Source organism: Halorubrum xinjiangense (assembly GCF_900102375.1).
GTDB lineage: Archaea > Halobacteriota > Halobacteria > Halobacteriales > Haloferacaceae > Halorubrum > Halorubrum xinjiangense.
The window spans coordinates 1-49,867 of sequence record NZ_FNBO01000018.1 but is presented as its reverse complement, the minus strand read 5'-3'; the positions used below and the strand labels follow the sequence as shown (position 1 = coordinate 49,867).

Annotated in this window: 52 protein-coding genes, 3 tRNA genes and 2 pseudogenes; 28 read left to right on the top strand and 29 right to left on the bottom strand. The window is 69.7% G+C overall.

The features are described from left to right. Together tnpA and F3H13_RS15185 are read right to left on the bottom strand one after the other, a co-directional pair. A partial coding sequence (gene tnpA / locus F3H13_RS15195) for an IS200/IS605 family transposase (protein ID WP_149799841.1) occupies positions 1–215 on the bottom strand: 215 nt, incomplete at its 3' end. 515 nt (positions 216–730) lie between these two features. After that, positions 731–2,083 carry a DUF7115 domain-containing protein gene (locus F3H13_RS15185; RefSeq protein ID WP_149799840.1) on the bottom strand — a complete coding sequence of 451 codons (1,353 nt, stop codon included), beginning with the start codon at positions 2,081–2,083 and terminating at the stop codon, positions 731–733. A 224-nt stretch (positions 2,084–2,307) separates the two neighbouring features. On the opposite strand from F3H13_RS15185, the gene F3H13_RS15180 reads away from it, so the two are divergent. After that, positions 2,308–2,461, top strand: a tRNA-Met gene (locus tag F3H13_RS15180). 82 nt (positions 2,462–2,543) lie between these two features. On the opposite strand, the gene F3H13_RS15175 is transcribed toward F3H13_RS15180, so the two are convergent. Continuing rightward, positions 2,544–3,038 (bottom strand): metal-dependent hydrolase, encoded by a 495-nt coding sequence (locus F3H13_RS15175; protein WP_149799839.1) that lies wholly within the window; start codon positions 3,036–3,038, stop codon positions 2,544–2,546. A 130-nt stretch (positions 3,039–3,168) separates the two neighbouring features. On the opposite strand from F3H13_RS15175, the gene F3H13_RS15170 reads away from it, so the two are divergent. The 3 genes from F3H13_RS15170 (at position 3,169) to F3H13_RS15160 (ending at position 6,783) form a co-directional block, all read left to right on the top strand. Beyond that, entirely contained in the window at positions 3,169–3,669 is a 501-nt protein-coding gene (locus F3H13_RS15170) for a CBS domain-containing protein (RefSeq protein ID WP_149799838.1), read from the top strand. 524 nt (positions 3,670–4,193) lie between these two features. Continuing rightward, a complete protein-coding gene (locus tag F3H13_RS15165; protein ID WP_149799837.1) occupies positions 4,194–5,519 on the top strand; it encodes a 5'-deoxyadenosine deaminase in 1,326 nt (441 codons plus the stop codon). Positions 5,520–5,649: 130 nt separating this feature from the next. Further along, positions 5,650–6,783 carry a DUF4382 domain-containing protein gene (locus F3H13_RS15160; RefSeq protein ID WP_149799836.1) on the top strand — a complete coding sequence of 378 codons (1,134 nt, stop codon included), beginning with the start codon at positions 5,650–5,652 and terminating at the stop codon, positions 6,781–6,783. Here F3H13_RS15160 and F3H13_RS15155 read toward each other — a convergent pair whose 3' ends face one another. The 4 genes from F3H13_RS15155 to hemC all read right to left on the bottom strand — a co-directional run bounded on the left by F3H13_RS15155 (position 6,784) and on the right by hemC (position 10,251). Continuing rightward, positions 6,784–7,185: a hypothetical protein gene (locus F3H13_RS15155; RefSeq protein WP_149799835.1), complete on the bottom strand. Its 402-nt coding sequence runs from the start codon at positions 7,183–7,185 to the stop codon at positions 6,784–6,786. It lies immediately after the preceding gene. 225 nt (positions 7,186–7,410) lie between these two features. Further along, on the bottom strand, positions 7,411–8,172 hold the full coding sequence (locus F3H13_RS15150) for a uroporphyrinogen-III synthase (RefSeq protein WP_149799834.1): 762 nt from the start codon (positions 8,170–8,172) through the stop codon (positions 7,411–7,413). Next, positions 8,169–9,101, bottom strand: a complete 933-nt coding sequence (gene cobA, locus F3H13_RS15145) for a uroporphyrinogen-III C-methyltransferase (RefSeq protein ID WP_149799833.1) — start codon at positions 9,099–9,101, stop codon at positions 8,169–8,171. The genes F3H13_RS15150 and cobA overlap by 4 nt, the downstream gene beginning before the upstream one ends. Further along, positions 9,094–10,251 carry a hydroxymethylbilane synthase gene (gene hemC / locus F3H13_RS15140; RefSeq protein WP_149799832.1) on the bottom strand — a complete coding sequence of 386 codons (1,158 nt, stop codon included), beginning with the start codon at positions 10,249–10,251 and terminating at the stop codon, positions 9,094–9,096. Before hemC ends, cobA begins: the two co-directional genes overlap by 8 nt. A 166-nt stretch (positions 10,252–10,417) precedes the next feature. On the opposite strand from hemC, the gene F3H13_RS15135 reads away from it, so the two are divergent. The 8 genes from F3H13_RS15135 (at position 10,418) to F3H13_RS15100 (ending at position 18,250) form a co-directional block, all read left to right on the top strand. Further along, positions 10,418–11,506: a beta-ribofuranosylaminobenzene 5'-phosphate synthase family protein gene (locus tag F3H13_RS15135; RefSeq protein ID WP_149799831.1), complete on the top strand. Its 1,089-nt coding sequence runs from the start codon at positions 10,418–10,420 to the stop codon at positions 11,504–11,506. A 3-nt stretch (positions 11,507–11,509) separates the two neighbouring features. Next, positions 11,510–12,346: an RAD55 family ATPase gene (locus tag F3H13_RS15130; protein ID WP_149799830.1), complete on the top strand. Its 837-nt coding sequence runs from the start codon at positions 11,510–11,512 to the stop codon at positions 12,344–12,346. A 141-nt stretch (positions 12,347–12,487) separates the two neighbouring features. After that, on the top strand, positions 12,488–13,468 hold the full coding sequence (locus tag F3H13_RS15125; protein WP_149799829.1) for a hypothetical protein: 981 nt from the start codon (positions 12,488–12,490) through the stop codon (positions 13,466–13,468). Further along, positions 13,465–14,208, top strand: coding sequence for a hypothetical protein (locus F3H13_RS15120; RefSeq protein ID WP_149799828.1), 744 nt, complete (start codon positions 13,465–13,467; stop codon positions 14,206–14,208). The genes F3H13_RS15125 and F3H13_RS15120 overlap by 4 nt, the downstream gene beginning before the upstream one ends. An 88-nt stretch (positions 14,209–14,296) precedes the next feature. Then, on the top strand, positions 14,297–15,388 hold the full coding sequence (locus F3H13_RS15115) for a putative sulfate/molybdate transporter (RefSeq protein WP_149799827.1): 1,092 nt from the start codon (positions 14,297–14,299) through the stop codon (positions 15,386–15,388). A 544-nt stretch (positions 15,389–15,932) separates the two neighbouring features. Then, entirely contained in the window at positions 15,933–16,262 is a 330-nt protein-coding gene (locus F3H13_RS15110) for a transcription factor S (protein ID WP_149799826.1), read from the top strand. A 4-nt stretch (positions 16,263–16,266) separates the two neighbouring features. Continuing rightward, positions 16,267–16,791: a hypothetical protein gene (locus tag F3H13_RS15105; protein ID WP_149799825.1), complete on the top strand. Its 525-nt coding sequence runs from the start codon at positions 16,267–16,269 to the stop codon at positions 16,789–16,791. A gap of 214 nt (positions 16,792–17,005) precedes the next feature. After that, positions 17,006–18,250, top strand: coding sequence for a glycosyltransferase family 2 protein (locus F3H13_RS15100; RefSeq protein ID WP_149799824.1), 1,245 nt, complete (start codon positions 17,006–17,008; stop codon positions 18,248–18,250). A gap of 20 nt (positions 18,251–18,270) precedes the next feature. On the opposite strand, the gene F3H13_RS15095 is transcribed toward F3H13_RS15100, so the two are convergent. The 4 genes from F3H13_RS15095 to F3H13_RS15080 all read right to left on the bottom strand — a co-directional run bounded on the left by F3H13_RS15095 (position 18,271) and on the right by F3H13_RS15080 (position 21,107). Then, a complete protein-coding gene (locus F3H13_RS15095) occupies positions 18,271–18,921 on the bottom strand; it encodes an alpha/beta hydrolase (protein ID WP_149799823.1) in 651 nt (216 codons plus the stop codon). A gap of 51 nt (positions 18,922–18,972) precedes the next feature. Then, the gene (locus F3H13_RS15090; protein ID WP_149799822.1) at positions 18,973–19,371 is read right to left on the bottom strand and encodes a DUF5778 family protein; all 399 of its coding nucleotides are present in this window, start codon (positions 19,369–19,371) and stop codon (positions 18,973–18,975) included. Positions 19,372–19,442: 71 nt separating this feature from the next. Further along, positions 19,443–20,399: an HhH-GPD family protein gene (locus F3H13_RS15085; protein ID WP_149799821.1), complete on the bottom strand. Its 957-nt coding sequence runs from the start codon at positions 20,397–20,399 to the stop codon at positions 19,443–19,445. Between the two features lie 24 nt (positions 20,400–20,423). After that, positions 20,424–21,107: a DUF7384 family protein gene (locus tag F3H13_RS15080; protein WP_149799820.1), complete on the bottom strand. Its 684-nt coding sequence runs from the start codon at positions 21,105–21,107 to the stop codon at positions 20,424–20,426. Between the two features lie 194 nt (positions 21,108–21,301). Here F3H13_RS15080 and dpsA point away from each other — a divergent pair, with 194 nt between their 5' ends. Beyond that, positions 21,302–21,850 (top strand): DNA starvation/stationary phase protection protein DpsA, encoded by a 549-nt coding sequence (gene dpsA / locus F3H13_RS15075; RefSeq protein WP_149799819.1) that lies wholly within the window; start codon positions 21,302–21,304, stop codon positions 21,848–21,850. Positions 21,851–21,952: 102 nt separating this feature from the next. Here the strand turns inward: dpsA and F3H13_RS15070 are convergent, their stop codons facing one another. The 4 genes from F3H13_RS15070 to F3H13_RS15055 form a co-directional block, all read right to left on the bottom strand. Further along, positions 21,953–22,501 carry a DUF1684 domain-containing protein gene (locus F3H13_RS15070; protein WP_149799818.1) on the bottom strand — a complete coding sequence of 183 codons (549 nt, stop codon included), beginning with the start codon at positions 22,499–22,501 and terminating at the stop codon, positions 21,953–21,955. Positions 22,502–22,568: 67 nt separating this feature from the next. Further along, positions 22,569–23,270, bottom strand: coding sequence for a helix-turn-helix domain-containing protein (locus tag F3H13_RS15065; protein ID WP_149799817.1), 702 nt, complete (start codon positions 23,268–23,270; stop codon positions 22,569–22,571). Between the two features lie 64 nt (positions 23,271–23,334). Further along, the gene (locus tag F3H13_RS15060; protein WP_149799816.1) at positions 23,335–23,613 is read right to left on the bottom strand and encodes a DUF7521 family protein; all 279 of its coding nucleotides are present in this window, start codon (positions 23,611–23,613) and stop codon (positions 23,335–23,337) included. After that, entirely contained in the window at positions 23,610–24,008 is a 399-nt protein-coding gene (locus tag F3H13_RS15055) for an ArsR/SmtB family transcription factor (protein ID WP_149799815.1), read from the bottom strand. Before F3H13_RS15055 ends, F3H13_RS15060 begins: the two co-directional genes overlap by 4 nt. Before the next feature lie 194 nt (positions 24,009–24,202). On the opposite strand from F3H13_RS15055, the gene F3H13_RS15050 reads away from it, so the two are divergent. The 3 genes from F3H13_RS15050 to rnhB all read left to right on the top strand — a co-directional run bounded on the left by F3H13_RS15050 (position 24,203) and on the right by rnhB (position 27,116). After that, complete coding sequence (locus F3H13_RS15050; protein ID WP_149799814.1) at positions 24,203–25,840, top strand: potassium channel family protein; 1,638 nt, start codon at positions 24,203–24,205, stop codon at positions 25,838–25,840. Positions 25,841–25,980: 140 nt separating this feature from the next. Then, complete coding sequence (locus tag F3H13_RS15045; RefSeq protein ID WP_149799813.1) at positions 25,981–26,352, top strand: 30S ribosomal protein S8e; 372 nt, start codon at positions 25,981–25,983, stop codon at positions 26,350–26,352. A gap of 50 nt (positions 26,353–26,402) precedes the next feature. Then, positions 26,403–27,116 carry a ribonuclease HII gene (gene rnhB, locus F3H13_RS15040; RefSeq protein WP_149799812.1) on the top strand — a complete coding sequence of 238 codons (714 nt, stop codon included), beginning with the start codon at positions 26,403–26,405 and terminating at the stop codon, positions 27,114–27,116. A 31-nt stretch (positions 27,117–27,147) separates the two neighbouring features. Here rnhB and F3H13_RS15035 read toward each other — a convergent pair whose 3' ends face one another. The 6 genes from F3H13_RS15035 to F3H13_RS15010 all read right to left on the bottom strand — a co-directional run bounded on the left by F3H13_RS15035 (position 27,148) and on the right by F3H13_RS15010 (position 32,362). Continuing rightward, complete coding sequence (locus F3H13_RS15035) at positions 27,148–27,849, bottom strand: TMEM165/GDT1 family protein (protein WP_149799811.1); 702 nt, start codon at positions 27,847–27,849, stop codon at positions 27,148–27,150. Next, positions 27,846–28,550, bottom strand: coding sequence for a metal-dependent transcriptional regulator (locus tag F3H13_RS15030; RefSeq protein ID WP_149799810.1), 705 nt, complete (start codon positions 28,548–28,550; stop codon positions 27,846–27,848). Before F3H13_RS15030 ends, F3H13_RS15035 begins: the two co-directional genes overlap by 4 nt. Positions 28,551–28,733: 183 nt before the next feature. Next, positions 28,734–30,326: a preprotein translocase subunit SecD gene (locus F3H13_RS15025; protein WP_149799809.1), complete on the bottom strand. Its 1,593-nt coding sequence runs from the start codon at positions 30,324–30,326 to the stop codon at positions 28,734–28,736. Then, positions 30,326–31,210, bottom strand: a complete 885-nt coding sequence (gene secF / locus F3H13_RS15020; RefSeq protein ID WP_149799808.1) for a protein translocase subunit SecF — start codon at positions 31,208–31,210, stop codon at positions 30,326–30,328. The genes F3H13_RS15025 and secF overlap by 1 nt, the downstream gene beginning before the upstream one ends. Positions 31,211–31,291: 81 nt before the next feature. Then, positions 31,292–31,762, bottom strand: coding sequence for a DUF5812 family protein (locus F3H13_RS15015; RefSeq protein WP_149799807.1), 471 nt, complete (start codon positions 31,760–31,762; stop codon positions 31,292–31,294). 60 nt (positions 31,763–31,822) lie between these two features. Beyond that, positions 31,823–32,362 carry a hypothetical protein gene (locus F3H13_RS15010; protein WP_149799806.1) on the bottom strand — a complete coding sequence of 180 codons (540 nt, stop codon included), beginning with the start codon at positions 32,360–32,362 and terminating at the stop codon, positions 31,823–31,825. A 79-nt stretch (positions 32,363–32,441) separates the two neighbouring features. Here F3H13_RS15010 and F3H13_RS15005 point away from each other — a divergent pair, with 79 nt between their 5' ends. Continuing rightward, the gene (locus F3H13_RS15005) at positions 32,442–33,110 is read left to right on the top strand and encodes an undecaprenyl diphosphate synthase family protein (protein WP_149799805.1); all 669 of its coding nucleotides are present in this window, start codon (positions 32,442–32,444) and stop codon (positions 33,108–33,110) included. A gap of 27 nt (positions 33,111–33,137) precedes the next feature. On the opposite strand, the gene F3H13_RS15000 is transcribed toward F3H13_RS15005, so the two are convergent. The 3 genes from F3H13_RS15000 to F3H13_RS14990 all read right to left on the bottom strand — a co-directional run bounded on the left by F3H13_RS15000 (position 33,138) and on the right by F3H13_RS14990 (position 35,820). Beyond that, positions 33,138–34,304: an inorganic phosphate transporter gene (locus F3H13_RS15000; RefSeq protein WP_149799804.1), complete on the bottom strand. Its 1,167-nt coding sequence runs from the start codon at positions 34,302–34,304 to the stop codon at positions 33,138–33,140. 661 nt (positions 34,305–34,965) lie between these two features. Then, a tRNA-Gly gene (locus tag F3H13_RS14995) sits at positions 34,966–35,036 on the bottom strand. Between the two features lie 76 nt (positions 35,037–35,112). Beyond that, positions 35,113–35,820 (bottom strand): enoyl-CoA hydratase/isomerase family protein, encoded by a 708-nt coding sequence (locus tag F3H13_RS14990; RefSeq protein ID WP_149799803.1) that lies wholly within the window; start codon positions 35,818–35,820, stop codon positions 35,113–35,115. A 59-nt stretch (positions 35,821–35,879) separates the two neighbouring features. Between F3H13_RS14990 and F3H13_RS14985 the strand changes: the two genes are divergently transcribed. The 3 genes and pseudogenes from F3H13_RS14985 to F3H13_RS16610 form a co-directional block, all read left to right on the top strand. Next, positions 35,880–36,545 (top strand): DUF7114 family protein, encoded by a 666-nt coding sequence (locus tag F3H13_RS14985; protein ID WP_149799802.1) that lies wholly within the window; start codon positions 35,880–35,882, stop codon positions 36,543–36,545. Between the two features lie 110 nt (positions 36,546–36,655). Beyond that, positions 36,656–36,727: transfer RNA gene (locus F3H13_RS14980), tRNA-Thr, on the top strand. A 54-nt stretch (positions 36,728–36,781) separates the two neighbouring features. After that, positions 36,782–36,960, top strand: a pseudogene (locus F3H13_RS16610) (type II toxin-antitoxin system RelE family toxin); the annotation flags it as partial. Positions 36,961–36,982: 22 nt separating this feature from the next. Here F3H13_RS16610 and F3H13_RS14970 read toward each other — a convergent pair. Together F3H13_RS14970 and F3H13_RS14965 are read right to left on the bottom strand one after the other, a co-directional pair. Further along, positions 36,983–37,420: a hypothetical protein gene (locus F3H13_RS14970; protein WP_149799801.1), complete on the bottom strand. Its 438-nt coding sequence runs from the start codon at positions 37,418–37,420 to the stop codon at positions 36,983–36,985. Beyond that, positions 37,413–37,988, bottom strand: coding sequence for a DUF7342 family protein (locus F3H13_RS14965; RefSeq protein ID WP_149799800.1), 576 nt, complete (start codon positions 37,986–37,988; stop codon positions 37,413–37,415). The genes F3H13_RS14970 and F3H13_RS14965 overlap by 8 nt, the downstream gene beginning before the upstream one ends. 183 nt (positions 37,989–38,171) lie before the next feature. On the opposite strand from F3H13_RS14965, the gene F3H13_RS14960 reads away from it, so the two are divergent. From F3H13_RS14960 to F3H13_RS14935, 6 genes are all read left to right on the top strand, one after another. Further along, positions 38,172–39,173, top strand: a complete 1,002-nt coding sequence (locus F3H13_RS14960; protein ID WP_149799799.1) for a hypothetical protein — start codon at positions 38,172–38,174, stop codon at positions 39,171–39,173. Positions 39,174–39,251: 78 nt separating this feature from the next. Beyond that, positions 39,252–40,190: a lipoyl synthase gene (gene lipA / locus F3H13_RS14955; RefSeq protein WP_149799798.1), complete on the top strand. Its 939-nt coding sequence runs from the start codon at positions 39,252–39,254 to the stop codon at positions 40,188–40,190. 163 nt (positions 40,191–40,353) lie between these two features. Then, the gene (locus F3H13_RS14950) at positions 40,354–41,475 is read left to right on the top strand and encodes a branched-chain amino acid ABC transporter permease (RefSeq protein ID WP_149799797.1); all 1,122 of its coding nucleotides are present in this window, start codon (positions 40,354–40,356) and stop codon (positions 41,473–41,475) included. Then, on the top strand, positions 41,472–42,821 hold the full coding sequence (locus F3H13_RS14945) for a branched-chain amino acid ABC transporter permease (RefSeq protein WP_149799796.1): 1,350 nt from the start codon (positions 41,472–41,474) through the stop codon (positions 42,819–42,821). Before F3H13_RS14950 ends, F3H13_RS14945 begins: the two co-directional genes overlap by 4 nt. Beyond that, complete coding sequence (locus tag F3H13_RS14940; protein WP_149799795.1) at positions 42,814–43,707, top strand: ABC transporter ATP-binding protein; 894 nt, start codon at positions 42,814–42,816, stop codon at positions 43,705–43,707. The genes F3H13_RS14945 and F3H13_RS14940 overlap by 8 nt, the downstream gene beginning before the upstream one ends. Next, the gene (locus tag F3H13_RS14935) at positions 43,704–44,522 is read left to right on the top strand and encodes an ABC transporter ATP-binding protein (protein WP_188128087.1); all 819 of its coding nucleotides are present in this window, start codon (positions 43,704–43,706) and stop codon (positions 44,520–44,522) included. Before F3H13_RS14940 ends, F3H13_RS14935 begins: the two co-directional genes overlap by 4 nt. Before the next feature lie 678 nt (positions 44,523–45,200). Here the strand turns inward: F3H13_RS14935 and F3H13_RS14930 are convergent. The 3 genes from F3H13_RS14930 to F3H13_RS14920 all read right to left on the bottom strand — a co-directional run bounded on the left by F3H13_RS14930 (position 45,201) and on the right by F3H13_RS14920 (position 48,739). Next, a complete protein-coding gene (locus F3H13_RS14930) occupies positions 45,201–46,574 on the bottom strand; it encodes an ABC transporter substrate-binding protein (protein ID WP_149799794.1) in 1,374 nt (457 codons plus the stop codon). 209 nt (positions 46,575–46,783) lie between these two features. Next, positions 46,784–48,442 (bottom strand): gamma-glutamyltransferase family protein, encoded by a 1,659-nt coding sequence (locus F3H13_RS14925; RefSeq protein WP_149799793.1) that lies wholly within the window; start codon positions 48,440–48,442, stop codon positions 46,784–46,786. Positions 48,443–48,535: 93 nt separating this feature from the next. Beyond that, on the bottom strand, positions 48,536–48,739 hold the full coding sequence (locus tag F3H13_RS14920) for a hypothetical protein (RefSeq protein WP_149799792.1): 204 nt from the start codon (positions 48,737–48,739) through the stop codon (positions 48,536–48,538). A gap of 87 nt (positions 48,740–48,826) precedes the next feature. Here F3H13_RS14920 and F3H13_RS14915 point away from each other — a divergent pair, with 87 nt between their 5' ends. Beyond that, on the top strand, positions 48,827–49,036 hold the full coding sequence (locus tag F3H13_RS14915; RefSeq protein WP_149799791.1) for a DUF1328 family protein: 210 nt from the start codon (positions 48,827–48,829) through the stop codon (positions 49,034–49,036). 493 nt (positions 49,037–49,529) lie between these two features. Next, positions 49,530–49,867, top strand: a pseudogene (locus tag F3H13_RS14910) (RNA-guided endonuclease TnpB family protein); the annotation flags it as partial.

The following is a 49,867-nucleotide window of genomic DNA, read 5'->3' as shown; positions in this document are numbered from 1 at the left end:
GGGGCGTTCTTGGGTGGACTTCCGATGAACAGGTGTACGTGATCGGGCATGACTTCGCACTCGACCAGTTCGAGGCCCTTGTCCTCACAGATTTCCGCGAAGATGGTTTCGAGACGTTCCTTCGTCTCCCCCGTCAGGTGCGAACGCCGATATTTCGGTACAAACACTATGTGGTAGTAGAGTTCGTATTTCGCGTGACGGGTACTCTTTACCATCTATGTATACTATCACGGTTGGACGGCTTAAAGACTGCGTTGGAACCCCGTCTATGCCATTGACGGCGGTTGAATACTGTTGGTTGGCTTCATCCCCGCGCTGAAGCGCGAGGCTTTCGCCTCGTATTTCCCGTAAGAGCCCGACCGCGAGACGCAGGAGGAACGAGGCGGGGACCCCCTCGCGCAGCGTCTCGATCGCCCCTTGGGTCGAATCGGTCAGGTGACCCTCGAGGAGGCGCTCGATCCAGCTCGAGACCGTCTGCTCGCCGGCGCGGACCGCCTTCGGCAGCAGCAGCCACCCGATCGCAAGGGTCAGGAGGCCGATCGCGGCGGTGACCGCTAGCCGCCCCTCAGTGCTGGAGATGCCGCTCAACACAGCGCCGACTCGAGCGCCCAGTCCGCCTATCACGGTCGGGGGTTCGTCGCCGTCCGGATAACGGATCCGACGCGAGTTTCAGCCGAGAGAATTAGAGCGACCGATTTGAGGGAATGCGCCGCGCGGGGGTGCGGCCCGGTCACCGCCCTCGACGGAGCTCCTCGATCAGCTGTTCGATGAGCGCGGACTGCCGATCGAGGCGCTCGGACTGCGTCTCGACGGTACGCCGCAGCGCGGCGACCTCGCTCGTGAGATCCGCGTCTTCGACGCCGGCGCTCTCGAACGGCGACCCGTCGAACGCGTCGTCGCCCCGAACGGGGCCGTCACCCTCGTCCTCGGGCGCGACGCTGCCGGCGTCGGCGACGGGGGCTCCAGCCTCCGAGTCGGTGACCGCCGTGTCCGCCGCGAGCGCTTCGCCGTCGACCGGCGACGCGGCCTCTTCTTCGCCCGCTCGTTCGATCTCCTCGGCGGCCGACGCGCTCTCCGTCGCGGTCGCGTCGTCGAGCGGATCGGCCGTCGCGTCGTCGAGCGGATCGGCTGTCGCGTCGTCGACCGCCGCGTCCGTCGCGAGCGGGTCCCCGTCGAGCGGGTCGCCGTCGCCCTCGGCCGGTTCCGAGGACTCCACGGCCGACTCGACCGACGGTGACGCCGCAGTTCCCTCGGCTGGGGTGTCGTCGGCCGCGGAACGGGGGGCCGCTCCCGGAGTCGGCTCGTCGGCGCCGGGCGCGGCCTCCGGTTCGGGTCCGCCGGCGTCGGCCTCCGCGTCGGCGGCGGGGGACGCCGAGAGCGGGTCGGGCCCCTCGCCGAAGTCCGTCGTGCCGCTCGGCTCGGCGTCGGGCGTCGACTCGGCCTCCTCGGCGGTGGCGACCCGGAACTCCTCTAAGCTCTCGACGCCGTGGAACGAGCACACCGCATCGGCGAGGGTCTCCCGGACCGCGCGGGCGGACTCGTTGGGGGCCTTGAACCGCTCCGAGCGGCCGTCGTGGACGAGGACCACCGCGGTGGCGACGGTTCCCTCCTCGAAGTCGAGGCCGGTGAGGTCCGCGTAGTGGAACTCCTCAAACTCGGGGTCCCAGACGGCGGACCCGACGTGTTTGACCAGCCGATCGCTGGTGACGATCAGGGTGAGCTCCGAGAAGCGGAAGGTGCGCACGACCGTCTCGCCGGGGTCGGTGACGCCGCTCGCCGAGAGGACGCCGGCGAGGACCGGGTGGAGGACGTCGTCGACGCGCTTGGTCGGGACCGAGAGCGTCTCGTCGCCGTCGAGGCCGTACCCGAGGGTGATCTTCGCCTTGCGGCGCCCCGTCGACACCTCGATCCGCTCGACATCGTGTCCGTACTCGTCGACGGACTCGTCGGACAGCAGTCCGTCGCCGCGGTAGACGAGGGTCCGGGTGGGCGTGACCGCGAGTCGATCGTCACCGCCCAGCGGCACCTCGGCGACGACGTCCTCGTCGCCGACGGTCCCCGCGAGCAGTTCGGGAAGGCTCATACGCCCGGAATACGCCGCGCCCGGCATAAATCCGCTGGGTCGGCCGCGAGCGCGGTCGGGCCGCGTTCGGCGCGCGCTGAACCGCGGTGTCCGCGGCCGGGACGCACGGCGTCTCTGGGTCCGTGTTGGGCCCGGAAGCGACCGCCCGCGGCGATCTGCGATCGGTTCACAACCCTCCGACGGATGGGAAGGTTAAAGAGTCTCATCGCGGTACGAACTGATGAGGCCGGGTGGCTTAGCTGGACATAGCGCCGCACTCATAGGGTTCGGAGATTCGGTGCGGTGACGCCTTGGAAGCGTCCGCGTCCTTCCCGTGGCTCCGCCGAGCCTCGGACCTGGGACATGCGGAGATCGTGGGTTCGGAGCCCACCCCGGCCATACACCATATTGTTGACATCGCTAGTGACGACACCGCTTTCGCTTGCCGCCGGCACTCTTACTTCGCCCGCCGCCGGCACCCTTACACCGGAACCGCCGCGCCGGCGGCGAGCGCGACCGCGACGACGACGCCGCCCAGTCCCAACAGGGCGTAGTTCGCGACCGGGTTCGCCGCCGCGACCAGATCGAGCGTGTACTCGTCGTCTCGCACGGGCGCGAACGGCCGGATACCCATCGGCGTGAGCGCGTCCGCGAGGATGTGCGAGACGATCGTCACGCCGCCGAACAGGAACCCGAAACCGCCGAAGAAGAGCGCCTCGGCGATTCCGCGCTGGAGCCCGACCGCCAGCCCGAGCGCCCCGAAGGCGGCGCCGACGAGCAGCGCGAACCAGACGGTGTGGGTGATCCCTCGGTGTTTGACGAAGGGGACGCGGGTGTCGAGGTCGGGGACCATCGCCATCGAGGCGACGGCGGCGGCGACGACGAGCCCGGCCTCTATCGAGGCGAGGGCCGTGACGAGGAACCCGAACGGGGCGTAGACGAGGAGCGACGCCCCGACGTGACCCTTGTGATACATGTGAGCGACTGCGTTCGCGGTCGGTAAGTCCGTTGCGTCGGCGCGTACTTGCGTTACGTCGGTGCGAAAATCCGTTGCGTCGGCGGGATCTGGGCGAAACGCCTACGGCCTCCCGCCGTGACGCTCCGGTATGACACTGACCGCCCGCGACCTGATGGAACCGGACGTGAAGACGGTCTCGCCCGACGACGACGTCGCCGAGGCGTTCAAGCGGTTCGCCCGCTACGAGTTCAGCGGCTTCCCGGTGGTCGACGACGACGAGCGGGTGGTCGGGGTCGTCACCGAGTCCGACCTCGTCGACCTGTTCGAACCCGAAGACGAGACGCTGTGGATCCCGATCGGACTCCCGCCGTTCGTGGACACGCTCTCCTATCAGGTGAAGCGGCCGTGGGCCGACATCGATCTGGGCGTCGACCTGATCCGCAACGCGGACCGCCCGATCTCCGAGGTGATGAGCACCGACGTGGCGACGGTGACGCCGGACGCCGACGTCGACGATGTGCTGGACCTGCTCGTCGGCGGCGACCCCGACATCAACCGCGTGCCCGTCGTCGACGAGGAGGGACGGATCGTCGGGATAATCGCGCGCCAGGACGTGATCCGCGCGTTTCGTGACCGCCGATTGGTATAGGTCGAATCAGAACGACTTGGTGGCTATTTAAAAGAGGTTGACCGTGGGATGCCGACAGTCTCGACCGCTCTTTTATAAATGATCGACAGCGGATCGACGACGAACACCTCCAAAGCCCCAGTCGCGAGGACTCGCGCGGCTCGCTGTGCTCCTCGCTCGTTCGCTTCGCTCACTCACTGCGGTGCTTGCGTCGCCGTGCTTCGCCCTCGCGACTGCCCCTTTGAGTCCCACCCCGCTCCGCATCGTAGCCTCACGCCTCCCCAGCCTCGTCGCAGGCGGCTGGCGCCGCCAGCGACTCCCTCGCGCGTGCGGCTCGGCCGCGGGGCGGCCTCGCCGGCACGCGCCACCGCGCCGCCCCTTTTAGCTGAACATCGCGACCGCTCACCCGCGTTTATATATCGCGTCGCTGTTGGCGGGCTGATCTGCCGTCTCTCCGGTTGTTCGCCCGGCAGCCCCGATTGGACGCGACCGGGGGGTCGCGAACGGACAGCCTCTTAGGAGTCGACCGTCAGAAACGGACGGACATGCTGCTAGCCGGAACCGTCGTCGCCGACTCCGAGACCGTCATTCCCGACGGCGCCGTCGTCGTCGAGGGGGAAACGATCGTCGCGGTCGGCGACGAGGCTATCCTCCGCGACCGCTACCCCGACCACGAGCGGCGCGCGTTCGACCTCGTCGCGCCCGGCCTCGTCGGCGGCCACGTCCACTCCGTCCAGTCGCTGGGGCGGGGGATCGCAGACGACGACGCCCTTCTCGACTGGCTGTTCGACGCCGTACTCCCGATGGAGGCCGCGATGGACGCCGAGGCCACCCGGGCCGCGGCCGAGCTGGGGTACCTGGAGTGTCTCGAATCGGGGACGACCACCGTCGTCGACCACCTCTCCGTGAACCACGCCGACGAGGCGTTCGAGGCCGCGATCGAGACGGGGATCCGCGCGCGGCTCGGCAAGGTGCTGATGGACAAGGCGTCTCCGGACGGGCTCATCGAGGAGACCGACGCCGCGCTCGCGGAGACCGAGGCCCTCATCCGGGAGTACCACGGCGCCGCCGACGGCCGGGTCCGGTACGCGGTCACGCCGCGGTTCGCCGTCACCTGTACGGAGGCCTGCCTGCGCGGCTGCCGCGAGCTGGCCGACCGGTACGACGGCGTGACGATCCACACCCACGCCAGCGAGAACGAGGACGAGATCGAGGCGGTCGAGGCCGACACGGGGCGCCGAAACATCCTCTGGCTCGACGAGGTCGGCCTGACGGGCCCGGACGTGACGCTCGCGCACTGCGTCCACACCGACGAGCGCGAGCGCGAGTTGCTCGCCGAGACGGACACGGTCGTCACGCACTGCCCCTCCTCGAACATGAAGCTCGCCTCCGGGATCGCCCCGGTCCACGACTACCTCGACCGCGGGATCACGGTCGCGCTCGGCAACGACGGCCCGCCGTGCAACAACACCCTCGATCCCTTCACGGAGATGCGGCAGGCGAGCCTCCTCGGGAAGGTCGACGCCCGCGACCCGACCCGCCTCCCGGCCGCGACCGTACTGGAGATGGCGACCGAAGGCGGCGCCCGCGCCGCCGGCTTCGACCGCCTCGGCGCGCTGCGCGAGGGCCACCGCGCCGACGTGATCGGCCTCACGACCGACATCACCCGAGCGACGCCGCTCCACGACCCGCTCTCCCATCTGGTGTACGCCGCCCACGGCGACGACGTGACCTTCGCGATGGTTGACGGCGAGGTCCGCTACGCGGACGGCGAACACGTCGGGATCGACGCGGCGGCGGTCCGCGAGCGCGCGACGCGACACGCGGAGCGCGTGGTCGAAGCGGCCGGCATTGAGACGGCCGAACCGTAGCCCGCGGTCGCGAGATCGCCTTTTGTCTTCCCGAATCGCCGCGCTCGTCGCTAAAACCGGCTTTATCCGCCCAAATTCGGGCGGAGTATCTCTCATTTATACCCGTACAGCCCCCGTTCGTCGATTCACTATGACGGACCGATCGCGGACGACGGGCGACGACGGATCGCGAACGACAGGCGACGGCCGCGCGACGGACGCGTCCACCGACGGCGTCCGCCGCCGGGAGTTCGTGGCCATCGGCGCCGGCGCGAGCGCGACGCTGCTCGCCGGCTGCGCCGGCGACGCGTCTCTCCCGTCGTCTGGCGGCTCGGACGGCTCGGACGGTTCCGACGGCTCACAGACGACCACCGGAAACTTCCGGCTCCTCATCAGCGACGCCCCCGCCGACATCGGTGACTTCGACAGCCTGAACGTTACCCTCGACCGGGCTCGGGTCTTCGAGGCGGGGGACGGCGACGAGGAGGAGGACGACGACGATGGGGAGGACGAGGAAGACGAGGAAGATGTCGACGAGGACGAAGCAGAATCGGACGACGACGATCAGAACGCCACGGCGGCCGACGAGGACGACGAGGCCCTGAACGGAACGGTCGACGAAGACGACGGCGCGAACGAGACAGACGACGGAGAGACCGAAGCGGCCGACGAGGAAGCGGCCGACGAGGAAGACGAGGATGACGAGGACGACGACGAGGAAGACGAAGACGAAGGCCGCGGCTTCACGGTCGCCGAACTCGGCGGCGCGACGGTCGATCTCACGCAGGTGATCGACGAGGACGCCATTGCGGTGTTCGACGGTGAGATCCCGGCGGGAAGCTACGAGAAGATCGAACTCGAGGTTTCGAACGTCGAGGGGGTCGTCGACGGTGAGGCGGTCGACGTGAAACTCCCGAGCGAGAAGCTCCAGATCACGAACGGGTTCGAGGTCACGCCCGACGAGCCGGTCAGCTTCGTCTTCGACATCAACGTCGTCAAGCGCGGGAAGAACAACGGCTACATCCTCAAACCGGTGATCTCGGGCAGCGGGGTCGCGGGCCGCGACGTCGACGTCAACGAGATCGGCGACGATGACGACGAGGACGAGGATGACGAGGCCGAGGAAGACGACGACGGGGAGTCCGAAGGCGACGACTCGGAAGCAGACGAGGACGACGAGGAGGACGACGATACGGAGACGCCCGACGACGACACCGAGGGAGGCGACGCTACCGGGGGCAACGAGACGGACGACGCGGAGAACGAGACTGCGAGGGGGAGCTAACTACGAGGAGCTCTCGACCGACGAGGCGGCCGCGGACGGGCACTTCGCCCACCGCATCGCGGCGTCGTCGTCGTTGAACGCTTCGGTGTCGACTCCCTCGACGTCGATGGTCCGCTTGAGGTACCGCCGCTTCGAGCGCTGCCCGACGACGGCGAAGCGGTCGACGCCGCGGGCGACCGCGATCTGCGCGGACTCGCGGAGCGCCCGGCGGCCGGCGTCAGAACACGGCCGGCTCGTCCGCACCACGATCACGACGGCGTTGACGGTGTCGGGATCCGCCGCGCCCCGCCACCGGTCGAGCAGCGCTTCGCCGTCCGCGGGGCTCAGTCCAGTCCCGTGTGGGAACTCGACCACGAGGACGTCATCCTCGACCCGCAGCAGCCAGCGCTCGCTCGGTTCCATGACACGCTATCCCACGTACTCAGGTATAAATTACGTCCTCCGAATATCGAACATGATACTACGGATCGTTTCGGCTGATAGATCTGTCCGACAGGTGTTTCGTTCGAGCCCGTAGACCGGGACGGTCGTCGCAGTCGCGACAGTCGCCGGTTATCGGAGAAAGAGACTCGGTCCGCGCGTGACGGTTCGCAGCGCGCGCGTCGCTCGCAGTCTCGGTCGGCGGCGTCAGTCGCGGCGGTCCGATTTCCCGTCGAGCGCGTCGACGACCGCGGTCGCGAGCGCGTCGAACGACGCCTCGTCGGGGACGACGTCGACGTCGACGCCGCGGTCGGCGGCCGTCTCCGCGGTCGGCGGGCCGATGGCGCCGACGACCGCGTCCGCCAGTCCGGCGCGCGCCGCCTCCTCGACGCCGCGGTCGGCGGCCGCCGCGAGGAAGTTGTCGACGGTCAGCGAGGAGGTGAACGCGGCCGCGTCGAGGTCGCCGGCCGCGGCCAGCTCGGCGGAGTCGCCGGCGTCCGCCGGCCGCGTGAGCCGGTACAGCACGGTCTCGGTCACGTCGGCGCCGGCCTCGCGGAGCCCGTCGAGGAGGACGTCGCTGCCGTGGTCCGAGCGGGCGACGACGACGCGCTCGCCCGCGACCCGCGGTTCGAGCGCCGCGACGAGGCCGGCGGAGGTGTACTCCTCGGGGACGACATCGACGGACCAGCCGGCCTCGCGGGCGGCCGCCGCGGTGGCGGGGCCGATGGCAGCGAGGGCAGCGTCGCCGGGCTCCCAGCCCGCCTCGACGGCCAGTTCGACGCCGGTCTTGCTCGTGAGCACGACGAGGGGCGCGTCGGCGGGGACGGCCCCCGTCGGCTCGACCTCGAGCATCGGGTCGGCGACGGGCTCCGCGCCGAGCGACCGGAGCAGCTCGACCGCGGACTCGATCCGCTCGTCGTCGGGGCGGAAGACGGCCACGCGCGGCCTTCGGTCCCCCTCTCCGCTCACGCCCCGTCACCCCCGGCCGAGCCGTCGGCTCCCCCCTCCTCCGCGCTCTCCGCCTCGCTCGCTGTGCTCTCTGCCTCGCTCGCCGACCGAACCGGCGCCGAGCCGGCGTTTTCGAGGAGCGTCACGACGCGGTCGCGGGTCGCGGCCACGTCGCCGATCACGGTGATCGCGGGCGGCTCGATCCCGGCCTCGTCGCGGACGTCGACGATGGTGTCGAGCGTGCCGGTCGCGACGCGCATGTCCGGCCAGGTGGCGCGCTCGACGAGCGCGACCGGCGTGTCGCCGTCGAGGCCCGCGTCGCGGAGTTCGGCGGTGTACGCCGGCAGCTTCCCGACGCCCATCAGCACGACGACGGTCCCGCCGGTCGCCGCGAGCGCCTCCCAGTCGACCGCCGACTCCTCTTTCGTCGGGTCCTCGTGGCCCGTGACGAACGAGACGGAGGAGGCGTGGTCGCGGTGCGTCACCGGGATGCCGGCGACCGCGGGCCCGGCGATGGCCGAGGTGACGCCGGGGACGACTTCGAACGGGATCCCCGCCTCGGCGAGGTGCTCGGCCTCCTCGCCGCCACGGCCGAAGACGAACGGGTCGCCGCCCTTCAGCCGGACGACGCGGTTCCCCTCGCGGGCCAGCTCGACCATGCGCCGGTTGGTGTACTCCTGGGGCGTCCACTCGCCGCCGGCGCGTTTCCCCACGTCCTCCCGCTTCGTTTCCGGGATCTCGCCGAGGATCTCCGGGCCCGGGAGCTTGTCGTGGAGCACCACATCGGCCGACTCGATCAGGCGCTTCGCCTTGACGGTGAGCAGATCCGGGTCGCCCGGCCCGGAGCCGACGAGGAACACGGTGCCGACTCGGTCGTCCCGTCCGCGGGTCGGGGGCTCGTCCGTGCTCGGTCCGGGACCCGCGCCGGTACCGGCCCCGTCCTCACTCATCGTCCTCCCCGGTCTCCGCCGCCTCGCGCGCCTCGGCGATCAGGTCGTCGGCGCCGCGGTCCGCGAGGTCGGCGGCGAACTCCGCCGCGGCCGTCGCGTGCGACCGGACCGGCAGGTCGCGGGTGTCGGCCACCTCCTCGGTGCCGTCGGTCGAGAGCACCCGCGCTCGGACGTGGACGTGTTCGCCCTGGACCATCGCAGAGACGCCGATTGGCGCGACGCAGCCGCCGTTGAGCTCGCCGAGGACCGTCCGCTCGACGGTGACCGCGACGCGCGTCCGCGGGTGGTCGACCGCGTCGCGGACCGCCTCGATCACGTCGGGGTCGCTCGCGGTGACCGCGATGGCGCCCTGCCCGGCCGCGGGGACGAACTCCTCGCGGGGGAGTCGCGTCGTCTCCACCTCGTAGAAGAGGTTCGAGCGGCGCAGGCCGGCCTCGGCGAGGACGACCGCGTCGTACTCGGTCTCGACCTGCCGCTCCATCGCCGCGCGTTCGAGGTCCGACAGCGAGTCGAACCACTCCTCGACGGTGCGGTCGAAGTCGGCGTCGATCTCGTCGCTCGCGTCGTCGCCGTCTTCGGAGTCGCTCTCGTCGTCCGTCTCGTCGCCCTCGGCGGTCAGGGCGCTCGCCTCGCCGGAGGCGATCAGCCGACGCTCGTGTTCCGCCTGGAGGCCGGGCGCGAGCAGCTTCTCAAGGCGCGTGTCGACGTTGCCGCGGATCGGCTCGACGGTGAGGTCGGGCCGGGCCGCCCGGATCTGCGCGCCCCGGCGAAGCGAGCCGGTGCCGACGACGGCGCCCGACGGGAGGTCCTCGATGCCGAGCCCGTCCGGGTGGACGACCACGTCGCCGGAGGGGGCGCGCTCCGGGACGCCCGCGACGACGAGGTCGTCCATCTCCTCGGTGGGGAGATCCTTCAGCGAGTGGACCGCGAGATCGGCGTCGCCGCCGAGCACCTCCTCGTCTAAGGCGCGCACGAACGCGCCCGTCTTCCCGAGGCGGTGGATCAGTTCGTCGGGGATCTGGTCGCCGCGCGTCTCCACCTGCCGGAGTTCGACGTCGCGGCGCCGGCTCGAGAGCGCGTCGCGGACGGTCTCGGCCTGCCGGAGGGCCAGGTCCGACCCGCGGGTCGCGAGCCTGAGCGTTTCGGTCATACGCGGACCGAGGTCCCCCGCGTTCAAAAGCGCACCAGTTCGGGCGCCTCGGCGAGCCCGCCGGTTCGCGGCGCGCTCGCGGGGGTCGCGTCCCCTTCGTCGGTCCGAGGCAACTCCCGCCACGGTCACGTGCCCTTTATTAATCGACCGCCAAGGCGGAGGCGAGATGGCACGCGCGAGCGCCGGGGCCCGGCTCCACTTCGGCTTCTGTAACCTCAGCCTCTCCCACGAGCGGCTGTACGGCGCCCTCGGCGTCGGACTCGCCGCCCCCCGCGTCGTCGTCGACGCGGAGTCGGCCTCGGCGGTGAGCGTGACCGTAGACGGAGCGACGGGGGGCTCTCCGGAGCCGACCGACGCCGCCACGGAAGTGCGCGACGACGTCCGGGAGTACGCGACCGCGGCCGTCGACCTGCTCGGCGTCGACGGCGCCCGGGTCGCGGTCCGCGAGTCGCTCCCGCGACACGCCGGCCTCGGAAGCGGGACGCAGCTGGCGGCGGCGACGCTCGCGGCGGTCGCGGCCGCGCACGGCGAGCCGGCGCGGGTGCGTGAGCGCGCCCCGGCGCTCGGCCGCGGCGGGCGCTCCGGCGTCGGCGTCGCGACGTTCGAGGCGGGGGGGTTCGTCCTCGACGCCGGCCACCCGACCGCGCGCTTCACCACCGACCGCCCCGCGGACGGCGAGTGGACGGTCCCGCCGGTGGCGGCGCGCCACGCCGTCCCCGACGACTGGCGGTTCCTGCTGGTCGAGCCCGAGGCGGACGCCGGGCGGAGCGGGGCGGCCGAGGACGACGCGATGCGCACCGCGGTCGAGCGCGCGGAGCCGGGGCTCGCCGACCGGATCGGCGGGATCGTCACCCGCCGCGTCCTCCCCGCGGTCGCGACGGGGAACGCCGAGGCGTTCGGCGCGGCCGTCGCGGAGATCGGCCGGCTCAACGGCGCGTGGTACGCCGACGAGCAGGGCGGCGTCTACCGGCCCCCCGTCGGCGAGGTCGTGGACTCGCTGTCGGGCGCCGCGCCGGTGTTCGGCGCCGGGCAGTCATCGTGGGGGCCGACCGTCTACGGCGTCACCGACGCGGCGCACGCGGACGCGGCGCGCGACGCCGGCGAACGCGCGCTCGACGCGGCCGGCGTCGGCGGCGAGGTGTCGGTCGCCCGGGCGTCGAACGAGGGGGCGCGGACCGACGCGGGGAACGGGGCGGAATCGCCGTCGGCCGACCCGGAGAGGGGTAACACTAAACCCCGCGGCGACGGGGCCTAACCCATGTCCAGTCTTCCGTTCGGGGTCGCGCGCCTCGACTCGATCCTCGGCGGCGGCGCGCCGGCCGGCAGCGTCGTGCTGCTCGCGGGCGAGTCGGGTGCGGGCGCTCGGGAGTTCTGTTACACCAGCGCGGCGATGAACGCGCTGGCGGGCGCAGACGAGGAGCTGTTCGACCTCTACTACGGGGACCTCGACGACGGCGCCTCGCTGCCCGAGTCGGTCCACTACATCTCCTTCACCGCCGACACCGAGGCGATCACCCGGGAGATGGGGTACACGATGGATTCGGAGATCGTCGACGCGGCGGTCTCGGAGATCTCTTTCCGGGACCTCTCGCCGGAGTACTTCCAGCTGTCGCCGGTGCCGCGCGACTGGTACGAGGCGGAGACGGCCTCGATCACCGAGCTCGGCGATCGCGGCGAGTACGAGGACGTGCTCACCGCGTTCGGCGACTACCTCTCGGAACACGGCGAGGGGAGCCTCGTCTGCATCGACTCCGTCACCGACCTCGTCTCGATGGTCTCCGACGACACCGACTGGAGCGACGTGGCAATGGTGATGAAGGGGTTAAAGAAGGCCGCCTACGAGTGGGACGCCCTGGTCCTCGTGTTGGTGAACACCGAGGCGCTCCGCGACCGCGAGTTCGGCACCCTGATGGACGCGGCGGGCGGGACGCTCCAGTTCTCGTGGGAGAGCGGCGGTTCCCAGCGCGCCCGGACCATGTTCGTCCGCGAGTTCCGCGGCGTGCTCTCGCGGCTGGAGGCCGAGAACATCGTCCGCTTCGAGACCGAGATCCACGACGGCGGGTTCGACATCAGCGACGTTCGGAAGATTCGGTAACGCACGCGGGCCAGCCTCGGGCCGATCCGGCGACAGTCCCGCGGTCTACCCCCGCTCCCTCCAAGTATCGATCCGGAGAACGGCGCGACAGGTTACTTAAGCCTCGCCGCTCAACGTGCCGTAGATGACGGAGGACCCGCGATGAGTGACCTCGACCCGGCGGCGGCCGCTCTCGACGCCGCCGCCGAGGACGCCGGCGTGAGCCGCGAGGAGTTCCTCAAGCGCGCGCTCGTCGCGCTCGCGGAGTCCGAGGGGATCGACGTCCCCGACGCAGAGGAGGTGGCGGCGGTCGAGGCGCGCCTCGACGACCTCGACGCGGAAATAGACGAGAAGGTGACCGACCTCCGCGAGCGGTTCGTCGACCTCTACCGCGAGGTGGAGTCGCTCGACGCCACAGACGCCGGGCCCGGCGACGCGGCGGCCGCGGCGCGGGTCGACGACCTCGCCGCCGAACTGGAGGAGACCGCCGCCCGGCTGGACCGCCTCGACGCGGCCGCCGCCGACGCGGCCTCCTCGGATCGAGTCGCCGACCTCGCCGACCGGCTTGACGCGCTGGACGCCCGCCTCGACGAGTTAGACGGCGTCCGCGACCGGCTGGACGCCTTCGGAGAGCGCTTCGAAGAGGTCGACGACCGATTCGAAGAGGTCGACGGGCGCCTCGACGGCGTCGACGACCGCCTCGGCGACGTCGAGTCCGACATCGCCGGGATCTCCGCGGACGACCTGAGCGAGATAGACGACAAGCTCTCGCGGGTCGCGAACGCGGTGGTCAAGGTCAAGCGCCGACTCGACGCGGCCGAGCGCGACCGCGCCGACCGCGAGCGCGTCGACGCGCTGACGCGGACGGCGAACCGGCACGGGGTGCGGACCGCAGACTGCGACCACTGCGGCGGCGACGTCGAACTCGGCCTGCTGTCGGCGCCGGAGTGCCCCCACTGCGGGCGCCGGTTCGAGGACCTCGAGCCGAACACCGGCTTCCTCGGCACGTCAAAGCTCCTCGTCGGGGACCGGCCCGCCATCGACGGCGACGTCGCCGACGACGACCGGGACGAGATGGGCCGGACCACTGACCGGACGAGCACCGCGGCGAGCGACGGCGGACCGGACGGGGACCGCCGATGAGCGACGGCGATCGGTCCGACGGCGACGACGGATCGGACCCCTTCGGCGACGGTCTGTTCGGCGACAAACCGGGCGACGCCCCCGACGCGGACAAGGCCGACGACGGCTTCGACGACCCCGACACAGACGAGGTCGACGACCTCTTCGACGACCCCGACGCGGACAAGGTCGACGACGGCTTCGACGACTCCGACACAGACGAGGTCAGCGACCCCTTCGCGGCGCTCGGTGAGGGAGTCGACGACGGCGGCGAGGCATCGTCTTGGGCGGACCCAGAACCGGACGCGACCGCGGACCCGGAACCGAGCGCCCCGGCGGACGACCCGTTCGCCGAGTTGGACGGCGACGCCGCCGGCGCGCCGACCGACGAGGACCCCTTCGAGTCGATGGGGAGCGGCGACGTCGGCGAGGAGGACGTGTGGGAGGCGCTCGACGAGGGGACGTCGATCGGCGCCGAGGCGACCGAGTTCGGCGACGACAGCGAGGGCGGTGCGGTCGGCGACGTTGGGGAACCCAACTCCGGGGTCGCTGGACAGACGCCGGGCGCCGGGCCGACCGGCGACGAGCACGTGATCGACAAGCGGAGCTACTGCCAGCGCTGCCCGCACTTCACGGCGCCGCCGGAGACGGCGTGTTCCCACGAGGGGACGGAGATCGTCGAATCGGTCGACTTCTCGCGGTTCCGGGTCCGGAACTGCCCGATGGTCGACACGGAGGACCCCGCCTTCGACGAGGAGTAATTAGAAGTGGTATCGTTCGGACGATCGGGTACCCCCCAGCGATTTCTGAACACGTTCAAGCCCGGTCGGCCGATACTGCGTCTGTCTCGTGAGAATATACGGTTCGACGGATCGGCAGTCGGTCGAGTTCGGGTCGGGAGCGGTCACCGGCGCGATAGGGGATTCGATTACGGTCATCCCGCTCGTCGTCGCGCTGGCGCTGCTGACCGACGTCTCGCTGCCGCACGCGCTCGTCGCGTTCGGGGCGTTCCAGGTCGTCTGGGGGGTCCGGTACGGGCTGCCGGTGTCGGTCGAGCCGATGAAGGCGCTGGCCGCGCTCGCCATCGCGGGCGCGCTCACCTACGCCGAACTCGCGCTCGCGGGGGTGATCCTCGGCGTCCTTCTCCTCGCGATCGGACTCACCGGAACGCTCGCGTACGTGGAGCGCTGGATCGGCGAGCCGGTCATCCGCGGCGTCCAGTTCGCGGTGGGGCTCGTGCTTTTGGAAACGGGGATCGGCCTCGCGGTCGACGACCCGCTCGTGGCGCTCGTCGGGGTCGCGATCGCGGCCGTGTCCGCGCTCGCGGGCCACGGGAAGGCGAGCGCGCTGGCCGTCGCCCTCGTCGGCGTCGCGACCGCGCTCGTCGTCGCCGGAATCCCGGCTCCCAGACTGCCCGGCGCGCCCCCGACGCCGGGGCTCGGCGCGGCGCTCACGCGGGCCACCTTCGACGGCGTGGTCGCGCAGCTGGCGATGACGATCGGCAACGCCGCCTTGGCGACCTCGCTCCTCTTCTCGGACCTGCTCGACGCGGAGGTCACGCCCGACGAGCTGTCGACGACGATGGGCGTCACGAACCTGATCGCGGTGCCGCTCGGCGGGATCCCCATGTGTCACGGCTGCGACGGGGTCGCCGGGAAGTACGCGTTCGGCGCGCGCACCGGCGGTGCGAACGTCGTCCTCGGCGCCGGCTACCTCGTCGCCGCGCTTTTCGCCACCCCCGCGCTGATCGCGGCGTTTCCGCTGGCGATGCTCGGCGCCCTCCTCGCGATCGTCGCCGTCTCCTTAGCGCGCAACGTCACCGACTCGGGGAACCGCGCGCTCTCGGTCGGAATCGGGCTCCTCGCGCTCGCGACGAACCTCGGCGTCGCGTTCCTCGTCGGGATCGCCGTCCACCTCGCGATAGAGCGGATCGGCGGATAACGGGCCAGTGAGAGGAGTTCATTTATAAATGAGATGCGGCGGCGCGTGCCTCCGAGCGCCTGGAGGGCGCGAGGAGCACGCGCGAGGGAGTCAGTCGCCGGAGCGAAGCGGAGGCGACTGACGAGGCTGGGGAGGCGTGGGGTGCGGGGCTGTGCGGGGTGGGACTCAAAGGGGCAGCCGGGAGGTGGGCGCAGGCGACGTAAGCACCGCAACGAGGGAGCGAACGCAGTGAGCGACCGAGTGAGGAGCGCAGCGAGCGTGCGCCCACCTCCCGGCTGGGGCTTTGGAGCCGTTCGCGGTCGATACTCGGTGACTTATTTATAAACAAGCGGCTGAGACTTCGGAGGTGTTCTCTGTCGATCCCCAGTCGGCTATTTATAAACGAGCGGCTGGGGCTTTGGAGGTGTTCACCGCGACAAGATCCACCTCCGGGTCGACTGCGACCTCGCTACCGCCACACCAACATAGTTCCACGTCATCATACCCCACGTATTCGACCGTACCCGCCGAAGCTAAACCGCTCAATCACGTACCGAACACGTATATGCAGTTCTGTGACGACTGCGGCTCGATGATGGTCTCTCGCGACGGGGAGATGGTGTGTCAGAACGACGACTGCGGCGCCACGACCGAGCGCGACGAGGCGCTCGCCGCCGAGTTCGAGTCGACGACGGAACAGACCGGCGACGAGGTGATCGAGACGGAGGAGGGCGCGAACTTCGAGGGGAAGCCGACCGCCACCGATGTCGTCTGCGACGAGTGCGGGCACGGCGAGGCGTGGTACACGATCAAACAGACCGGAGCCGCCGACGAGCCGCCGACGCGCTTCTTTAAATGCAAGGAGTGCGGCCACCGCTGGCGGGGGTACAACTGACCGGATGGCACCGGGAGCCCGCCGGAACCGGACCGTCCGCGCGCTCGCCGCGCTCGCGCTCGTCGTCCCGGTCGCCTTCCTCGTCGGCCGCGCCGTCGGCTTCTGGCGCGTCAGGCTCGCGGTCGGCAGACTGCTCGCGCTGCTGCCGAACGAGGGCGCCCCGGACCACGTTCAGGTGCTGCCGCCGCCGCCGGACGAGTACGCGGGGACGCTCCCGACGAGCCCCGCGGAGACTCGCGAGCGACTCCCCGAGTGCGGCTTCTCCGAACTCGTTCGGGCGTACTTCCACGCGTACGACCGCGACGGGGAGACGGTCCACGAGGTGGGGAGCTTCGTCCACCGCCCCGAGGGGCTCACCGGCGACTGGCAGGTCCACGTCCGGCTGTTCCCCGCTCCGGACGGCGCCACCGAGGTGTGGGCCCACTGGGAGCGGAACCCGTACGTGGCGCCGCTGGCGCACCTACGGATGGAGGGGTACGACCCGGCCCGCGGCGAGCGGATGGCGGCCGAACTGATCGACGACCTCTGACGCGCGCGCCGCGAACGCCCGGGGCGACCGACGGTTCGACCCACGAACTCTCAATTCGGTACCGAATCACACACTAACGCGTATCGTAGCGCCGCTGTCGGTCGATTCGCTCGACTTCGGTCGGATTAAGCGACTAAATTCGGCCCAAACACGACCGAATTCCGCTGTAGCGTTTGGACGGTTCATACGGCTCGGCGCGGGAGGGGGAGACACGATGAACACCGAACGTATCGCACTGGTCGCGGTGACGCTGGCGCTGGTCGTCGGCGCTCTCGCGACGCTGTTCGCACCGACCGTCGTCTCCGGCCCGGGTACCGCTCCCGCGCAGGCGGCCGCCACCACCGCCGTCGCCGACGGCGGGATCGGCTCGCTGTTCGGGATGGCGCTCTGGGGCGTGACACTCCTCTTCGGCGCGACCGCGCTCGTCTGGTTCGTGCTCACGGGGGTCGTGGGCGCGGGCTACGAGGCGCCGCCGAACGAGTACGGCCTCGACAAGATCCAGGTCCGCATCATGACCGTCGACGCCGCCGAGGTCGTTCAGGAGACCGTCGACTCCCTGCCGGAGGGGCTCGACGACGTCCACGTGATCGCGGAGTCGGCCATCGACGTGGACGGGGCGACGGTCCACGTCGTCCCGGAGGAGTTCACGTGTGACGCGGTCCGAAAGGGGCGCGCGCAGGAGTGGGCGCGGCGGGCGCTGGACCCTCAGCGGGAGTTCGTGCTGTACCTCGACGAGGACAGTATCGTGGAGTCGCTCGACGGGCTCCCGGACGCAGACATCGTCCAGCTCCGCGAGAAGCCGCGGCTCACGGGGTCGAACCTCAGCTATCTCGCCGACATGTACCGGATGGGCGTCCAGATCGAACAGCGCGCGTTCGCGCGGCTCTCGATCCCGCTGTTCGCGTGGGGCGGCGGCATCGCGGTCCGCACGGAGGTGGAAGCGAAGACGACGTGGAACCGCGAGACGCTGGTCGAGGACACCGCGTTCGTCTGGGCGGCCTTCCGCGAGCTCGACGTGACGTTCGCGCTGTCGGACGCGGTCTGCCGGAACGAGGCGCCGCCTTCGCTGTACGAGATCCTCCAGCAGCGCCGCCGCTGGGCGGCCGGGAACCTCCAGGCGTCGGCGATGCTCCCGCTGCGGTACGAGCTGCTGACGCGGGTGCGCAACTACGCGTGGGCGCTCTCGCCGATCGTCACCCTGCTCGTCTTCCCCCTGTCGCTTTTGAGCGTGACGATCGCGTACAGCGGACTCTTCTTCGCCGCGTCGATAGGACTGGCGGCGTGTACGCTCGGCTGGTTCCTCCTCGGCGTCGGCTACTACGGCGACGACCACCGCCAGTGGGCGCTGGCGGTCCCGCTGGCGCCGCTTATCACCGTCGTCCACTCGATGGGAACGGTCGCCGGCATCGTCAGCCCGCCCGAGACGTTCCGGGTGACGACGAAGGTCGGGAGCGAGTAGACCGGCCGAAGAGCAACCGTTTATATACCGTCGCGAAGCCGCGGCGCGAGGAACGCGGCCACCCTCTCGCCCACCTCCCCGCTCCGTCCGACGAAGAAGTGGTCGGACTCGAACGCGACCGTCTCGACGTCCAGTTCCCTCGCCCGCTCGACTACCGGTCTCCAGTCGGCGGTCGAGTCGCGCGTCGCGTACAGGATCCGAACCGGAACGCCGCGCTCGACCACCTCGTCGAGCGCGTCGACGGCGTCGACGTCGGGGTTCAGCCGCGCGGTCGGGGCGAGCGCGCAAACGCCCGCGAGTTCGGGCCGCGACGCGGCCGCGACGAGCGCGACCGTGCCGCCGAACGAGAAGCCGAACAGCCCGACGCGGTCGTAGCGGTCGAGCGCCCAGCCGACCGCCGCGTCCGCGTCGGTGGTCTCGCCGTACCCCTCGTCCCAGTCGCCGTAGTCGAACCGGAGGCAGTCGACGCCGCGGTCGGTCAGGGCGTCGCTCGCGGCCGTCAGTCGCTCGTCGCCGCGGTGCCCGCGCTGCTGGGGGTGGGGCGGGCAGGCGACGACGACCGCATCGGCGCGAGACGCGTCGGCGGACTCCTCCCGAGCGCCGTCGCTCGCGGCGGTGTCGAGGGTGGCGCGCACGTCGCGGCCGCCGGGGATCAGGACGGTGTCGCTCACGGGTTTCGGATTCAGTTCGGGTCCGGATTCGACTCTCGTCGTCGCTCCCGCTCAGGGCACCTGCGTCACGCGGTCGACGCCGTCGAGGTCCGCGAGGTCGGCCGCGAGCGCCTCCTGATCGACGGTCGCCTCGTAGTAGAACACGATGTCGAACGTCCCGTCGCGGAGCAGCTGCTGGCACTCCCAGACGAACTCCTCGCCGTCGAGCGTGAGTCCCTGGAACTGGTTCGACGAGAAGTCGGTGTCGTCGTTGCCCGCCTCGATGTACGTCTCGCCTTTCCCCGCGTGGTCGGCGATGACGTCGTTGGCGTCGACCGTCAGCTCGTGCATCTCAAGGTCTTGCTGGCCGTCGAGGTCCGTGTGGACGATACAGCCGAGCAGTTCGATGTCGCCCGGCTCCAGGAGGGCCTTCGTGCGGGTGTACAGGTCCGAGTCGACGGTTTCGCTCATGCGTCTCCCTTCCCGCTCCCGTAATAAACGGGTGACGGTTCTCGGGGCGGCCAGTGGGGCGCGGATCCGTCTCAGCGCCGGAGCGACACGACGACGTCGTCCCCGTCCGCGTTCGTCTCGACCAGCCCGTCGTCGGTGAGGTCGTCGACGAGCCCGCGGAGCCACTCCCGGCCGTGTTCGCCGTCCGGCGCGTAGTCGACGCGGATCCGGTGGCCGAGCGCGTCCAGCGCCATCTCGTCGCGCTCGCCGAGGAGCCGCACGATCCGACCCCGGAACTGCCGACGGCTCCCCTCGAAGCTCGGCTGCTCGGGCACGTCCGGGGCGGTAAAGTCGCCGGTCTGGTAGGCGTGACACCACTCGCGCCAGGGGCAGCCCGCCTCGTCGCAGCGGGGCTTCTTCCCGCAGGCGACCCCGCCGAGCTCCATTATCGCGTTGTTCCAGATTCGAGACGCTCCGGCCGGCATGAGCCGAGACGCCATCTCCTCGAACGCGTCGTCGTCGTCCGGGGCGTCGAACGCGCGGTACAGCACGCGCTTCACGTTGGTGTCGACGACGGCGTCGCCGTTATCGAACGCGAACGACGCCACCGCGTTAGCGGTGTACGGGCCGACGCCCATCAGGTCGCTCAGGCCGTCCGGGTCCTCCGGAAACGCCCCGTCGTGGTCGTCCTCGACCTGCCCGGCCGCCTCGTGGAGGTACTTCGCGCGGTTGTTGTATCCGAGCGAGTGGTCCGACCAGAAGGCGACCACGTCGGCGCGGTCGGCCGCCGCGAGGTCGGCCGTCGTCGGCCACTCGTCGAGGAAGTCCTCCCAGGCGGGCACGACGCGGTCGAGTTGGGTCTGCTGGCTCATCACCTCGCTGACGAGGATCGCGTAGGGGTCCTCCGTGCGGCGCCACGGGAACTCGCGGTGGTCCGCCTCGTACCAGTCCACGAGCGCGTCGCGGACCGCGTCGGGGTCGGCCGGGAGCGCCGGCGAGTCTTCGGGCTCGTCGTCCGCGCCCGCGGTCGCACCGTCCGAGTCGGTCATACCTCCGGTCCGGTCGGCGGCGGTTTATCCGTGCTGGTCCCCGTCGGCGCGGACCGGCTCCATCGTTCGCGGATCGCGGTCGGGGCCGGGGTACTCCCCGCCGACCGCGTCCGGGTACAGCTTCGCGGGGTCGAACACCGTCGCGAACGCGCGCGGCTCTCGGACGCTCACGGCCAGGCGGTCGCGCAGGCCGGCTGCGGCCCCCGGCCCGGTCAGCGACGGGTCGAGGCTCACCACCTGCATCGCGCCGCCGCGGTAGGCGGACGCCAGCGCGGGGTGATCACCCGGCGGCTGCCCGACGGGTTCGCGCCACGCCTCGACCGCGGCCCGCCAGTCCGCCGCCAGCCCGGCGTCGGAAAGCGCCGCGATCACCGCCTCGGCGTCGTCGAGGAGCGGATCGCTGGCGACCAGCGTCGTCCACGCGTGCGACCGCAGCGCGTCGAGCGCCTCGCGGGCGGCGCCGCCGACGAGCAGGTCCGCCGCGAGCGCGTCCGCGTCGGCGACGACGCGGGCGGGACTGGGGTCGACGGGGTCCGCGGGCGCGTCGCCGCCGGCAGAGGGGTCGTCACTCGCAGCTACGTCGCCGCCGGCGGGGTCGTCGTCCCGGTCCGGCGCCGAGCGCACGTCCTCGAGCGCGCGCCGAACGGCCGCCTCGTCGAGGTCGCCGTCGAGCGCGGCCGCGCGCTCGAAGGGGTCGGCGAAGGTCATACCCGTCGGTCGGCGCCGCGGGCGTATCGTCCTTGCGGCCGGGGAACGGACCGCGACCCGCTCTCAGCCGACCGAGAGTCGGCGAGGTAGTCCGCGGACACGCCCGTCATATAACAAAATAATTTTCTAATATTGAAAAAGTAGTTTTCTCAGTAGAAGCTATTAAGTGGGTCGCGCGCGTATGTACAGGTGAAATGAGTACCCAGAAGCAGGCCCGTCAGCGATACGGCGACGTACACGAGAGCGAAGCGCTCCGCGTCCCCGAGGAGAAGGCCGAACAGCTCGTCGACGCGCTCAACAGCGACCTCGCGGCGACGTACGTCCTCTACCACCAGGTCAAGAAGCACCACTGGCTCGTCGAGGGCGCCGAGTTCCTCGGCATCCACGAGTACCTCGGCGAGGTCGCGGCCGACCTCGAGGAGGGCGCCGACGTGCTCGCCGAACGCGCGCAGGCGCTCGGCGGCGTGCCGCTCTCCGGCGGCGCGAACTACGAGGAGCACGCGCCGGTGACCCCCGAGGACGCCGACGCCTACGACATCCGGACGTCGCTGGAACACGACCTCGAGATCTTCGGCGACATCACCGAGCAGCTCCGCGAGCACATCCAGCTCGCCAACAACCTCGGCGACTACAACACCGAAGAGCAGCTCCGCGACCTCCTCGAAGACGTCGAGGAACACGGCCACCACCTCGAGCACTACCTCGAAGACGACACGCTCGTCACGAGCGAGACGCTCGAATAAGCCGCTGCCGCGGCGGACTGCTTCCGGCCCGTTCCGGAGTCCGATGTTCCGATTCTCCGCTTTTTCTGAACCGCCGAGCAGCGCCGCCGGCGATCGTCCTCGCTATGAGTCGAGATCCGGCGCCCGCTCGCCCGCGGGGACGACGATCTCCAGCCAGTTCTCCTCGGGCGGGAGCGGACAGGAGAACGTCTCGCTGTACGCGCAGAAGGGACTGTACGCGAGGTTGAAGTCGATCGTGACGCGGTCGCCGTCCGTGAGCTCTCTGTCGGGTGCCAGCTCCATGTACCGGCCCTGATGGTACGTCTGCTGGCCGGTCGTCTTGTCGCGGAAGGGGACGAAGACCGCCCCGTCGTCGCCCTCCTGTTGGTAGCCCGCGAGCGTGTGTTCCTCCCCGTCGACCTCGAACGCGAACGTGACGATCCGGAGGTACCGCACCGGGTTGCTAGCGGTCGTTTCCATCTCCACGGGCTCGGGGTCCTCGTGGACGGTGACGGTCGCCTCGACCCGGTAGTCGGGGTCCGGCGGGAAGTAGTCGAGTCCGTCGAACTCGTCGCGGTGTTCCGGCGGGATCGGCGACTGCGGGTGGTCGTCGAAGAACTCGTCTTTCTCTCGGCGGTTCGCGCGGAGCTGCTCGGCGTAGTCGTCGCTCATGTCCGGACCGACGAGCGCCGGCGGTTTCAGGGCCGCGATTCGGCCGGCGCCCCGGGCCGCGACGGCCTCACAGCGCCTGGAGGTCCGCGAGGCAGTCGTCGAGGTCGCGGTTCGACGTCGCCAGCGACACCCCGTCGACGCGCGCGAGGTCGGCGGCGTGGTCCCACAGGTCGCCGTCCTCGATCCCGTGGAGGACGACCGCGTTCGGCGTCGGGCTCACCACCCGGAGCGCGACGAGCGGCGACTCGCCGCGCGTCACCCGGGTGAACACGAGCGCGCGGTTCGTCGACTGGCCGTACAGCCGGTAAAACTCCTCGCTGGAGAGGCGCGTGATCGCCTGGATCGAGTCGATGACGGTGTGGCCGTTCACGTGGTCGTGGTCGCCGCGCACGATCTCCGTCGCCCCCATCGCCTCGTAGAACTCCGACAGGGGGACCGCCGTCGAGTACTCGCGGAGGTCGTGGACGATGTCGCTTTCGAACCCGGCGGAGAGCACCCGGGCGTGCTGGCGGATGCGCCCGCCGCCGCGGCGCTCGTCGATGTCGAGCAGCCCCTCGACGGTCCGGCGAACGACGCCGATCCCGGGGCTCTCGCGGCGACCGCTCTCGTAGTCGGAGACGACCGACGAGGAGACGCCGAGCTGGTCGGCCAGCTCCGTCTGCGAGACGTCGAAGTCGGTCCGCCACTTCCGGAGGGTTGCCCCGGGATCGTCGCTCAGCGCGATTTCGCCCGCGATCCGGCGGGAGAGCTCCTCGCGTGCGTCGCTCATGGGGTGAATCGACGGCCGAGCGCCGCAAAAGGGTACCGTTCGTCGCGCGTCGAAAGCCCGCCGCTCACTCGAGGTACAGCGAGTAGACGATGACGGCGAACCCGACCGCCGTGAGGAGGCCGTCGATGGCGATGCCGACCGCGAGGTCGGCGCCGATGATCTGGTGGGAGACGCCGCCCAAAAGCGCTCCGACGGTGACGACGCCGAAGCCGACGCCGAGCTCCCGCAGCGACCGGTCGCCGGTCCGGTCGTACGCGCGGAGCGCGTAGTAGGTGATGCTGCCACCGAGTACCAGGATGGCGGTCTTTGCGACGATGATGGTCAGGTCGATGTAGGGGCTCATGTTTCCTCACGTAGCTCCGACCACAGGTCGGCCAGTCGCTCGTCTCGGGTCCGCTCGGGCCGAGAGAACTCCACGTCGAACTCCCGGCTGTCCGCGTCGCCGTCGTCGCCGCCGTCGACCGAGACGGTGACCGCGTCGAACGACACCGAATACCGCGTCGTGTGCTGCCCGTCCCGCCGGATGTCCGTCGACTCCGACAGCAGGGAGGCGTCGGTGAGCTTCTCCAGCTTCCGGTAGGTCGTCGACAGGGGGATATCGCACTCCTCCGAGAGCTCGCTCGCGGTCTTCGGCTCGGTGAGCGCCGCGACGATCCGACGGGCCGCGTCGTCGGCCAGCGCGTCGAGCACCTCGTCGACCGACGGCGGCTCCGGGTCTCGCGACGGGTCCCGCACCATGGGTGACGGTTCGGCCCCCGGAACTTAAACCATCGAACTTCGGTCCGGCGACGGGACGGTCCCACCGTCTCCGTCCGGTCGTCCCACCGTCTCTGTCCGGTCGTTCGACCTGTGCGCGCGGTCGAGCCGCGGACGCGTCGGTCGAGCGTCGCGAGTCCGCCCGTTTTTGTACGGCCGCGGCGTATCGCGGCTCGATGGACACGTGGAAGCGGCGAGTCGTGTTGTACGCGGTCTTCCTCGGCGTCATGCTCACGTTCACCGCCGTCGCCTACCGGTGGGGAATGCGCGTCTACGAGAACGACCCCCGGACCCTGATCGAGTCGTTCCAGTTCGCGGTCGAGATGTTCACGACGACGGGGTTCGGCGGCGACTCGTCGTCGTGGCAGAGCCAGCAGATGCACGCGTTCGTCGCCGTGATGGACCTGGTCGGGATGATGCTGCTCATCGGCGCGCTCCCCGTCGTCGCGACCCCGCTCCTCGAGTCCGCCTTCTCGACGACCGTCCCCCGCTCGCTGGACACGGAGCTTGAAGACCACGTCGTGGTCGCCTCCGACACCACGCGGTCCGACGCGCTCTTAGACGAGTTCGACTCCGAGGACGTCCCGTACGTGGTCGTCGAACCCGACCCCGACCGGGCGCTGGCGCTGTACGAGGCGGGGCACATGGTGATCCGCGCCGACCCCGAGACGACGGCTGGGCTCGAAAGCGCCCGCCTCGGGGCGGCGCGCGCCCTGGTCACCGACGTCTCCGACCGCGTGGACGCGAGCATCGTCCTCGCCGCGAAGGAGCTCTCGACGGACGTCCGCGCGATAAGCGTCGTCGAGGACCCGAGCCGCGAGCGGTACCACCGCCTCGCCGGCGCGGACGAGGTGCTCTCCCCGCGGTCGCTGCTCGGCGAGAGCCTCGCCTCGAAGGTGACGACGGCGGTGCGGACCGACCTCGACGAGGCGGTCGCCATCGGGGACTCGCTGCGGATCGCGGAGGTGTCGATCCACCACGGGAGCGGCCTCGCCGGGTCGACGCTCGCCGGGAGTCAGATCGGCGAGCGCACCGGCGTCGACGTGATCGGCGCGTGGTTCAACGGGGCGTTCGAGGCGGCGCCCCCGCCGGACGCGACCCTGTCGGCCGGGACCGTCCTCCTCGTCTCGGGGACGGAGGGGCAGGTGGAGCGGCTCGTCGACCTGACCAACTCCGCCGCCCGCCGGTTCGGCGCCGGCGAGACGGTCGTAATCGGGCACGGACAGGTCGGGAAGTCCGTGGTGAACGCCCTCGAAGCGGCCGACCTCCCGGTGACCGTCGTCGACCACGACGGGGGCGAGGCGATCGACGTGGTCGGCGACGCGACGGACCCGGAGACGCTGCGGGAGGCCGGCGTCGCGGACGCGCGCACCGTCGTCCTCGCGCTTCCGGACGACACGACCGCCGAGTTCGCGACGCTCGTGGTGCGCGACCTGGCGCCGAACGTGGAGCTGCTCGCCCGGGTCGCGGACCCCGAGAGCGTGCCGAAGATGCACCGGGCCGGCGCCGACTACGTGCTCTCCCTCTCGACGGTGACCGGTCGGATGTCGGCGTCGGCCGTGCTCACGGACCGGGACGTGCTCTCGCTCGACACGCACGTCGAGGTCGTCAGGACCGAGGCGCCGGCGATGGTCGGGCGCACGGTCGGCGAGGCGGCCGTCCGCGAGACCACCGGCTGTACCGTCATCGCGATCGAGCGCGGCGACGACCTCGTCACCGACGTGGGACAGGAGACCCGGATCGAGCGCGGCGACGAACTCGTCGTCGCCGGCACCGACGAGGGGGTCCGCGCGTTCGAGCGCGCGTTCGCCTGAGTCGGTCGCGCCGCCGTTTCCGCTCTTTCGGCGGCCCGCCCCCGCACCGTCGTTCCCCACCCCTCGGCCGCTCGCCCTCGAACCGTCTCCTGCCGGGGCGAGTCGAACGCTTCAAGTATTCGCTGGCTGTTCATACCCGTATGAAAGACCAGGGACGCTCCGCGCGCAAGCGGACCGGCGGCCGACTCAAGCACGCCTCGAACAAGAAGCGCCACCAGCTCGGCCGCGAGCCCGCCGAGACGACGGTCGGCGAGACCCGCCTCCAGTACATCGACTCCCGCGGCACGGGCAAGAAGGTCCGCGCCCTCTCGACGAACGTCGCGCAGGTCGCCGCCGACGGCGAGGTCAGCGAGGCCGAGATCGAGAACGTCGCCGACAACCCCGCGAACGTCAACTACGCCCGCCGGAACATCGTCACCAAGGGCGCCATCATCGAGACGTCCGCCGGCCGCGCCCGCGTCACCTCCCGCCCCGGTCAGACCGGGCAGGTCAACGCGGTCCTGCTCGACTGAGGTCGCGCCATTTCTGAAGGTATTTCTCCCCGCACGTCCACCAGCCACGCGTGTACCTCGGCGTCGACGAAGCCGGCAAGGGGCCAGCGCTCGGACCGATGGTCGCGGCCGCGGTGATCGCCGCCCCGGCGAGCCTCCCGGCCGACGTGGACGACTCGAAGCGGATCGCGCCGGCTCGGCGCGAGGAGATGGCCGCGGCGCTCAGCGACGACCCGGACGTCGCCGTCGGCGTCGCCCGCGTCGAGCCCGCCGAGATCGACCGCCCGGATACCGACATGAACACGCTCACCGTCCGCGGGCAGGCGCGTGCGGCGCGAATCGCACTTTCCGGGAGCGTCGCGTCCGCTCTCGACGAGCCGGTCCGCGTCGTCGCGGACGCGGGCGACACCAGCGAGGAGCGGTTCGCGCGCCGCCTCCGCGAGTTCGTCGAGGGGGACGGCGAGGACGAAACCTCGGAAGACGGCGACCCGCTCCCGTCGGTCACCGTGACGGCCGCGCACGGCGCCGACGCGGACGACCCCGTCGTCGGTGCCGCGAGCGTCGTGGCCAAGGTGGCCCGCGACCGGCGGATGGCCGCGATCGACGCCGCGTACCCCGAGTACGACGACCTCGGAAGCGGCTACCCGAGCGACCCGGCCACCCGGACGTTCCTCCGCGAGTACGTCGCCGAGACCGGCGACCTCCCGGACTGCGCCCGGCGGTCGTGGGCGACCTGTGACGACGTCCTCGCGGCCGCCGAGCAGTCGGCGCTCGACGAGTTCTGAGCCCGAAGCGGGGGTCCGCAAAGCGCCGCGCTCAGAAGAGCCCGGCCGCGAGGCCGCCGACCGCTCCGACGAACGCCTCCCACACCGAGAAGCCGGTCGCGATGGCCAGCACGGTGTCGGCGCCGAAGAAGGCGAAAAGCAGCGCGGAGCCGAGGTGCGCGAGCCGCATGTCGACCCGGCCGGCGAACTTGTGGAAGAAGTACGCGTTCGCGAGGCTCACCGGGATGATCGCGAGCATCTCGCCGACCCAGATGGCGGAGGTCGCGCCGTACTGGACCGCCAGCCCGATGGTGACGAGCTGGGTCTTGTCGCCGAACTCCCCGGTCGCGGTGAGCGCGAAGATCGGGAGGAAGCCGCCGAGCGACCCCGAGTAGCGGTCGAGCCGTCCCGGGAGCGAGAGGTCGTCGAAGGCGGCCATCCCGCCGTCCGTGCGCTGCCCCTCGGGGCTCGTTCCGCGGGGCGGCGCGGAGCGGTACAGGAGGGCCGCGAAGACGAAGAACAGCGCCGCGGTCACGACGTCGAGCGCGAGCGGCGGCAGCGCCGACTGGAGCGCCCGTCCGAACGCGATCTCGACGGCCGTCCAGCCGGCGAACGCGGAGCCCGCGGCGGCGACGACGATCTTCGGGTCGTACTTCGTCGCGAGCCCGGCGATCATCAGCTGGACCTTCTCGCCCGGCAACACCGCGAGCTGGGCGGCGAACGCGATGACGACGAGCTCGGCGTAGCCGGTCATGCGTCGCTCGCCTCCTGCCCGTCGCTCGCGGCGCCCGACTCCGCGGCGCGGCGGACGTACACGCGGTCGGCGACCGCCTCCGGCAGCCCGTGTTCGTCCCCGTCGCTCGTCCGGACGGTGACCAGCCCGAAAGAGGTCACGTCGACGACCTCGACGGTCGTCTCCGGGGTGATCCCCGCGTCGACGAGGAACTCCAACACGTCGGGATCACGGTCGCTGATTCGGGCGACGGTCCCCCGTTCTCCGGGAGCTAACGCCGCGACGAGCGTCGCCCCGGCGTCCTCCGGCGTCGACAGGTCGGCCGGGGGGATCGGGTCGCCGTGCGGGTCGGCCGCGGGGTAGTCGAGGACGCGCTCGACGCGACGCGTGAACTCCTCGCTGACGTGGTGTTCGAGCGCGTCGGCCTCGTCGTGCACCTCGGTGGGCTCGTAGTCCAACTGCTCGGCGAGGAACGCCTCGATCAGGCGGTGTCGGCGCACGACCTCCAGCGCCGCGACCTCGCCGGCGGGCGTGAGCTCGACGCCTTTGTACTTCTCGCGGGAGAGCAGTCCGCGGTCGGAGAGCGTCTCCACCATGCTCGTCACGGTCGCGGGGGTCTTATCGAGCGCCTCCGCGATCTGCGAGGTCGAGACGGGCGGCCCCGCCCGCGACTCGATCCGATAGATCGCCTTGAGATAATCCTCGACGGCGTCGGTTGGCATACCTGGTTTTGACCAGTCTAAATTAATAGTTTGTCGGGTCGTTGCTCAGTTCCCGACGGAGCCAACCGCGGCGGCCGGCTCGGGATCACGAACGAGAAAAATACCACTCAGAGCGGGAGGCAACTGATCGAACGTCGGATTGCGTCGAAAAGCGGCCGGCCGAGCGGCCGATCCGAGTCCGGCTTACCTGACTGTCAGTAGGCGACGAAGTATGTCGCCGTACGCGGGCCGGGTGACCAGCACGCCGATCAGCACGCCGAGGATCGTGAAGATGGCGAACCCGGAGAGGTCGCCGAGCGACAGCACCATCAGCGGCGACATCGCGATGATCGTCGTGGCCGCGGCGGCGCCGATGACCCAGAACGCCTGCCGGAACCGGGAGTCGAACACCGTCCGGGAGCTCACGTCGCCCTCGCTCATCACCTGATCGGCGATGATGACGAGGTCGTCGACGCCGGTCCCGACCACCGCGATGAAGCCGGCGATCACCGCCAGCTCCAGGGGGTACCCGAGCAGCGCCGCGAACCCGAGCAGGGCGTACACCTCGGCCAGCGCCGTGACGATCATCGGCAGGGCGACCCGCGGCTCGCGGTAGCGGAGGAACACCATCCCGGCGACGGCGAACACCGAGAGGACCCCGATGATCAGCGAGTACGTCCGGAAGTTCTCCCCCTGCGAGGCCGAGATGGAGGAGGACGTGCCCTCGCCGCTGATGTCGAGGTCGGCCGGGAGCGCGCCGGCGCGGAGGTTCAGCGAGATGGTCTGCGCCTCGGTGAACTCCCCGGTTGTGAGCCGGAAGTTCCCGGTCTCGGCCCACGACCCCTGCGCCATGCTGTCGGCGAGGCCGGGGTCCATCCCGAAGGAGTTGACGACCTCGCCGTCGACGACGAGCAGGAGACACGGGTTCGAGTTTCCGATCTCACCGGTTTCCTCGTCGTAGCCGCAGCGATCCGTCTGCGTCTGGTACGCGTCGGGGAAGCCGCGCTGAACCACGGCGTCCTGGAAGCTGTGCGCCGGCGACTGGCCGTCCTCGGCGGTGTTGCGCACCGTGACGGGCACGTACGCGCCCGTTCCCTGGTCGCTCTGGGCCGCGGTCCCGATCTCCTCGAAGTCGTCCTGAATCAGCGTCCCCTCCTGAACGGCGGTCCCGTTCCCGTCGGGGTAGGCGATGTCGATCCGGACGGTCCCGCGCTCTTCGAGCAGGTCGATCACCTCCTGGCGACCCTCGCCCGGCACCTCGACGAGGATGAAGTACTCGCCGGTGATCGACTGGACCTGTTGGACGCTGCCGCCGGAGAGGCCCGCCTCGTTGATCTTCCCTTGGATGACGCTCATCGTCTCGTCGCGCGTCCGCTGGGTGACACCCGAGCGAACGTCCCCGTACTCGTAGCCGGCGGCGTCCATCGCCGCGCGGAACTGGGACTCGGTCACGGACGGCTCCGTGACCTCCACCGCGCTCTCCTCCGGGACGGCCCCGACGTCGCGGGTCGAGGCGTTGTCCAACTCTGTCGCGACCGCCTCCGCGACGGTCCCCGGCGTGTCACCGCCGAGGGCGACGTCGGTGGCGGTGTACCCCGAAAGCGGCGCGCGGACGCGCGTCCCGCCCGCCAAGTCGAGCCCGTACTGGAGATTCGTGACTCCTTGTTGGGCCTCGCTCGCGCTCTCGCCGGGCGCGGGCTCCGGCCCGAACCCGGGGCCGAACAACGCCACCGTCGACCCGAGCACGACGACGACGAGCAGCAGGATCCGCCAATTCTTTTTGATCGGTTCGAGCATTACCGCGCCACCCCCTCGAACTTGTACCAGCGAAGCAGCGAGACGTTCATCAGGTACGTGTTCATCAGGTCGGCGCAGAGCCCGACCGAGAGGATGATCCCGATGTCACGGAGCAGGCCGATCCCGAACAGCGAGGCGACGATGGCCATCACGACCATCGCCGCGATGGAAGTGAGCGTCATCGTCACCCCGGTCCGCATCGCGCGGCTGACCGACTCGTAGAACTCGCCGGTCCGGCGCAACACGGAGTCGTTCAACAGGATGTCGGAGTCGACGCTGTACCCGATGATCATCAAAAGCGCCGCGATCGTCCCGAGCGTCATCTGGATGCCGAGCAGGTTCATCGCCGCGATCGGGATAACGAGGTCGGAGAACGCGGACGCGACGACCGCGACCGAGGGGACGAACGTCCGGAACAGCGCGAACACGAGCACGCTCATCCCGAGGAACGCGAGCCCCACGCCGAAGAGGGCGGTCCGCGCGGTGTCGCTCGCGAAGCTCGGCGACACCTGGTCGACGGCGGTCGTGGTCAGCCCCGCGGCGTCCGCCTGATCTTGGAGGTCGTTCGCGAGCCCCTCCGGGTCGTCCTCGGCCGCCTGGAAGGTGACGACGACGACGTCGTCGCCCGGGATCGTCCGGACCGAGTCGGGCTGCCGGTCGAAGGCCGTCTGAATCTGCTGTTCGACGTCGCCGTTCGCCTCGTCCGCGATCCGCAGCTCGACGCCGCCGGTGAACTCCAGTCCGAGGTTCGCCGGCGCACCGGTGGCGACGACCCACCCGCCAATAATCGCCAGCGCGAGGACCAGAAACGCGAGCGGCACCGCCGCGAGCTGCCGGTTCGAATAGTCGGTGTAGTTGACCTTCGGCACCTCGATCGCTACCATAAACACCGCTTCCCCCGCGTGCGCGAATAAGCCTTCTTATCTGCGAGGCCGCCGGCGCAGACGCCGCCGCTTCCGTCCGCGCTACGGGAGGTATCGAACCGCGACGACCCCCGGCTCCGACCGGATCTCGACGCGGTTCACGCCGAGCCGGGCCGCGCGCGAGAGCGTCCCCTCGCGGTCGTCGATCACGTCCGTGACCGCCTCGTCCGTCGCCGACTCCGGCGGCGTCAACACGTGGACCTCGCCGACGCCCGCGCGCTCCGTCCGGGCGAGTTCCCCCGTCGGCGTCTCCGCGGCGAGCTCGCGCTCGTGGACGGTCGGCGGCTCCGGGCTCTCCTCGATCGACAGCGACCGCCGCTCCGCGACCTCGATCACCTGATAGGTGACCTCCATCGGCGGGTCGGGCGCGACGGTCGCCTTCACGGCGTCGTCGACGTCGAGGCCGGGGTTCGAACTCAGCGTGTGGACCTGCCCGTCGTGGACGTCTTTCAGCACGGCCGAGTCGCTCTCGACGTGGGTAACGAGGAACGTGCTCTCCTTCTCGTCGGTCATTGCGTCCGGGTAGTCGCTCGGGCGACTTCCGGCTTTCGAGCCGCGGGCGGCGACTCGCGGCTACGTCGACCCGTTGTCGGCCACGCCGTCGCCCGATCCGCCGCGGAGCCGGAAGTGCGTCGCGAAGACGGCGAGTCCGGCCGCGACGGGCGGGACGAACCCCGCCAGCTGGGGGAGCGCGTACAGCGCGTTGACGAGGACGGAGTCGCTCGGGTCTCGGAGCCCCTCGGGCGCCGAGATCACCATGCCAAGGTACAACGAGAGGAGGAACAGGAAGCCTACGGCCCCCATCCACCGGTCGTACGTGGCGGCGACCGGGTCGCCCCGACGGTGTCGGCGGGCGACGAACAGGATCGGCGCGAGCAGCGGGCCGACGGCGCCGAGCCCGGCGACCACGAACAGCGACCGCGAGAAGAGGAACGTCCCTCCCTGCGCCGAGGCGGTCTCGCCCATCCAGACGACCAAGGCGAGGGTGACGACGAGCGCGACGAACCCGGCCGCCAGCGCGCCGAGCGCGGCGTACGCGCGCATCGTCAGCGACTCGGTCGCGCGGAACGCGTATGGAATCGCGCCGAACACCCCGCGGTAGCTGTCTACCATCACCGGTGGTAGGCGCGTCGGCGAATTAAACCCCTCGTTGGCGGGAAGCCATTTATACGCGCGACCGGATCCATCTCATGTGGGTCTCTACGACGCGTACCTCGCGACGCGACACCGCCTCCATGACGCCGAGCCCCCGGCGCACGTCGCCTTGGTCCTCACGGAGCGCGACCTCCTCGCCGACGGGGCGTTCGACACCCTGTCGTCGGCGATCGGCTGGGCGTTCGAGTACGGCGCGGAGCGCGTCACCGTCTCCGTCTCCGTCCTCGACCGCGCGGTCGCCCCGACGCTCGTCCGGGAGCTGCGCCGCCTCGACGCCCCCGCCGAGACCGTGGTTCGCGGCCCGGCGGTCGACGGGTCGTCAGAAGCGGGTACCGACTCCGGCGGCGACCCCGCGACGGGCGCCGCCGCTGCCGACGACCCCGACGCGCCGGTCCGGATCCTCGTCGGCCTCGGCGGCAAAGCGGAGTTCGCCGGGGCGGTTCGCGAACTGGCGAGCGATGTCGCGGACGGCGAGCTATCGCCTGCGGCCATCGACGAAAGCGACGTGGCAGAGCGGCTGCTGTTCCCCGAAGAGCCCGACCTGGTCATCAAGACCGGCGCCGAGCGACTCTCCGATTTCGCGATCTGGCAGTCGGTGTACGCCGAGCTCTACTTCACCGACGTGAACTGGCGCGACTTCCGCCGGCGCGAGTACCTCCGTGCGGTGCTGGACTTCCAGGACCGCCAGCGCCGGTTCGGCAGGTGACCGAGGGGACGGGCCCCGACGATCGCTCTACCAGATGAGCGTGAAGAGCGCGGTGAACGTCACCAGCGCGCCAACCGTCGAGAGGATCGGGACGACGTTTTGCATCAACACGACGCGCGCGCTCGTTCCGGGGTTGAACAGGTCCGACGCCGAGGGGACGTCGCTCGCGTCCCCCTCGCCGATCGGCGGCATCTCGTCGGCCGTCAGCGCGCCGACGGAGACCGTCGGCTCCTTCTCGCCTTTGATCCCTTGCCGCACGGTCACCGTACGGGTCGCGCGCCCCCACCCCAGCCCGACGATCGACATCGTCGCGATGATCACGAACGAGGCGGGGATGCCGACCGCAGAGAGGCTGATGACGATCCCCGAGGAGACGACCGCGACGACGATGGCGGCCGTCAGCGGGAGGTCGGTGATGTCGTTGCCGAGCGTGTCGAGGGTCCGCCGGGCAATGGTGAACGCGCCGACCGCGACCGCGGCGCTCCCGAGGAGGATCATCGGCTCCATCTCGACGGAGTCGAGCGCGACGAGCGGCGCGATGGCGTTCGCGATGTTTGACGTCCCCGAGGAGAACGCCATCAGGCAGCCGATGGCGATGACGACAATCCCGCCCGTCAGTTCGCGCCGAGTCGTGTTCGGTCCGAGGACCGGCCGCGGGACCAGTCCCGACCGATCGAACTCGAACAGCGCGCCGTCGGTGCTTTCGATCGCCACCCAGCGGTCGATCGCCGAGTAGAAGTAGCGCCCGACGACGCCGGACACCCAGAACCCGATGATCGGCGCGACGAGCCACCAGATCGCGATCTCGCCCATCACCGCCCAGTCGAGGGTGTTCGTCGCGATCCCTAGCCCGGCGATGGCGCCCACCGCCGTCATCGACGTCGACGCCGGGACGCCGGCGTAGTTGCCGACGAACAGCGCGCCGCCGATGAAGAAGAGCACGATGATGCTCGTCTCCAGCGTGAACACGCTCGCGCCGGTGACGAGGTCTTCGCCCAGCGTCGTCACCACGCGCTGGCCGAGCGTCCCGGCCCCGATAAAGAAGAACACCGACATCAGCGCCGCCGCGCCCGCCTTCGATAACACGTTCGCGCCGACCGCCGGCCCGAACGCGGGCCCCGTCGTCGCCCCACCGATGTTGTATCCGACGAACGCCGCCACCACGATCCCAACCAAAAGAAGAATCTCGACCATATACGACAATAGAGCACGCACGCGCTGTTAAACGGACGGGGTCTGTCCCCATCGGCCGCGCACGCATGGCGCTCGCAGAGTAGTCACGAGCGAGACGGACGCGAACGCACACGGTATTTAAATGACGATGGGATCCGACGTGAGTTATTTATAAATGAACGAGGCGGTGGCGCGTGCCGATGAGCGCCCGAAGGGCGCGAATCGCACGCGCGAGGGAGTCGCTGGCTCCCGGAGCGAAGCGGAGGGTGCCAGCGACGAGGTTGGGGAGGCGTGAGGTGCGGTTGCGGTGCGGGGCGGGACTCAAAGGGGCAAGCCGTGAGGACGAAGCACGGCGACGCAAGCACCACAGCGAGGGAGCGAACGAAGTGAGCGACCGAGCGAGGAGCGCAGCGAGCCGCGCGAGTCCTCGCGGCTGGGGCTTTGGAGGTGTCTCCCGTAGCACCGTCGTCGGTTTATAAATAAAACTAGATATGGCGCTCACGGGCCACATACAACTCTCTCTCGGCGATTTCTCTCACTGTGTTCGAGAAATGCACCGGCCGAGATTTGAACTCAGAATCAGACGTGCTCGCTCACGGACTCGCTTCGCTCGCCCGTTCGCTGCGCGCGACTGATAGCGTTCAAATCTCTCTCGGCGATTTTCCTCGCTTCGCTCGGAAAATGCACCGGCCGAGATTTGAACTCGGGTTGCAACCATGGCAAGGTTGCGTGATACCACTACACTACCGGTGCGTGCTTCGCATCCGGCAGTTGGTCGGAGACTCACTTAAGCTTGTCACATCGGAACGGTCGCCGTCGACGCGACGCCTCACTCCCCTCTCCGTCGCGCGATCTCACCGGCGTGCGCGTCGTGAAGGTCGGCGAACGCCGCGGCCTCCGCGTCCTCCTGTGTCTCGTCGTCCCGTCGATCCCGGATTCGGCGTTTGATCACCGCCAGCGCGTCGGCCTCGCCCGCCGCGATCTCGTCGGCGACCGAGCGCGGATCGTCGACGACGCGCGAGACGAGTCCGGTCCGCAGCGCCGCCTCCGCGCCGAGGACCCGGCCCGAGAGCGCGAAGTCGAGCGCGTCGCCCTCGCCCATGACCCGCGGGAGCCTGACGGTTCCGCCCCAGGCGCCGAACAGCCCGAGGGAGACGCCGGGCTCGCCGAGCGTCGCCCGCGGGGTCGCGACCCTAACGTCCGCCGCCAGCGCCAGCTCCACGCCCCCGCCCCGGGCCGCTCCGTCGATCCCGCAGACGACGACCGACGGCGACGCCTCGATGGCGGCGGCGACGCGTTGCCCGCGCCGGGCGAACGATTCCGGGTCGTCGAGCGCGGCGACCGCGTCGAGGTCGGCGCCGGCACAGAAGGCGTCGCCCGCGCCGCGCAGGAGCGTCACCGGCGGGTGCGGTTCGCTCTCCGCCGCTTCGAACGCCTCGCGCAGGGCGGGCAGGTCCGCGGGGCGGAGCGCGTTTCGCGCCTCGGGGCGGTCGAGCGTGACGACGCGCACGTCGCCGTCGGTTCGCGTTCGGATCACGGTACGGGATTCCGTTCGTTTCCAAAGGTCTTTGCCCTTCGCTCGTCTACCGAACGACAATGGACGATGCCGCGCGAGCGCGTGACGCCGCGCGCGAGGCGCTCGCGGACGTCGAACCCGAACAGCTCCGCGAGGCCCTCGACGACCGGATCGGCGACGCGGCGGTGACCCCCGGCGTGCTGGCGCTGGTCACCGCTCGCGCGCTGGACCCCGACGTCGACCTCGGCGACGTGGCCGACCGCGCCGCGGGCGTGCAGCTCATCTACGAGGGGCTGCGACTCACCCGCACGGTCGCCCGCGACGAGCCGTGGGTGACCGCGCCGACCGCCGCGGCCGACATCGACGCCGACATGGACATCCTCGCCGCCGACGTGCTCGTCTCCCGCGGCTTCTCGCTTTTGGCGTGTACCGACGCTGCCCGTCCCGCGGTCGACGTTGTGCGCGCGTTCGGCCGCGACCAGACGCTGCGTGACCGCGAGGGAACGGACGCCGAGACGGCGGCCGGACTCGACCGCAATCTGGAGGTGGACGCGCTCGAACTCGCGGTCGTCGCCGGCACCACCGCCGTCGGCGGCGATCCGCCGGAGGAGTTGCTCGAATACGCCCGCGACCTCGCCGCGGACTGCGACGGCGAGTTCCCGCCCGCGGGCCGCGCGCTGCCGGAGACGACCGCCGACCGCATCGCCGACATCTCCGATCGGGCCGTCAGCGCGACGGATCGGTGAGCGGCGCGGGACGGACCCGGGCGGGATGGACCGGGGCGGCTCTGCGATCCCCCGACGCCGCGCCGCCGAATCGAAACCCCTAAAGTCGATTCCGCGCAACGATGAATCGCGCCTGGGTAGCTTAGCGGTAAAGCGCGTCCTTGGTAAGGACGAGACCCCGAGTTCAAATCTCGGCCTAGGCTTTCTCTGCGTTCGCTTTCCTTGCGCCTCCCGGCGTTCAACTCATTTCACCGAGACTCGTCTCCTCGCCGTGGCGCGACCCCCCGGACTACGGCGAACAGCTCCGGAACAGCCCGTACAAGAAGATACGCGTCGGGGAGTTCCGGCTCTCCGTGAGCCTCCGGCAGGACGACGAGCGGCTCGTCGTTCACGTGTCAAGCGTCGAGGCGGGGCGTACACCGCTGACGACGACTGAGTGAGTTCACCCCCTCAGATCGTCACTCGTTCCAGAAGGCATTGATCCTGTCATCGAGATCGGTTAGGACAGTTGTGAGTACGTTCCGCCAGTCGTCAGCATAGTCGGCATCCTCTCCGGGAGTCGACGCATCTGGGGGCGAGTGGAAGTGCTCGCGGGTGTTGTGGTCATTCGGGTGGCAGTCCCATCGGCACTCCCACTCGTTGCCGGTCTGGTATTGCTCCGAATAATGGATGCTGAAGTCGTCGGTCTCGAACCAACGGATTCGTAGATACGCACGGGTGACGCCGCCTGGAAAGTATCCAAGATCGTAGTCAGCGACGACTGCGTTCGGCGCGTATTCTGGTCGTGTCTGGATGTCGTCGAACCGATCGCTACGAGCGAGGCGTGTAGCAATCCGGTCGAGAATTTCTGTATCGATGGGACCGCGACTGGGTGGGTCAGCCGTATCCTCAGGCATCGACTGAACCGGGCTTGCTACCAGCGACTGGATTGTTTCGGCGTGCTGCGTCGAGGAGTGTGGCTCGTTGTTCGAGTGTCTCCCACTCAGAGAGCGCTTCCCAGGCTACTTCGGTGGACAGATTCTGCTCCTGAGTCGCGTCGACGAGGGACACCTCGTCCGGGTGCGTTGCATCGAACTGCGCTCTGTAGTCCTCGATCTGGTTGAGCGTATCGTCGAGTGCGTCAACGATTTCTTGCTCAGAGTATTCCTCTCGGATCTGGTCGATGCGCCGCCACTGGAAGTACGCGTCGTTGCGCTCATAGCGGACCGGGCGACCGTTGTGCCGGTGAACCATCCCCATCTCGTCGAACCACGCTAAGTAGTCCCGTGCCGTTTCAGTGCCGCAATCGGCACGCTTGGCGATCGTCGAGACCTTCGTCGGCGTGCGAACTCCGACGACAACGTCGAGAAGTCGTTCTCGGATTGGTCCGTCCCTGAGCAGTGTGTCAAGGGATTCCAGATCGTCGAGATTAGGTGGGGACTCCTCACCGTCGTATGCATCGTCGGGGATGTCTGTGGGGTCCATGCGTGAGAGTCTCCGTACAGCAGCCTACTGGGTCTAACGATTTATATCTGTGGTACACTGAATTATTTCTGCTTAGACTGTGTTCACGCGTAAATGCCCTCGGTCGTCGGGTCTCCCCGCGAAGGCGGGTGTCCCCTCGCGGTAGGCGCTTTTTTATCCCCCACCGCCCGACCGACACACCACATGGGCAAACACGAGCGCGGCTGGGTCGAGGCCACCGAGAAGCTGACGGCGCAGCTCGCGAACGGCACGGCACCGGACCCCGACCTCGAAGAGCAGGGGGAACCCGACCTCGCTGAGGTCTTGGCCGAGCGCATCCGGGCCGACTTCCCGGACCGGACCGCGGTGCGACACGCCGGCAACTCCTACGACTCGCTCGGCGACCTCATCGTCGAGTCGGACGGCGGGCAGACGTTCCTCGAAGCCAAGTTCGTCGCCAGCGGCGGCACGCGGGCGAACCTCGGGCAGGACACCCTGACGCAGTTCGAACTGTTCGAGGACGCCACCGCGTGGAGCGACTTCCGCGAGGAGATCGGCTTCCCCGGGGACCGCGAGGCGCTCCTCCGGCAGTTCGACGACTACCCGGACGACGTCCGCGACTGGTCGTACAAGTCGGCGGTGTACGACCGCGCGAAACACCTCAAGAACGTCGTCGACGTGTCGCGGGGGCAGAACACGGGGTCGCGGGCGGACGAGGTCCTCTCGGATCCGGACTCGACGGAGACGCAGCGGGAGGCGGCGCGCATAATCAACGAGATCCTCGCGCTCGACCGCGAGGAGAAGCTGGCGTACTTCGATCACCTGCGGGCCGCCGAGCAGAACCCGCGCAACGTCGAGACGTTCGCGCACCTGATCGTCTGCGGCTACCACACCGCCGACGCGCTGCGGGAGCACTTCGACGCCGACCTCGACGAGATCAAGCGGCAGCTCGAGACCGACTCCTACCGGCTGTACGAGGTGAACAAGAACAGCGGGACGGTGTCGGTCGAGAACCCCTCGGAGCTGCTCGCGGGCTTCGAGTGGGCGGACACGCGCGTCGAGATCCCGGAGAACGGCACCTCGGTGAGCGTGGTGACGGGGGCGCCCGGAAACCGGCGGCGCGTGCTGAACATCGCGTACAACTGGAAGAACAAGTTCCAGGGGATCCAGACGCCGTCGATGAACGTCTTCGTCCCCGAGGCGTAGGTCGGTGAGACGGGCCGAGTCCGCGGCGCGTGCCCCGCCGACCCGCACGCTTTTGCGCTCGGGCGCCAAGGGTCGACCATGCAACGCGGCCGCCGGAAGCCGGACTGGCTGAAGTCGCGCCCACCGTCCGGGAGTCGGTTCACCGAGATCAAATCCACCCTCCGCGACCGCGACCTCCACACGGTCTGCGAGGAGGCGAACTGCCCGAATATGGGCGAGTGCTGGTCGGGGGACGACGGGCCAGGGACGGCGACGTTCATGCTGATGGGCGACCGCTGCTCGCGCGGGTGTAACTTCTGTGACGTCGAGACGGGCGGGATGGAGGCGCTCGACCCCGAGGAGCCGGCAAACGTCGCGGACGCGGTCGCGGAGATCGGGCTCGACTACGTCGTCCTCACCTCCGTCGACCGCGACGACCTCGCGGACGGGGGGTCGGCGCACTTCGCCGAAACGATCCGGGCGATCAAGCGCCGCGACCCGGAGATACTCGTCGAGACGCTCATCCCGGACTTCCAGGGCGACCCGGCGGCGATCGACCGCATCATCGACGCGGGGCCGGACGTGATCGCCCACAACGTCGAGACGGTCGAGCGGCTCCAGTGGCCGGTCCGGGACCGCCGCGCGAACTACGAGCAGTCGCTGGCGGTCCTCGACCGGATCGACCGGGAGTCCGACATCCACACCAAGACGAGCCTCATGCTCGGCGTCGGCGAGTACGACCACGAGGTGTACCGGACGCTCGGCGACCTGCGCGAGGTCGGCGTCGACGTGGTCACCTTCGGTCAGTACCTCCAGCCGTCGCGCTCGCACCTCGACGTCTTCGAGTACGTCCACCCGGACGTCTTCGAGACGTGGCGGCGGGTCGCGGAGGAGGAGTTCGACTTCCTCTACTGCGCGTCGGGCGCCATGGTCCGGTCGTCGTACAAGGCGGGCGAGCTGTTCGTCGAGGCGCTAGTGCGTGAGGGGCGGTCGCCGGAGGACGCGCGGCGCCACGCGCGGGCCGCGGGCGGCGACTGAGTCCCCGCGGATCGGCGTCTCAGCGAGAGGGGGTCAGTTGAGCCCGTAGTGAGGCGCTTACCACCCGACTGCGGTTGACGGCTGTCCGGCGTTTTCGAGGTCTTGTCCGAACAGCGAGTTATTTACCTCTCGGTAACTCACCCTGCGTCAGTGAGACGTACACATGGGAACAACTGACTCGTCGATCGTCGATTCGGCGCGGGCCCGGCCGGGGCTTCTCTTCGTCGTCCTCCTCGGCGGCCTGCTCTTGATTGACCTCGCGGCGAAGCTCGTGGGGGCCGACCTCGGCCCGATCGGAGGTTCGCTTTCGGTCGACCGGCTCGGCTCGAACCTCTGGAACGGCGTCGTGATCGGCCTCGTGATCGGCCTCGCGGGCATCGGGCTCTCGATGACGTACAGCATCCTCTCGTTTGCGAACTTCTCGCACGGCGACCTCGTCAGCGTCGGTGCGTTCTCCGGCTGGGGGGTCGCCTTCCTGCTGGCCGGCTTCGGCGACGTGCCGGTCCGCGCGCTCCTGACCGTCCGCGACGCCGGGAGCGCCTCGCCGGGTGACATCGGCGCGCACATCCTCACGACGCCCGGGGCGATCCTCGTCGGCCTGCTCGCGGCGTTCGTCGTCACCGCGCTGCTCGCGGTGGCGCTCGACCGCGCGTTCTACAAGCCGATGCGGGACCGCGACGGGATCGCGCTGCTCATCGCCTCCATCGGCGCGGCGCTCATCGTCCGCTACCTGCTCCAGTTCGGCTACGGCTCCGACCGGCGCGGCGTGACCGCCAGCGTCGACGCGTCGAACCTCGCGTTCGGCCCGCTCGGGCTCTCGGTGAACGCCCACGAACTCACCATCCTCGTGGCCGCGATCGGGCTCATGCTCGCGATGCACGCCATGCTTCAGCACACGAAGCTCGGCACCGCGATGCGGGCGATGGCCGACAACAAGGACCTCGCGCTCATCACCGGCATTCCGGCCGAGCGCGTCGTCACCGCCACCTGGATCATCGGCGGCGGGCTCGCGGGCGCGTCCGGCTACCTCTATGTCCTGCTCCGCGGGACGATCCAGTTCGACTTCGGCTGGCTCCTCCTGCTTCTCATCTTCGCGGCCGTGATCCTCGGCGGGATCGGCTCGGTCTACGGCGCCATCGCCGGCGGGCTCGTCATCGGCGTCGTGTTCACCACGTCGACGATCTGGATCCCGTCCGACTTCAACCAGGCCGCGGCGTTCGGCGTGATGATCCTCATGCTGCTGTTGCGCCCCGAGGGGCTCTTCGGCGGGGTGTCGACCGCATGAGCGGCGCCGACGCGCCCGGCGACTCCGACTCCGGCCCGTCAGAACGCGCCTCCGAGGCGCCCGAGAGCGCGACGGGGGCGCTGGCCGACGCCGCCCGAGAGAGCGACCTCGGCCTCGTCGTCGGCACGCTGCTCGCGATCTACGCGGTCGCGACGCTGCTCACGTTCACCGACGGGCTCAACAGCGTCGTCGGACTGCTGGAGACGCTGACGTTCCTCGGGCTCGTCTACGCGCTCACCGCGCTCGCATTAAACCTCCAGTGGGGGTACACCGGCCTCTTCAACATCGGCGTCGCCGGCTTCATGGCCGTCGGCGTGTACACGATGGGGATGGCCGTCCGCCCGCCGGACCCCGCGTTCGGCCCGCCCGGACTCGGCCTGCCGCTCCCGGTCGGTATCCTCGCCGGGATGGGGATGGCGGCGCTGCTCGGCGCGATCGCCGCCCTGCCGGCGCTGCGGCTCAAGGCCGACTACCTCGCCATCGTGACGCTCGGGCTCTCGGAGATCGTCCGGCTGTCGCTCCAGTCGAGCGCCTTCGACAACTTCCTGCGCGAGACGATCGGCGCCGGGACGGGCGGCGGTCGCGGGATGGGGATGCCGGACAACCCCGTCCGCGGCCTGTTCCTCGTCGACGGGCAGGCGGGGAACCCGACCCCGCTCGGCGAGCTCGTCTTCGGCGTCTTCGGGAACGACGGGCTCGGTATCTCTCACTCGATCCTCGTCGGTTGGGGGTATATCGCGGTCCTCGCGGCCTTCCTCGTCGGCTTCTACCTCATCTTGGAACGCCTCGGTCGCTCGCCGTTCGGCCGGACGATGAAGGCGATCCGTGAGGACGAGCTCGTCGCCGACTCGCTCGGCAAGGACGTGAACCTCGTGAAGATCAAGGTGTTCGTCATCGGCTGCGCGCTGATGGGGCTCGCCGGCATCCTCTGGTTCGGTAGCCAAGGGAACGTCTCGCCGACCCCGCAGTTCCGCCCGCTCTTAACCTTCTACGTGTTCATCGCGGTGATCATCGGCGGGTCGGGGTCGAACACCGGCTCCGTCCTCGGCGGCATCGTCTTCGCCGCGGTGCTGTTCGAGGGGCCGCGGCGCGTCGGCGCGACGGTGCGGGGGCTCATCGACGCGGAGACGCCCTCGTCGTTCGCCGACGCGCTCGTCTCGCTGGACCCGGTGGCGTTCCTCGCGTACGCGACCGACAACGTCGCGCCGCTTCAGTTCGTCTTCCTCGGGCTGGTGCTCGTGTTTATCATCCACCGCCGCCCGGACGGGATCCTCGGCGACCGGATCGAGACGGCCGCGGCCGTCGACCTCTCCGAGCGGCCCGCAGGGGGTGAGTCAGATGAGTAGCGACGCGCCCGACGCGGTCGACTCGGCCGACGTCGCGGCCGCGGCGGACGCCCCCGAAGACGAGCCCGAAGCGAACGACAGCGCGGTCGAGGAGGCGGCGAAACACGTCCCGTCCGGGGGTCCGCCGCTCCGCGTCGAGGGGCTGGTGAAGCGGTTCGGCGGCGTCACCGCCGTCGACGACGCCTCCTTTGAGGTCGAGTCCGGCTCGCTGACCGGGCTCATCGGCCCCAACGGCGCCGGGAAGTCGACGACGTTCAACTGTATCACCGGCGTCCACGAGCCGACCGCCGGCACGGTGTACTTCGAGGGCGAGGACATCACGGGGCTCAAACCGCATCAGATCGCGCGGAAGGGGCTGGTCCGGACGTTCCAGATCGCCCGGGAGCTCTCCGAGATGACCGTCTTGGAGAACCTGATGCTCGCGCCGCAGGGACAGCTCGGCGAGTCCGCGATCCGCGCGGTGACGCCCGGGCTCCGCGGCGCCGTCGTCGAGGAAGAGACCGCGCTCCGCGAGCGGGCCTGGGAGACGCTGGAGTTCTTCGAGATCGACCACCTCGCGCACGAGCACGCGGGGAACCTCTCCGGCGGTCAGCGGAAGCTGCTGGAGATGGCCCGCGCGCTGATGACCGACCCCGAGATGGTGCTGCTCGACGAGCCGCTCGCCGGGGTCAACCCGACCTTAGAGGAGAAGCTCTTAGACCGGATCCACGACCTGCGCGCGGACGGCTACACCTTCCTGCTCGTCGAACACGACATGGACGTCATCATGAACAACTGCGAACGCGTCATCGTCATGCATCAGGGCAGCGTGCTCGCCGAGGGGACCGGCGACGAGATACGGAACGACGAGCGGGTCATCGAGGCGTACCTGGGGGAGGACCTATGACCGCCGACGCCGCGGACGAGGAGGCCGCACCGGCCTCGACCGACGAGGGCTCGTCGGGCGCCACCGACGAGGCGGCCGCCCACGCCGGCACCGATCACGCGATCGACGGCGACGCGATACTGCGGATCCGCGACCTCGACGCCGGCTACGGCGACCTCCAGATCCTCACCGACGTGGTCTTAGACGTCGCCGACGAGGAGTACGTCACCATCGTCGGCCCCAACGGGGCCGGCAAGTCGACGGTGATGAAGACCGTCTTCGGGCTCACGACCCACATGGGCGGCACCGTCGAGTTCGAGGGGGAGCCGATCCAGGGGCTCGCGCCCGAGCAGATCATCCGCGAGGGGATCGGGTTCGTCCCGCAGAACGACAACGTGTTCCCCGGGCTCAGCGTCCGCGAGAACCTCGAAATGGGCGCGTACATCCTCGACGAGGTGCCCGAAGACCAGATCGAGACGATCTACGACCGGTTCCCCATCCTCCGCGAGCGCAGCGAGCAGAAGGCGGGGACGCTCTCCGGCGGCCAGCGGCAGATGGTCGCGATGGGCCGTGCGCTCATGCTCGACCCCGACCTCCTGCTGCTCGATGAGCCCTCGGCGGGCCTCGCCCCCGACCTCGTCTCTGACATGTTCGACCGGATCGACCGGATCAACGAGAGCGGGACGGCGATCCTGATGGTCGAGCAGAACGCGAAGGAGGCGCTGCGTCGCTGCGACCGCGGCTACGTGCTGGTGAACGGCGAGAACCGCTACACTGACCGCGGCGACGTGCTGCTCGCCGACGAGGGCGTGCGGCGCGACTTCCTCGGCGGATAATCGAACTACTGTTGAGCGTCGGTCATTTATAAACCGGCTCTGGGTGTTGCCGGCGGCTATTTATATGAGACCGGCGGTGGGCCGGCGGAGAACACCACCGAATCCCGAGCTGTTTGCTTATAAATCGATGCTGTCGGATCGGCGACGAACACGTCCAAAGCCCCAGCCGATTGCTTATAAATGGCTGATAGCGGATCGGCGACGAACACGTCCAAAGCCCCAGCCGTGAGGGCGCCGTACGCTCGCTGCGGTCCTCAGTCGCTCGCTCCGCTCACTCCCTGCGGTCCTTGCGTCACCTACGGCGCCCTCACGGCTGCCCCTTTGAGTCCCGCCCCGCCCAGCACCGCCGGAAGACGGTCGCCTCGCTTCGCTCGGCGCTGCGTCTTCCGTACTCCCGCTCGCTCCCTCCGGTCGCTCGCGGGACCGCAGCCTCACGCCTCCCCAGCCTCGTCGGCGGTCCTCCGCTTCGCTCCGGACTGCCGACTCCCTCGCGCGTGCTGTCGCCGGCGCTCCGCGCCGGCTTCCAGAGGGACCTTCGGTCCCTCGCGGCTCGGCCGCGAGGCGGCCTCGCAGGCACGCGCCACCGCAACGCCATTTATAAGCGACCCTCGTCATCGGTCTCTCCGACGAGCGCGGTGGCTCACGGGCGGCGAAAAACCGGAAAAGGCTCGGTGCTTCCTACTCGTTCAGCACGCTCGACCACTGGCTGGTGTACGTCGCCTGGTTCGGCTCGAAGGAGACGCGCTGGTCGATCGTCCCGTCGCGCTCCTCGAAGGCGCCCACGTACGCCTCCTCTAGCGACTGGCCGTAGGCGTCGTTGAGGTACAGCGTGCCGGAGGTCTCGGCGCCGACGTTGTCGCCCACTGCGAGGTCCGCCATCGCGGGCCCCTGAAGCAGGTCGGAGGGCGCCGTCCGGAAGATGTAGCCGTTGTCGTCTAAGTCCGTCACGTTCGGGTCGGTCGAGGACGGCGAGATGCCGACGACGCCGTTCGGGATGAACACCTGCTCGGAGACCTGGAGGTTGACGTTCGACGACGCCGGGCCGACGACCGCGCCGTAGCCCGCGTTGACGATGGCGTTGGCACCCGAGATGCCAGCCTGCGGGTCGGTCTGGGTGTCCTCGACCCTGGTCTCGACGTCGACGTTGATGCCGGCGTCGTTGACCTGCGTGGCCGCGAGCAGCGCGCCGTCGCGGATCGGTCCGCCGAGCGGACCGAGGTCGCCGGTCTCCGGCATCAACACGCCGATCCGAGCGGTGAAGGAGTCGACGCCGACCGGGTCCGCGGCGGTCGCGCTCTCGTCTTCGTCGGAGAGCTCGTTCCCGAACTCGACGGTGTCGAGGGTGACGAGCTCGCCGTCCTGGAAGTCGATGATGTCGTAGGCTGCGGTGGCCATGTCGCCGTTGACGTCGAAGTTGACGCTCGAGGACGCGCCCACGTAGTGGACGGGGTCGCCCCCGGCGACCGTCTCGACGGCCTCGGGGAGGTCCGCGGGACCGAACTCGTCGCCGCCGGGGTTGGCGACGGTCCGGACGCGGTCGCGGATCGCCTCGCCGTCGTTCTCGCCGGCCGCGGTCGCCGCGAGGATCTCGACCGCCATCGCGTCGTACGCCTGCGCGGTGAACACGCCCGGGTCCTCGCCGTACTCCTCCTGATACGATTCGTTGAAGAACTCCGCCCCGGGGCCGCCCGCGGAGGGCGCGGTGCCGATGACGTTGTTCATGTCGTTGTCGACCTCACCGGGGAGGTCGCCGTCGATCAGCCCGTCCGGGACGATGATGTCCAGGTCGGGTGCGCTGTCGGCGAACTCCGAGTAGAAGTCCCGGAACAGCTGGATACCGGACTGCGGGAAGCCGACGACCATGACCGCGTCGGGGACGTCACTGCCGTCGGACCCGTCCGAGCCGTCGGAACCATCCGAACCGTCGGAACCGTCCGAACCGTCGGAACCGTCCGAACCGTCGCCGCTTTCCGTCGAACAGCCGGCGAGCCCCGCGATACCGACCGCACCGGCGCCTTTGAGTACGTCGCGTCGCTGAATTCTTCGCGTCATGCTGTGAGCGTATACCATACGAGTCGTTATAAGTGTACCCACGACCACAAATACGACCTCGCTCGACCCCTGACACATTAGGCCGGCTCTGTCCCCGCATTGGTGCGCTCTATCGACCGTTCGCCGTTCGGCGGCCGAACGCGAAACCGGGCTATCTCCCCGCTCGCTGATAGAAAATCGGTCGGCGTCGCGGACCCGGCCGCGCCGTCTCAGTACCCCTGTGCGTTCCCGTCCTTCCGGGGTTCGGTGGCGGCCGAGAGGACCCCGTCCCGGTTCCGCGCGATCTGCGCGCCCCCGAACATGACCGGCGAGAGCGTCCGGACGTCGTGGTCCTTCCGGACCAGCTTGGCCGCGGCGTCGTCGTCGAAGTGCGGTTCGACCGCTAGCTCGCCGCTCTCGCGGTAGCGCCAGCGCGGCTCGTCGAGCGCCCGCTGGAGGGGCATCCCGTAGTCGACGAGGTTGGAGATCACCTGGACGTGGCCCTGCGGCTGCATGTAGCCGCCCATCACGCCGAACGCCGCCCAGTCGTCCTCGTCGAACCGGACGACGCCCGGGATGAGCGTGTGGAAGGGGCGCTTCCCGGGTTCGAGGGCGTTCGGGTGGTCCGGGTCGAGCGAGAACGACGCGCCGCGGTTCTGGAGGGCGATGCCGGTGTCGCCGGCGACCAGCCCGGAGCCGAAGCCGGCGAACCGGGAGTTGATGTACGAGACGACGTTGCCCGCCTCGTCGGCGACCGTGAGGAGGACGGTGTCGGCGTCCTCGGCGTTCGCGTTCGGCACCCCGAAGGAGACGTCGTGCGAGGCGGTCTCGCCCACGCCCGCGGCGCGCTCGGCCGCCCACTCGCTCGACGCGAGCGGTGGGACCTCCTCGTACTCGGGGTCGGTGATGTAGCGGTGGCCGTCGTGGAAGGCACGCTTCAGCGCCTCGGCGAAGTAGTGGACGCGCTCCGGCGAGTCGTACTCGTACTCGCCTGCGCCGAGCTCCGCGGCGACGTTGAGCGCCTCCAAGGCGATGAGCCCCTGGTTGTTCGGCGGGAGCTCGTACACCTCGGCGCCGTTGTAGGTCGTCGACACCGGGTCGGGCCACTCGACTTCGAACTCCGCGAGGTCGTCGACGGTCATGAACCCGCCCTGCGACTGGACCTCGTCGGCGATCGCCTCGGCGATCTCGCCCTCGTAGACGACGTCCGCGCCCTCCTCGGCGATCCTGCGCATCGACTCGCCGAGCCGCGGGAGTGTCACGGTCTGCCCGATGTCCGGCGGCTCGTCGTCGAACAGGAACGCCTCGCGGGCGTGGTCGTCGGTGAACAGCGCGTCGGCGCTCGCCCAGTAAGACGCGATTACCTCGGACACCGGGTACCCCTCGGTCGCGTAGCGGATGGCGGGCGCGAGCGCGTCCGCGAGGCTGAGCCGGCCCAGCTCCTCGACGGTCGCCTCCCAGCCGCGGGCCGTCCCGGGGACCGTGACCGCGTGCGGGCCGTAGAAGGGCATCCCGGCCTCGCTCGCGTCGTCGACCGCGTAGCCGCCGTCGTCTGGGTAGTAGTCGTCCGCGTCGTCGTCCTCGGCGAGCGCGGCCCGGACGTTCTCGATCGTCGCCTCCGCGGGGGCGCCGCCGCAAGAACGCATCGCGCCGACCTCGCCGTCCGCGGTTCGGTACAGCGCGAACACGTCGCCCCCGAGCCCGGTCGAGGTGGGCTCGACGACGTTGAGCGCGGCGGCGGTCGCGACCGCGGCGTCGAACGCGTTGCCGCCCTCGCGTAACACCTCGACGCCCGCCTCGCTGGCGAGCGGCTGACTGGTCGCCACCACGCCGCGCTGGCCGTACACGGTGGATCGGCGCGACGTGAATCGGTCTAAGTCTGGCTCCATACGGTTCCGTCCGGCGCGCGAAAAAATAAAGCCCCGACCGGATGTGTCCGGTGTCGGTCCGCTGTCGGCCCGGCGCGACGCCCCCGCCCCGACTCACTCGTCGAACTCGACGTAGTGCCGCACCAGTCCGCACTCGGGACACATCACCGTTGTCAGGTCCTTGTGTTCGTTCACGCCGAGCTTGCCGAGCAGCCCCGCTCGCTTCTCGCCGGTCTCGACGTACGCGTGCCAGGCGTCGCCCATGCCGAACCGGACCTCCTCCATCGTGACGCCGCAGTCTGGACAGCGGTGGCTCATGGGTGTCGACTCGCACACTGGCGTGAAAACGGTTCGTCCGCAGGATAGCCCTCGGATAACTAAACGGGTGGCGGCGGTCAATAGGGTATGAACCTGGCCCAAGTGGTTCACGACGGAGCCGCGCTCGCCCCCTTACAGTTCGGCGGGGACTTGATCGGACTGGCGATCGTCTTCTTAGTCCTCGCGGTCATCGCGGCGGTGGCCGGCGCCAGCGGAGTCGCCGGGCTGAGCATGACTATCGCCAAGTGGCTCGTCATCATCTTCGTCGTGCTCGCGGTCGTCACGTTCATCCTCTAATCGGTCGTTCGGTGCGACCAGCGGTCGGAGCGGTCCCACCTCTCGCCGATCGATGCGGTGGCACGAGTCACACGTCCGAGACGGTTCCACTGGATTCCTTTCGGTAGTCGACTGTCGCTCGCGTCTCCTAGCGGTCGAACTCCAGTTCGCTGTGTATCTCGTCGACGAACGCCAGCAGGTCAGCCCTCGCTTCGGCGGTTTCTGTGACCTGATCCGAAATGCTGTCCTCACCCAGACTGGCTTGACTACCCGAGTGCGGCAACCACTATTTGGCCGTTACCAACCGTAGGACGCAGATACCCCGAGAACGAAGGACGCGACCCGCAGGCGGCCCCTCGGAGCGGGTTACGGAGAATCGAGGAGAAAGCCTCGCGCTTTAGCGCGGGGATGAATCCGACACTACTCTTCACGGTCCACCGTTCGATGGCATAGCGGGATATTCCACGCGGTCCCAATACACACCTTCAAGTAGGTTTGTCTACATAGGTTACGTATGGCGAAACAGGTCGTTACCCGCACCTACACTGCGTCCATACGGAACCAGTCGCGGGTGCGAGACGACCTTGATTCGCTCGGGTTCGCAGTCAGTAGGCTCTGGAACGTCGGCCGGTGGACGTGTAGTCGGATCTGGGACGAAATCGATCACATCCCGAACCACAACGAACTCACCACGTACCTCAAAAGCCACGAACGCTATGATGACCTCCATTCTCAGTCAAGTCAGCGAGTCCTTCAAGAACTCGCTGAGGCGTTCAACGGCTGGTACGGCAACCGACAAAACGGAGAGACGAAAGCGAATCCGCCCGGCTACCGCAAACACGGCGACGAACA

What these genes read in the sequence shown, in the direction of transcription:
- F3H13_RS15185 (WP_149799840.1), bottom strand. Translation starts at nt 2,083, where the DNA reads ATGAGCCTTCCCGAACTGCTCGCGGGGACCGTCGGCGACGAGGACGTC.
- F3H13_RS15175 (WP_149799839.1), bottom strand. Translation starts at nt 3,038, where the DNA reads ATGTATCACAAGGGTCACGTCGGGGCGTCGCTCCTCGTCTACGCCCCG.
- F3H13_RS15170 (WP_149799838.1), top strand. Translation starts at nt 3,169, where the DNA reads ATGACACTGACCGCCCGCGACCTGATGGAACCGGACGTGAAGACGGTC.
- F3H13_RS15165 (WP_149799837.1), top strand. Translation starts at nt 4,194, where the DNA reads ATGCTGCTAGCCGGAACCGTCGTCGCCGACTCCGAGACCGTCATTCCC.
- F3H13_RS15160 (WP_149799836.1), top strand. Translation starts at nt 5,650, where the DNA reads ATGACGGACCGATCGCGGACGACGGGCGACGACGGATCGCGAACGACA.
- F3H13_RS15155 (WP_149799835.1), bottom strand. Translation starts at nt 7,185, where the DNA reads ATGGAACCGAGCGAGCGCTGGCTGCTGCGGGTCGAGGATGACGTCCTC.
- cobA (WP_149799833.1), bottom strand. Translation starts at nt 9,101, where the DNA reads ATGAGTGAGGACGGGGCCGGTACCGGCGCGGGTCCCGGACCGAGCACG.
- hemC (WP_149799832.1), bottom strand. Translation starts at nt 10,251, where the DNA reads ATGACCGAAACGCTCAGGCTCGCGACCCGCGGGTCGGACCTGGCCCTC.
- F3H13_RS15135 (WP_149799831.1), top strand. Translation starts at nt 10,418, where the DNA reads ATGGCACGCGCGAGCGCCGGGGCCCGGCTCCACTTCGGCTTCTGTAAC.
- F3H13_RS15130 (WP_149799830.1), top strand. Translation starts at nt 11,510, where the DNA reads ATGTCCAGTCTTCCGTTCGGGGTCGCGCGCCTCGACTCGATCCTCGGC.
- F3H13_RS15125 (WP_149799829.1), top strand. Translation starts at nt 12,488, where the DNA reads ATGAGTGACCTCGACCCGGCGGCGGCCGCTCTCGACGCCGCCGCCGAG.
- F3H13_RS15120 (WP_149799828.1), top strand. Translation starts at nt 13,465, where the DNA reads ATGAGCGACGGCGATCGGTCCGACGGCGACGACGGATCGGACCCCTTC.
- F3H13_RS15110 (WP_149799826.1), top strand. Translation starts at nt 15,933, where the DNA reads ATGCAGTTCTGTGACGACTGCGGCTCGATGATGGTCTCTCGCGACGGG.
- F3H13_RS15105 (WP_149799825.1), top strand. Translation starts at nt 16,267, where the DNA reads ATGGCACCGGGAGCCCGCCGGAACCGGACCGTCCGCGCGCTCGCCGCG.
- F3H13_RS15100 (WP_149799824.1), top strand. Translation starts at nt 17,006, where the DNA reads ATGAACACCGAACGTATCGCACTGGTCGCGGTGACGCTGGCGCTGGTC.
- F3H13_RS15090 (WP_149799822.1), bottom strand. Translation starts at nt 19,371, where the DNA reads ATGAGCGAAACCGTCGACTCGGACCTGTACACCCGCACGAAGGCCCTC.
- F3H13_RS15085 (WP_149799821.1), bottom strand. Translation starts at nt 20,399, where the DNA reads ATGACCGACTCGGACGGTGCGACCGCGGGCGCGGACGACGAGCCCGAA.
- F3H13_RS15080 (WP_149799820.1), bottom strand. Translation starts at nt 21,107, where the DNA reads ATGACCTTCGCCGACCCCTTCGAGCGCGCGGCCGCGCTCGACGGCGAC.
- dpsA (WP_149799819.1), top strand. Translation starts at nt 21,302, where the DNA reads ATGAGTACCCAGAAGCAGGCCCGTCAGCGATACGGCGACGTACACGAG.
- F3H13_RS15070 (WP_149799818.1), bottom strand. Translation starts at nt 22,501, where the DNA reads ATGAGCGACGACTACGCCGAGCAGCTCCGCGCGAACCGCCGAGAGAAA.
- F3H13_RS15065 (WP_149799817.1), bottom strand. Translation starts at nt 23,270, where the DNA reads ATGAGCGACGCACGCGAGGAGCTCTCCCGCCGGATCGCGGGCGAAATC.
- F3H13_RS15060 (WP_149799816.1), bottom strand. Translation starts at nt 23,613, where the DNA reads ATGAGCCCCTACATCGACCTGACCATCATCGTCGCAAAGACCGCCATC.
- F3H13_RS15055 (WP_149799815.1), bottom strand. Translation starts at nt 24,008, where the DNA reads ATGGTGCGGGACCCGTCGCGAGACCCGGAGCCGCCGTCGGTCGACGAG.
- F3H13_RS15050 (WP_149799814.1), top strand. Translation starts at nt 24,203, where the DNA reads ATGGACACGTGGAAGCGGCGAGTCGTGTTGTACGCGGTCTTCCTCGGC.
- F3H13_RS15045 (WP_149799813.1), top strand. Translation starts at nt 25,981, where the DNA reads ATGAAAGACCAGGGACGCTCCGCGCGCAAGCGGACCGGCGGCCGACTC.
- F3H13_RS15035 (WP_149799811.1), bottom strand. Translation starts at nt 27,849, where the DNA reads ATGACCGGCTACGCCGAGCTCGTCGTCATCGCGTTCGCCGCCCAGCTC.
- F3H13_RS15030 (WP_149799810.1), bottom strand. Translation starts at nt 28,550, where the DNA reads ATGCCAACCGACGCCGTCGAGGATTATCTCAAGGCGATCTATCGGATC.
- F3H13_RS15025 (WP_149799809.1), bottom strand. Translation starts at nt 30,326, where the DNA reads ATGCTCGAACCGATCAAAAAGAATTGGCGGATCCTGCTGCTCGTCGTC.
- secF (WP_149799808.1), bottom strand. Translation starts at nt 31,210, where the DNA reads ATGGTAGCGATCGAGGTGCCGAAGGTCAACTACACCGACTATTCGAAC.
- F3H13_RS15015 (WP_149799807.1), bottom strand. Translation starts at nt 31,762, where the DNA reads ATGACCGACGAGAAGGAGAGCACGTTCCTCGTTACCCACGTCGAGAGC.
- F3H13_RS15010 (WP_149799806.1), bottom strand. Translation starts at nt 32,362, where the DNA reads ATGGTAGACAGCTACCGCGGGGTGTTCGGCGCGATTCCATACGCGTTC.
- F3H13_RS15000 (WP_149799804.1), bottom strand. Translation starts at nt 34,304, where the DNA reads ATGGTCGAGATTCTTCTTTTGGTTGGGATCGTGGTGGCGGCGTTCGTC.
- F3H13_RS14985 (WP_149799802.1), top strand. Translation starts at nt 35,880, where the DNA reads ATGGACGATGCCGCGCGAGCGCGTGACGCCGCGCGCGAGGCGCTCGCG.
- F3H13_RS14970 (WP_149799801.1), bottom strand. Translation starts at nt 37,420, where the DNA reads ATGCCTGAGGATACGGCTGACCCACCCAGTCGCGGTCCCATCGATACA.
- F3H13_RS14965 (WP_149799800.1), bottom strand. Translation starts at nt 37,988, where the DNA reads ATGGACCCCACAGACATCCCCGACGATGCATACGACGGTGAGGAGTCC.
- F3H13_RS14960 (WP_149799799.1), top strand. Translation starts at nt 38,172, where the DNA reads ATGGGCAAACACGAGCGCGGCTGGGTCGAGGCCACCGAGAAGCTGACG.
- lipA (WP_149799798.1), top strand. Translation starts at nt 39,252, where the DNA reads ATGCAACGCGGCCGCCGGAAGCCGGACTGGCTGAAGTCGCGCCCACCG.
- F3H13_RS14950 (WP_149799797.1), top strand. Translation starts at nt 40,354, where the DNA reads ATGGGAACAACTGACTCGTCGATCGTCGATTCGGCGCGGGCCCGGCCG.
- F3H13_RS14945 (WP_149799796.1), top strand. Translation starts at nt 41,472, where the DNA reads ATGAGCGGCGCCGACGCGCCCGGCGACTCCGACTCCGGCCCGTCAGAA.
- F3H13_RS14940 (WP_149799795.1), top strand. Translation starts at nt 42,814, where the DNA reads ATGAGTAGCGACGCGCCCGACGCGGTCGACTCGGCCGACGTCGCGGCC.
- F3H13_RS14935 (WP_188128087.1), top strand. Translation starts at nt 43,704, where the DNA reads ATGACCGCCGACGCCGCGGACGAGGAGGCCGCACCGGCCTCGACCGAC.
- F3H13_RS14930 (WP_149799794.1), bottom strand. Translation starts at nt 46,574, where the DNA reads ATGACGCGAAGAATTCAGCGACGCGACGTACTCAAAGGCGCCGGTGCG.
- F3H13_RS14925 (WP_149799793.1), bottom strand. Translation starts at nt 48,442, where the DNA reads ATGGAGCCAGACTTAGACCGATTCACGTCGCGCCGATCCACCGTGTAC.
- F3H13_RS14920 (WP_149799792.1), bottom strand. Translation starts at nt 48,739, where the DNA reads ATGAGCCACCGCTGTCCAGACTGCGGCGTCACGATGGAGGAGGTCCGG.
- F3H13_RS14915 (WP_149799791.1), top strand. Translation starts at nt 48,827, where the DNA reads ATGAACCTGGCCCAAGTGGTTCACGACGGAGCCGCGCTCGCCCCCTTA.